The sequence below is a fragment of the Streptococcus sp. SP8 genome (assembly GCF_030440045.1).
Lineage (GTDB): Bacteria > Bacillota > Bacilli > Lactobacillales > Streptococcaceae > Streptococcus > Streptococcus parasanguinis_I.
This window is the reverse complement of the sequence record NZ_JAQFJL010000010.1, coordinates 1-57,671: the sequence shown is the minus strand read 5'-3', so window position 1 is coordinate 57,671 and position 57,671 is coordinate 1. Positions and strand designations below refer to the sequence as shown.

The 57,671-nt window shown below is 40.6% G+C and carries 57 protein-coding genes, 2 pseudogenes and 1 riboswitch (1 of these 60 running past the window's edge); of the genes and pseudogenes, 21 read left to right on the top strand and 38 right to left on the bottom strand.

The genetic code is table 11. The features are described from left to right. The 4 genes from spxB to PCY11_RS07630 form a co-directional block, all read right to left on the bottom strand. Window positions 1–1,220, bottom strand: partial view of a pyruvate oxidase gene (spxB, locus tag PCY11_RS07645; RefSeq protein ID WP_049471881.1) — the 5' portion only. Its footprint begins 556 nt before the window's first position; 1,220 of the gene's 1,776 nt are visible here — the first part of the coding sequence; it begins with the start codon at window positions 1,218–1,220; its stop codon lies beyond the left edge, outside the window. Window positions 1,221–1,570: 350 nt separating this feature from the next. After that, on the bottom strand, window positions 1,571–3,793 hold the full coding sequence (locus PCY11_RS07640; RefSeq protein WP_070846211.1) for a heavy metal translocating P-type ATPase: 2,223 nt from the start codon (window positions 3,791–3,793) through the stop codon (window positions 1,571–1,573). Between the two features lie 10 nt (window positions 3,794–3,803). Next, complete coding sequence (locus PCY11_RS07635; RefSeq protein WP_024056338.1) at window positions 3,804–4,175, bottom strand: cupredoxin domain-containing protein; 372 nt, start codon at window positions 4,173–4,175, stop codon at window positions 3,804–3,806. Window positions 4,176–4,193: 18 nt separating this feature from the next. Next, entirely contained in the window at window positions 4,194–4,589 is a 396-nt protein-coding gene (locus PCY11_RS07630) for a CopY/TcrY family copper transport repressor (protein ID WP_024056337.1), read from the bottom strand. A gap of 230 nt (window positions 4,590–4,819) precedes the next feature. On the opposite strand from PCY11_RS07630, the gene PCY11_RS07625 reads away from it, so the two are divergent. The 5 genes from PCY11_RS07625 to PCY11_RS07605 all read left to right on the top strand — a co-directional run bounded on the left by PCY11_RS07625 (window position 4,820) and on the right by PCY11_RS07605 (window position 8,248). Then, window positions 4,820–5,098 (top strand): hypothetical protein, encoded by a 279-nt coding sequence (locus tag PCY11_RS07625; protein WP_003008749.1) that lies wholly within the window; start codon window positions 4,820–4,822, stop codon window positions 5,096–5,098. Window positions 5,099–5,103: 5 nt separating this feature from the next. Next, window positions 5,104–5,451, top strand: coding sequence for a cingulin (locus PCY11_RS07620; protein ID WP_256318690.1), 348 nt, complete (start codon window positions 5,104–5,106; stop codon window positions 5,449–5,451). After that, a complete protein-coding gene (locus PCY11_RS07615) occupies window positions 5,442–7,097 on the top strand; it encodes a hypothetical protein (protein WP_070846214.1) in 1,656 nt (551 codons plus the stop codon). Before PCY11_RS07620 ends, PCY11_RS07615 begins: the two co-directional genes overlap by 10 nt. After that, complete coding sequence (locus tag PCY11_RS07610) at window positions 7,098–7,724, top strand: hypothetical protein (RefSeq protein WP_049474136.1); 627 nt, start codon at window positions 7,098–7,100, stop codon at window positions 7,722–7,724. Window positions 7,725–7,819: 95 nt separating this feature from the next. Continuing rightward, window positions 7,820–8,248 (top strand): TipC family immunity protein, encoded by a 429-nt coding sequence (locus tag PCY11_RS07605; protein WP_256318696.1) that lies wholly within the window; start codon window positions 7,820–7,822, stop codon window positions 8,246–8,248. Window positions 8,249–8,346: 98 nt separating this feature from the next. On the opposite strand, the gene tnpA is transcribed toward PCY11_RS07605, so the two are convergent. Further along, on the bottom strand, window positions 8,347–8,811 hold the full coding sequence (gene tnpA, locus PCY11_RS07600; protein WP_037616840.1) for an IS200/IS605 family transposase: 465 nt from the start codon (window positions 8,809–8,811) through the stop codon (window positions 8,347–8,349). A gap of 151 nt (window positions 8,812–8,962) precedes the next feature. On the opposite strand from tnpA, the pseudogene PCY11_RS07595 reads away from it, so the two are divergent. After that, window positions 8,963–9,211 (top strand): annotated as a pseudogene (locus tag PCY11_RS07595) (TipC family immunity protein); the annotation flags it as partial. Between the two features lie 163 nt (window positions 9,212–9,374). Here the strand turns inward: PCY11_RS07595 and PCY11_RS07590 are convergent. From PCY11_RS07590 to PCY11_RS07545, 10 genes are all read right to left on the bottom strand, one after another. Then, window positions 9,375–10,007 (bottom strand): SGNH/GDSL hydrolase family protein, encoded by a 633-nt coding sequence (locus PCY11_RS07590; protein WP_003008759.1) that lies wholly within the window; start codon window positions 10,005–10,007, stop codon window positions 9,375–9,377. Continuing rightward, window positions 10,008–10,856 (bottom strand): HAD family hydrolase, encoded by an 849-nt coding sequence (locus tag PCY11_RS07585; RefSeq protein ID WP_049523127.1) that lies wholly within the window; start codon window positions 10,854–10,856, stop codon window positions 10,008–10,010. A 136-nt stretch (window positions 10,857–10,992) separates the two neighbouring features. Continuing rightward, window positions 10,993–11,571, bottom strand: coding sequence for an HD family hydrolase (locus PCY11_RS07580; protein ID WP_301362657.1), 579 nt, complete (start codon window positions 11,569–11,571; stop codon window positions 10,993–10,995). A gap of 623 nt (window positions 11,572–12,194) precedes the next feature. Beyond that, window positions 12,195–12,911 carry a DUF554 domain-containing protein gene (locus PCY11_RS07575; protein ID WP_301362656.1) on the bottom strand — a complete coding sequence of 239 codons (717 nt, stop codon included), beginning with the start codon at window positions 12,909–12,911 and terminating at the stop codon, window positions 12,195–12,197. 22 nt (window positions 12,912–12,933) lie between these two features. Beyond that, window positions 12,934–14,598: a methionine ABC transporter substrate-binding protein gene (locus PCY11_RS07570; RefSeq protein WP_045759859.1), complete on the bottom strand. Its 1,665-nt coding sequence runs from the start codon at window positions 14,596–14,598 to the stop codon at window positions 12,934–12,936. A 3-nt stretch (window positions 14,599–14,601) separates the two neighbouring features. Continuing rightward, entirely contained in the window at window positions 14,602–15,903 is a 1,302-nt protein-coding gene (locus PCY11_RS07565; protein ID WP_301362663.1) for a CapA family protein, read from the bottom strand. A 235-nt stretch (window positions 15,904–16,138) separates the two neighbouring features. After that, a complete protein-coding gene (locus PCY11_RS07560) occupies window positions 16,139–16,342 on the bottom strand; it encodes a hypothetical protein (protein ID WP_301362655.1) in 204 nt (67 codons plus the stop codon). 34 nt (window positions 16,343–16,376) lie between these two features. Continuing rightward, complete coding sequence (gene msrB, locus PCY11_RS07555) at window positions 16,377–17,312, bottom strand: peptide-methionine (R)-S-oxide reductase MsrB (protein WP_070595507.1); 936 nt, start codon at window positions 17,310–17,312, stop codon at window positions 16,377–16,379. Window positions 17,313–17,586: 274 nt separating this feature from the next. Next, entirely contained in the window at window positions 17,587–17,943 is a 357-nt protein-coding gene (locus tag PCY11_RS07550) for a helicase BlpT (protein ID WP_367400486.1), read from the bottom strand. A gap of 275 nt (window positions 17,944–18,218) precedes the next feature. Then, a complete protein-coding gene (locus tag PCY11_RS07545; RefSeq protein WP_049474144.1) occupies window positions 18,219–19,154 on the bottom strand; it encodes a dihydroorotate oxidase in 936 nt (311 codons plus the stop codon). 299 nt (window positions 19,155–19,453) lie between these two features. Between PCY11_RS07545 and gdhA the strand changes: the two genes are divergently transcribed. Continuing rightward, window positions 19,454–20,800, top strand: coding sequence for an NADP-specific glutamate dehydrogenase (gdhA, locus tag PCY11_RS07540; protein ID WP_003004977.1), 1,347 nt, complete (start codon window positions 19,454–19,456; stop codon window positions 20,798–20,800). 279 nt (window positions 20,801–21,079) lie between these two features. After that, window positions 21,080–21,397, top strand: a complete 318-nt coding sequence (locus tag PCY11_RS07535) for a hypothetical protein (RefSeq protein ID WP_021153868.1) — start codon at window positions 21,080–21,082, stop codon at window positions 21,395–21,397. 140 nt (window positions 21,398–21,537) lie between these two features. Here PCY11_RS07535 and PCY11_RS07530 read toward each other — a convergent pair whose 3' ends face one another. Beyond that, window positions 21,538–22,386, bottom strand: coding sequence for a mechanosensitive ion channel family protein (locus PCY11_RS07530; protein WP_003008782.1), 849 nt, complete (start codon window positions 22,384–22,386; stop codon window positions 21,538–21,540). 137 nt (window positions 22,387–22,523) lie between these two features. Between PCY11_RS07530 and sstT the strand changes: the two genes are divergently transcribed. After that, complete coding sequence (gene sstT / locus PCY11_RS07525) at window positions 22,524–23,741, top strand: serine/threonine transporter SstT (protein WP_301362653.1); 1,218 nt, start codon at window positions 22,524–22,526, stop codon at window positions 23,739–23,741. Window positions 23,742–23,794: 53 nt separating this feature from the next. Here sstT and PCY11_RS07520 read toward each other — a convergent pair whose 3' ends face one another. The 5 genes from PCY11_RS07520 to PCY11_RS07500 all read right to left on the bottom strand — a co-directional run bounded on the left by PCY11_RS07520 (window position 23,795) and on the right by PCY11_RS07500 (window position 30,300). Beyond that, the gene (locus tag PCY11_RS07520; RefSeq protein ID WP_301362652.1) at window positions 23,795–25,126 is read right to left on the bottom strand and encodes a sodium:alanine symporter family protein; all 1,332 of its coding nucleotides are present in this window, start codon (window positions 25,124–25,126) and stop codon (window positions 23,795–23,797) included. 102 nt (window positions 25,127–25,228) lie between these two features. Further along, a riboswitch (glycine riboswitch) is annotated at window positions 25,229–25,323 on the bottom strand. Between the two features lie 129 nt (window positions 25,324–25,452). Beyond that, window positions 25,453–26,871 (bottom strand): C69 family dipeptidase, encoded by a 1,419-nt coding sequence (locus tag PCY11_RS07515; protein ID WP_301362651.1) that lies wholly within the window; start codon window positions 26,869–26,871, stop codon window positions 25,453–25,455. A 160-nt stretch (window positions 26,872–27,031) separates the two neighbouring features. Beyond that, entirely contained in the window at window positions 27,032–29,371 is a 2,340-nt protein-coding gene (locus PCY11_RS07510; RefSeq protein WP_049523315.1) for an endonuclease MutS2, read from the bottom strand. Between the two features lie 73 nt (window positions 29,372–29,444). Continuing rightward, a complete protein-coding gene (locus PCY11_RS07505; protein ID WP_049506576.1) occupies window positions 29,445–29,999 on the bottom strand; it encodes a CvpA family protein in 555 nt (184 codons plus the stop codon). Window positions 30,000–30,009: 10 nt separating this feature from the next. Beyond that, window positions 30,010–30,300: a hypothetical protein gene (locus PCY11_RS07500; RefSeq protein WP_049471900.1), complete on the bottom strand. Its 291-nt coding sequence runs from the start codon at window positions 30,298–30,300 to the stop codon at window positions 30,010–30,012. 136 nt (window positions 30,301–30,436) lie between these two features. Here PCY11_RS07500 and rnhC point away from each other — a divergent pair, with 136 nt between their 5' ends. From rnhC to PCY11_RS07485, 3 genes are all read left to right on the top strand, one after another. Beyond that, window positions 30,437–31,333 (top strand): ribonuclease HIII, encoded by an 897-nt coding sequence (gene rnhC, locus PCY11_RS07495; protein ID WP_049506577.1) that lies wholly within the window; start codon window positions 30,437–30,439, stop codon window positions 31,331–31,333. 3 nt (window positions 31,334–31,336) lie between these two features. After that, complete coding sequence (lepB, locus tag PCY11_RS07490) at window positions 31,337–31,987, top strand: signal peptidase I (protein ID WP_014713905.1); 651 nt, start codon at window positions 31,337–31,339, stop codon at window positions 31,985–31,987. 67 nt (window positions 31,988–32,054) lie between these two features. Beyond that, window positions 32,055–34,487, top strand: a complete 2,433-nt coding sequence (locus PCY11_RS07485) for an ATP-dependent RecD-like DNA helicase (RefSeq protein ID WP_049523317.1) — start codon at window positions 32,055–32,057, stop codon at window positions 34,485–34,487. Window positions 34,488–34,495: 8 nt separating this feature from the next. Here the strand turns inward: PCY11_RS07485 and dinB are convergent, their stop codons facing one another. Further along, window positions 34,496–35,602: a DNA polymerase IV gene (dinB, locus tag PCY11_RS07480; protein WP_049515794.1), complete on the bottom strand. Its 1,107-nt coding sequence runs from the start codon at window positions 35,600–35,602 to the stop codon at window positions 34,496–34,498. 260 nt (window positions 35,603–35,862) lie between these two features. Between dinB and pflB the strand changes: the two genes are divergently transcribed. Beyond that, window positions 35,863–38,178 carry a formate C-acetyltransferase gene (gene pflB, locus PCY11_RS07475; RefSeq protein ID WP_045759873.1) on the top strand — a complete coding sequence of 772 codons (2,316 nt, stop codon included), beginning with the start codon at window positions 35,863–35,865 and terminating at the stop codon, window positions 38,176–38,178. A gap of 559 nt (window positions 38,179–38,737) precedes the next feature. On the opposite strand, the gene PCY11_RS07470 is transcribed toward pflB, so the two are convergent. The 15 genes and pseudogenes from PCY11_RS07470 to PCY11_RS07400 form a co-directional block, all read right to left on the bottom strand. Continuing rightward, window positions 38,738–38,914 (bottom strand): hypothetical protein, encoded by a 177-nt coding sequence (locus PCY11_RS07470; RefSeq protein ID WP_301362650.1) that lies wholly within the window; start codon window positions 38,912–38,914, stop codon window positions 38,738–38,740. Next, the gene (locus PCY11_RS07465) at window positions 38,914–40,107 is read right to left on the bottom strand and encodes a hypothetical protein (RefSeq protein WP_301362649.1); all 1,194 of its coding nucleotides are present in this window, start codon (window positions 40,105–40,107) and stop codon (window positions 38,914–38,916) included. Before PCY11_RS07465 ends, PCY11_RS07470 begins: the two co-directional genes overlap by 1 nt. A 360-nt stretch (window positions 40,108–40,467) precedes the next feature. Next, on the bottom strand, window positions 40,468–40,779 hold the full coding sequence (locus PCY11_RS07460) for a hypothetical protein (RefSeq protein WP_070590055.1): 312 nt from the start codon (window positions 40,777–40,779) through the stop codon (window positions 40,468–40,470). Window positions 40,780–40,931: 152 nt separating this feature from the next. Further along, on the bottom strand, window positions 40,932–41,348 hold the full coding sequence (locus PCY11_RS07455) for a DUF1492 domain-containing protein (RefSeq protein ID WP_301362648.1): 417 nt from the start codon (window positions 41,346–41,348) through the stop codon (window positions 40,932–40,934). Window positions 41,349–41,418: 70 nt separating this feature from the next. After that, window positions 41,419–41,925 carry a hypothetical protein gene (locus PCY11_RS07450; RefSeq protein WP_301362662.1) on the bottom strand — a complete coding sequence of 169 codons (507 nt, stop codon included), beginning with the start codon at window positions 41,923–41,925 and terminating at the stop codon, window positions 41,419–41,421. Between the two features lie 90 nt (window positions 41,926–42,015). Continuing rightward, a pseudogene (locus PCY11_RS07445) lies at window positions 42,016–42,539 on the bottom strand (hypothetical protein). Between the two features lie 365 nt (window positions 42,540–42,904). Beyond that, complete coding sequence (locus PCY11_RS07440; protein WP_301362647.1) at window positions 42,905–44,344, bottom strand: phage/plasmid primase, P4 family; 1,440 nt, start codon at window positions 44,342–44,344, stop codon at window positions 42,905–42,907. 79 nt (window positions 44,345–44,423) lie between these two features. Next, a complete protein-coding gene (locus PCY11_RS07435) occupies window positions 44,424–45,290 on the bottom strand; it encodes a primase alpha helix C-terminal domain-containing protein (protein ID WP_301362646.1) in 867 nt (288 codons plus the stop codon). Further along, window positions 45,271–45,558, bottom strand: coding sequence for an XRE family transcriptional regulator (locus tag PCY11_RS07430; RefSeq protein ID WP_301362645.1), 288 nt, complete (start codon window positions 45,556–45,558; stop codon window positions 45,271–45,273). The genes PCY11_RS07435 and PCY11_RS07430 overlap by 20 nt, the downstream gene beginning before the upstream one ends. After that, complete coding sequence (locus PCY11_RS07425; protein WP_301362644.1) at window positions 45,551–45,892, bottom strand: DNA-binding protein; 342 nt, start codon at window positions 45,890–45,892, stop codon at window positions 45,551–45,553. Before PCY11_RS07425 ends, PCY11_RS07430 begins: the two co-directional genes overlap by 8 nt. Beyond that, complete coding sequence (locus tag PCY11_RS07420; RefSeq protein ID WP_301362643.1) at window positions 45,873–46,202, bottom strand: hypothetical protein; 330 nt, start codon at window positions 46,200–46,202, stop codon at window positions 45,873–45,875. The genes PCY11_RS07425 and PCY11_RS07420 overlap by 20 nt, the downstream gene beginning before the upstream one ends. Window positions 46,203–46,212: 10 nt before the next feature. Then, on the bottom strand, window positions 46,213–46,719 hold the full coding sequence (locus tag PCY11_RS07415; RefSeq protein ID WP_301362642.1) for a hypothetical protein: 507 nt from the start codon (window positions 46,717–46,719) through the stop codon (window positions 46,213–46,215). Window positions 46,720–46,736: 17 nt separating this feature from the next. Further along, window positions 46,737–47,222, bottom strand: a complete 486-nt coding sequence (locus tag PCY11_RS07410) for a hypothetical protein (RefSeq protein ID WP_301362641.1) — start codon at window positions 47,220–47,222, stop codon at window positions 46,737–46,739. A 190-nt stretch (window positions 47,223–47,412) separates the two neighbouring features. Then, window positions 47,413–48,039: a Rha family transcriptional regulator gene (locus PCY11_RS07405; RefSeq protein WP_301362640.1), complete on the bottom strand. Its 627-nt coding sequence runs from the start codon at window positions 48,037–48,039 to the stop codon at window positions 47,413–47,415. A gap of 14 nt (window positions 48,040–48,053) precedes the next feature. After that, the gene (locus tag PCY11_RS07400; RefSeq protein WP_301362639.1) at window positions 48,054–48,251 is read right to left on the bottom strand and encodes a helix-turn-helix transcriptional regulator; all 198 of its coding nucleotides are present in this window, start codon (window positions 48,249–48,251) and stop codon (window positions 48,054–48,056) included. Window positions 48,252–48,412: 161 nt separating this feature from the next. On the opposite strand from PCY11_RS07400, the gene PCY11_RS07395 reads away from it, so the two are divergent. From PCY11_RS07395 to PCY11_RS07370, 6 genes are all read left to right on the top strand, one after another. Next, a complete protein-coding gene (locus PCY11_RS07395) occupies window positions 48,413–49,078 on the top strand; it encodes a helix-turn-helix transcriptional regulator (protein ID WP_301362638.1) in 666 nt (221 codons plus the stop codon). 51 nt (window positions 49,079–49,129) lie between these two features. Beyond that, window positions 49,130–49,267, top strand: a complete 138-nt coding sequence (locus PCY11_RS07390) for a hypothetical protein (protein ID WP_301362637.1) — start codon at window positions 49,130–49,132, stop codon at window positions 49,265–49,267. A gap of 37 nt (window positions 49,268–49,304) precedes the next feature. Beyond that, window positions 49,305–50,120 carry an EbhA gene (locus PCY11_RS07385; RefSeq protein ID WP_301362636.1) on the top strand — a complete coding sequence of 272 codons (816 nt, stop codon included), beginning with the start codon at window positions 49,305–49,307 and terminating at the stop codon, window positions 50,118–50,120. 358 nt (window positions 50,121–50,478) lie between these two features. Continuing rightward, complete coding sequence (locus PCY11_RS07380; protein WP_301362634.1) at window positions 50,479–51,645, top strand: site-specific integrase; 1,167 nt, start codon at window positions 50,479–50,481, stop codon at window positions 51,643–51,645. 166 nt (window positions 51,646–51,811) lie between these two features. Then, window positions 51,812–52,570, top strand: a complete 759-nt coding sequence (locus PCY11_RS07375; RefSeq protein WP_045759874.1) for a threonine/serine exporter family protein — start codon at window positions 51,812–51,814, stop codon at window positions 52,568–52,570. A 4-nt stretch (window positions 52,571–52,574) separates the two neighbouring features. Continuing rightward, on the top strand, window positions 52,575–53,042 hold the full coding sequence (locus PCY11_RS07370; protein ID WP_031575574.1) for a threonine/serine exporter family protein: 468 nt from the start codon (window positions 52,575–52,577) through the stop codon (window positions 53,040–53,042). Window positions 53,043–54,471: 1,429 nt separating this feature from the next. Here PCY11_RS07370 and PCY11_RS07365 read toward each other — a convergent pair. Then, on the bottom strand, window positions 54,472–55,728 hold the full coding sequence (locus PCY11_RS07365) for an MFS transporter (protein WP_229100886.1): 1,257 nt from the start codon (window positions 55,726–55,728) through the stop codon (window positions 54,472–54,474). A 710-nt stretch (window positions 55,729–56,438) separates the two neighbouring features. Here PCY11_RS07365 and PCY11_RS07360 point away from each other — a divergent pair. Next, window positions 56,439–57,059: a tetratricopeptide repeat protein gene (locus tag PCY11_RS07360; RefSeq protein ID WP_049490614.1), complete on the top strand. Its 621-nt coding sequence runs from the start codon at window positions 56,439–56,441 to the stop codon at window positions 57,057–57,059. A gap of 281 nt (window positions 57,060–57,340) precedes the next feature. Continuing rightward, window positions 57,341–57,538, top strand: coding sequence for a hypothetical protein (locus PCY11_RS07355; RefSeq protein ID WP_254741386.1), 198 nt, complete (start codon window positions 57,341–57,343; stop codon window positions 57,536–57,538). Window positions 57,539–57,671 lie beyond the last annotated feature (133 nt).

Here is a 57,671-nt window from a genome sequence, read left to right as displayed (position 1 = left end):
CACATGTTCTTAGGTGTCATGTGAAGGTGACGAGTAGATGTTTGAGTAGTGTCACCTACGTCGATTGAATAGATAGCGTCTTGATCAGCATATTTGTTGATGGCATTGTAGACTTGGTACAATTGCAATTCACCCTCAGTTTTACCTTCGAGTTTGTTCATGTAATCACGCCAGTTTTGGTTGTTCTTAACGTTTGCACGCCACCATGGAGTAGACTCAACTGGGTTTACTTTATCAAGGATAGCTTTAGCTGCTTGACCTGCATCACCAAGGATAGAAGCGTCAAGGGCGTGACGTTTACCAAGCTTGTAAGGGTCGATATCCACTTGGATGAATTTTTCAGTGTTTTTGAATGCTTCGTATACTTCAGCAAATGGGAAGTTTGAACCAAGGAAAAGAACTGTGTCTGCTTCAAAGACCACTTCGTTAGCTGGCTTCCAACCAACACGGTAAGCAGAACCTGTCAAACCTTCATAGTTCCATTCAAAGGCTTCAAAGTTTTTACCAGTTGTGATGATTGGTGCTTTGATTTTACGTGACAATTCAGTAATCACTTCACCAGCTTTCACACCACCGTAACCAGCATAGATCACTGGGCGTTCAGCGTTGTTCAAAATTTCAACAGCTTTGTCGATTTCAACTTCGTTCAAAGCAGGAGCGATGAATGAACGCTCGTATGAACCTGATCCATAGTATGAGTTTTCGTCGATTTCTTGGAAACCGAAGTTTACTGGAATTTCAACGACAGCTGGACCCTTTTTAGAAACGGCAGCACGGCAAGCTTCGTCGATCACTTTTGGCAATTGTTCTGCATAAGCTACACGTTTGTTGTAAACAGCGATACCGTTGTACATTGGGTTTTGGTTCAATTCTTGGAAGGCATCCATGTTCAATTCGTTAACTGGACGTGATCCAAGGATAGCAAGGAATGGAGTGTTATCCATCGCTGCATCGTAAACACCGTTGATCAAGTGAGTTGCACCAGGTCCACCTGAACCAACTGCAACCCCGATAGAGCCACCAAATTTAGCTTGCATAACCGCTGCAAGAGCACCTGTTTCTTCGTGGCGAACTTGCAAGAAACGGATATCTTTGTCTTCAGCCAAAGCGTCCATGAGTGAGCTAAGTGTTCCTGATGGGATCCCGTAGATGGTATCTACGCCCCATGTTTTCAATACGTTAAGCATTGCTGCAGATGCAGTAATTTTCCCTTGAGTCATTCTAACTCTCCTTTAAATCTATTTTGATCCTTTAAAAATGTAGCATAGCGCTTCTACTTCATCTTTGCGATCAGGTTTCGTTTTGAAAATGAGTTTTTTCTGACATTTCTCATGAAAACGATTTACAAAACGATTACAGTATTAATTTATCACAAAGAGATGCACATGTATAAGAATCTGCTCAGAGATGCTCAATCCCTATTACATAACAGATGCTCTTTTTTGAGAAAATTTCACAAACTATAGTAGAATAGGATATTTTATTATAATTTACATGCACCTCTAAGACTTGTAGCTGTAGGAAATCGAACAAAAAGTGATACAAAATTCTGTATCACTTTTTGTTCCCATTAATCAATTTTCGCAACATTGAGAAGCAGCGAGCTAGTCAAAACAGACAAAGAACTAAGGGCCATAGCAAGACCTGCTAGTTCTGGATTGAGGGTCAATCCCAGTCCTACAAAGACTCCAGCAGCAATTGGAATCCCAAGGATATTGTAGATAGAGGCCCAGAAGAGATTGAGTAAGATCCTGCGGAAGGTCTTTTGACTCATGTCAAAGGCGCGCACAACGCCAAGCAAATCATTTTGCGTGAGCACGATGCCACCGGACTCGATCGCAATATCCGTTCCAGATCCCATAGCGATCCCCACATCCGCGATCGAGAGAGCTGGAGCATCATTGATCCCATCTCCAACAAAGGCGACCTTGCTAGTTTCTTGCAGTTTTTGGATGGCGCTAGCTTTTTCTTGAGGAAGGACATCAGCAATGACGGTGTCAATTCCCACTTGCTTAGCAATAGCTTGGGCCACCCGTTCATTATCCCCCGTTAACATGACCGTTTTCAAGCCCCGTTCTTTGAGCTTTTTGATCGCTTCTTTTGAGCTGGCCTTCGGAGCATCTTGAATGGCAATCAAGCCAATCACTTGCCCATCCACAGACAAACTGATCACTGTTTTGGCCTGCTCTTGCAACTCTACCATCCGTTTTTCAAGCTCCGGATCCATCGCTGTCCCGTCATGAAGTTTGCCATTTCCCAAGGTCACCAACTGCTGGTCGATCTGACCTTGGACCCCTTTTCCTTCAATCGCTTGGAAGTTTTCCACAGGGGATAACACCAAACCTTTTTCTTCTGCTTGGGATAACACCGCTTGGGCTAGTGGATGTTCTGAAAAAGTTTCAAGACTAGCAGCCAGTGTCAAGACACGCGCTTCATCTCCTACAACATCGGTTACAAGTGGTTGGCCAATGGTAATAGTCCCTGTCTTATCAAACACAACGGTTTGAATCTTTTGCACTTCTTGAAGAACTGTTCCATTTTTAATCAGAACCCCCATCTTGGCACTACGGCCGGTTCCGACCATGAGGGCTGTTGGGGTTGCTAAACCAAGGGCACAAGGACAGGCAATAATGAGGACAGAGACTGCATAGAGCATGGCCTCTTGAAGCGACGCGCCCAGAAGCACGGACCAAACCCAGAAAGTCGCAATGGCCAAAATCGTCACCACTGGAACAAAGATACCTGAAATCTTATCCGTCAAATCTTGAATGGGAGCACGACTGGATTGGGCCATTTTGACAAAGTCCACAATTTGAGATAAGAGGGTCTCACTACCGACTTTTTCAGCCTTAAAGAGAATGGTCCCATTGCTGTTGATAGTGGAGCCGATAACTGCATCACCAACTGATTTTTCCACAGGCAAGCTTTCACCTGTCACCATCGACTCATCAATGGTCGTACTTCCTTCTACAATCGTCCCATCAACCGCAATCTTTTCCCCAGGACGGACCCGAATCAAGTCATCAATTTGGATATCTTCTGCCGCCACCTCGACATAGTTCCCATCACGGAGAACTTGAGCCGTTTTTGCCTGCAAATCCAACAACTTTTCCACAGCCTCGGAGGCATTGTTACGCATCCGTTCCTCAAAGACTTGTCCTAAGAGGATAAAGAAGATGATAAAACCCGCAGCCTCAAAGTATACTGGCTGACCAGTAAAAAGGGCAAATACACTATAGACATAGGCTACCAGGGTTCCAAGAGCTACCAAGGTATCCATATTGGAATGGTGCTTCTTAAATGAGGCCCAGGCACTCTTGATAAAAGGAACTCCTGCTACCAACATGATCGGTGTTGTCGCTAGAAAAGTCCCCCAGTGACTGACTGAATGGGATACAAATCCTGCCATCATCCCGATCATCAAGATCAATAAAGGAAGAGTAAAGATACTAGTAATCCAAAAGCGACCCAGTAAACCTAAGACACGACGGCGTTTTTCCACAACCGTGTAGGAACCCTTTTGCATCTTCATTCCACATGAAAACTCGAAGTCCCCTGTTTCTGTCGGGGTAAAGGATATCACCTTATCCACACCGACTTCCAAAGGCTCTAAAATCCCCTGATCTTCAAACAAAATTTCCTTGTAACAGCCGGAAGGATTGACCCGATGGAAGGTGATTTCAGCAGGGATCCCTTTTTGAAGTTGAAATTCTTTGGGACTATAGCCCTTTTCTGCTGTAATACGGATCTTTTGCACTCCGTTTTCCACAACTGCTTTTTGTTTTTCTGCCATACCTACTCCTTTATTCCACAATCATTTGACCATGCATCATGTTCATTCCACATGAATACCCATATTCGCCCGCTTTTTCTGGCGTAATTTCAATGACATGTTTTTCACCTAAAGGCAAATCTTCATGAACGCCAAAATCTGGAAAGATCACTTGAGCCAGACATGAAGATGGATCCTTGCGATTAAAGATGATCCGGGCTGGAACATTTTTTTTCAGGACAATGGTTTCAGGCGAATAGCCCCCCATGACTTCGACTTCAATTTCTTGATAACCTGATTTCTGACGAGCGTGGCCGCTTACCTTTTCATGCTCTGCAAAGAACCACCAAGCAATAAAAGCAACCAAAAGTAAACAAACAATACTAATTAACAATCCAAACATGGAATTTCCTTCTTTCTATTACATACAATTGCAGCGGACTGTTGCGACAGCCTCTGCTTTCTTTTCTTCCAGGACCTGCTGCAGCTGATTAAGATCTGCAAGCGTAAAGTCACTCTCCTGAATCAAGTTTTCAAGCACCTGGACAATTCTTTTTGAGCAAACCTTGTCTTTCACCTCCTCAACCACCAAGTCTAAACTCTGGTCCTGCTTCAACAAAGCCGAGTAGACAAAGGCTTTGCCAGATTTTTCTCTGGTCAGACAGCCCTTTTCAACCAAGCGCGTCAAGAGGGTCTTGATGGTCGACTTGGACCAGTCAAAGCGCTCGGACAAGACGGCGATCAAATCCCTGCTGGTCTGCTTGCCTTCCATCCAGATAATTTTCATGATGCGCCATTCCGCATTGGAAATTTGCATGGCTTCTCCTTTCTAAATCTACATTTGTAAATCTTATGATGCTATTTTACTCCTAAGATTTACATTTGTCAACCAAAAGATTTTAAAAAAAACAAATCTTCCTTTGAAGATTTGTCTGATTGAGCTTTTTGATATATCATTCGTATCTCTTCTACATGGAATTTAAATGTCTTTTCCTAAAAAGTATGATAAGATAGAACCTAAAATGAATTGTAGAGGAGGAACGTATTATGGATAAAGTTCAAATTAAGTCCAGTCCAATAGAAGCTCAGGCTGCTATTGGTGAATTACTTGGTTTAGATGTATCTCAGAAAGACAACAAACAAGTAGAGTTTAGTTATTCTTCTGGTATTACAGGGATGGAAAATGGTAAGGAAGTGACCAATCAAATGCTTGAAGCAGTTGGAAAGTTTAGCGAAGCTGTTTTAATTCAGGCCAATAAATTTCCTCAAATTGCTGAAACAATGGAAAAAAGAGATATTGAGCAGGCTCAACGTTGGAGGAGTTAAGTCTAGTGAAACAAGACATTAATGAAAAAGAGAGAGATAGACTATTTCACCAAATAGTTCAACTCGAACATGAAGAAGATGAACTTCGTAATTTGAAAAAACGTCGTGAACAATCTTTGGAGAATTTTATAGAGCAATTTAGAAACATTTCTATTAATGCAGAACAAAGATTATCAGTAAATCTACAAAACCAAAGATTCATCCAAGAAACGAGAGAGCTAGAACTGAAAGTTGAACAATATGGGAATAATCAGCTTGACGGCTTTGATTATGAAGCAAAGAAATTATTAAAAGATATAGACATGAAAAAAGAAAAGTTAATACATGAAAGGAATAGTCTACCATGGGAATAAAGTATAGTTCTTCAGAGTCAAGTTCATTGATTGAGGCAATGAATAGTAATATTGAGATTGCAAATGAAATAACAGATAGACTCTCTAGTGGTAGTGATCATTTAATTTCTGTCCTTGAATCAGGTAAATTACAGGGTGCAGCATACACTGCAGGGAAAAATCTATTTTCAGAGATCATCATTCCATCAATAAAAAAACTTCAATCAGCTATAGATGACATTCAGACAGAGTTGTCCTCATATAAGAGTGCAGATGCCGTCATTTCAGGATTTGGCGAGTTAGATTTAGATGATTTGAAAACTCAGAAAGAAACAAGAGAAAAACAGTTAGCAGAAGTAAAGACACAGATAAGGGAAAACGAAAAACTTCGGAGTATAATAGGTGCTTTAGGAACTGGAAATTTGGGAAATCATATCTCAAAAAATAATGCCTTACATGAGTTGGAATACCAATTACAGATGGGGATTGACGAACTGAAAGACAAAATTGAGAAGTTAGAATGGTTTGTGTTGCAGGTTTCTCAATATTTCAGTGATAGCCTACAAGTTTTATCCTTAGCAATCCAGGGAGCCACACAGCTAAGTAAGATTATTGTCGATAATAATGGTAACTATTATGTAGACGGTGTAGACATGACTTGGTTTGATAAAATGAAGAATACTACACTTAAGAATCATGACTTAAATCCAATTGATAAGAGTTTATCTTTTTCAGAAGGACGATTTATAAATACTCTACAAGTTGCTTATGGTTTTAATGAGACTGAATCAAAAATAATATATGATTTGTATGAAAAATTAAGAAATAAATATGGAGCAAAAAAAGCCAACATAGAATTTATTCGGTTAATGGCTGAAATCTCCTATTCAGGAATTTCATGGTATTATACTGCAGGATTACCATCACAAAAAGCAGAAGAACACTTTGTAAAAGAGATGAATAACCTTGGTTTTAAAGATCCTAAAATTGATTTAATAAAAAAAGCGTTAGTGAATCAACATAAGTATTCGGGATTAGTTGCAATAAAGGAAAGTGATTCAAAAGAAATTGTTGAAGAAAAACTAAACATAGCAGCAGATGCAATATTTGGTATAAGTAGTTTTAACGAATTAGATACTCAACAAAAAGAACAACTGGAAGAAATGTTAGATAGATTTGGTGGTAAAGCCGATTATACTCATCAAAATGCGGTTATTTCCACTTATTTTAATGAATCTCCAATGGAAGAAGTAGCAGATACTATATTCGGAATATTAAATGAGAGAGCAGGTTATCTTGGTGATGTGGCAGGTGCTAACGGAGCTCCTCCAAGTATGGGAAATGACGATTATAAAGCTGATCTTGATGCAGTGAATATTTATTATAGAATAAAAAACAACAGAGATTACGTTGAAACTGTAAGTGAATATTATGATGAGGTAGAGTCGCAGACTAAATCAAGAGCACGCGAATTTGTTGTTAATTTAGGAAATGGGAATTATGATGAAGGAATTTTACATTTACAAGATAAATGGTTAACACTTGAGTCAAAAATTAAAGAAAATCCAGAAGTATATGAACATTGGGGAAGAGATCCAATGTATACTTTTAATCGTTTCTTATTAAGTATTATTCATGATAAAAATGATCTTATTGAGGAGAAGTAAATGAAAAATAAAAACAAATTTATCTTTTGTTCACTCGTTTTGCTTGTTTATTTTTTATTGTTCATTTTGAAGCCGATCTACCAATATATTTCATTTTCTAAGATGGATGTGAACAGCAGTATGGTTCAATGGATTCAAGATAAAAGTGATCAGGATTGGCATGCTCTTGATGAGCATATTCATTTAGTAACATCGAAAGAAAATGGACATAACATCGGCCTTATCTATGTGGTGGACGACTATAGTCAAATTGAAAGTAAGATTTCCCCTGAGAATAAGGCGGTATCCATCAGTTATAATAATCGATTACAAGGAGACAAGCGTGTTGAAATTAGTTGGTTGAATGGAGAGAAACGGCTTCGTCATGCTGGGAGATATTTGAAATTAGCAGCTGAGAATCAAGCTGTGATTGAAAGTAGCACAGGTTCTTCAGTGACCGTTTGGGAACAACGTTCGGAGAAAGCTAAAAAGCGATTATATGCAGTTGTAGAACAAATGAAAAAAACTGTTCTAGAACATTTGTTCCATCAAATAGTGTTCTGTTCGCTAGCTGTAATTCTCTTTCTTTTAGGTTGGAGAATTTATGGTGCTTTCGGAAAACGTGGAGATTCGCAATCACCAATGTAGAGGATAAGCCAGCCCACTTTAAAGCGCGAGTGGTGGATCGGTAAACTTGAAAAAACTGTAAATTGACAGAAGAATGGATGCGTGTGAGAAGAAGGATGAAAAAAAGACTACTACTTATTTCAATTTTTATAGCCTTGTGTTTATCTTTTGGTGGTTTTCAGTACTATAAGCATCAGCGAATACATAATATTTTTGATGAAATATATTATGAGAAGAGTGATTACCAGAATATTGAATTTTTATGGCGTAAAAGTGTGTTTAATAATTTAAATGATATCCATATTACGGATAATGATTCAAAAGATGTTTATAAACATAGTGTTGAATACACAGCATCATCCTTGCCTAGAAACATTGGGAAATTAGGTTATCAATTTTATTTTTCGAATTATAGAGCACCTGAAGTTTTTATTTTTATGAGAATAAAACTCCCTGAGACAAAAAATACAATAAATGTAAGTTATACATATAGTGTAACAAATCATGACCACCCGTCAAACGGGTGGTTTGTACCAGGGCTATAAGCCCAGATAACTAGCCAGCGCCTAAAGACGCTGGCTTTCACTTTGTTCAAGCCTTATTGCATTTGACTCGTCACAAGCCTCTCAAAGAGGCATATGTACTACTTGCCACTATCCCTAAAGGGATCTTCATATTCCTTAACACTCAACTTATCTAAAGCAATATCTTTTCGCTCTTGTTCCTGAATGTATTTCTTTATTGTGGCTTCATTGAGGCCAACTGTACTCACATAATATCCCTCTGCCCAAAAATGTCGATTCCCAAACTTATATTTCAGATTGGCGTGTTTATCGAACATCATTAGTGCACTTTTACCTTTTAAATATCCCATGAAACTTGCAACACTTATTCTAGGTGGAATGCTTACCAACATATGTACATGATCTGGCATTAAATGGCCTTCGATAATCTCAACACCTTTATAACTACATAATCTATGGAATATTTCTCCCAAACTACTTCGATATTGATTATAGATCACTTTTCGTCTATACTTAGGGGTGAACACAATGTGATATTTACACATCCATTTTGTGTGTGATAAACTATGTGCTTTTTGAGCCATATTTTTCTCCTTTCGCTTTACAATTGGCTTGAACACCTTAATTGTATCGCGTTTGGAGTTTTTTTGGTATAACCTTCGATGCGCACCCGCATAGCGGGTGGTTTTTTTGTCTCGCACCTAACGGAGCGAGACGGACTGAAAGTCACATAATAAAAAAATAGAACGCTATATGTGGTATCAGGATGAGAATAGCGTGAGATATTATCAACAGTCTCAAGTGGAAGCCTTTCTGGCAGAGCATGGAAAGACTATTGAAGGCATTCGCAAGGAAGAAGATGATGTCCTCCGCAATAAAGTCCTGAAAGATTGGACTTCCATCTACTCTAGTCGCTTCAGCCCAAAGAATTGGGGGGATGTGACCGTCAAGGATATTTGGAGAGATGATTTATCTAAAAACTAGAAAATAAGTTATTTCTTTCATAACAGAAAAAGCGAGCTTTGTCATGAAGCCCGCTTATTTGTATGTATAAAAAATTGGGTGAACTCTAATTATTTACAAGCCAAAAACCATGTAAATCATGGCTTTTACTGTTAACGCTAGTTGCCTGCTACAGACGTTTTCTCTATAACGTCTCCTGCAGAGCTTGGGCTAGAACTCGGTAACCAGCCACACTTAAATGGAGGCCATCCGTCGTATAGGCTTCTGCCAACTGCCCCTTTTCATCCAATAAAGACGAATACACATCAATATAGCTGACCTGGTGGTAGGCCTGGGCCAATTCGCGATAGGCCTGGTTGAGGGCCTGAATTTTTTCATTGGTCCGCACATAGACCTTTTGTTTGTAGCGCTCATCTCGACTCACCGGTAGAACCGAGATCAGGTTGATGTGGGTCAGCGGAAAGTCCCGCATAATTGCTTGTAAGACCGCTTCTACATTGTCTAAGGTTTCCTTTTGAGGAATTTCTTTTCCGATATCATTGGTCCCGATCAAGAGAAAGATCTGATCCACCGCCGTTCCAAAGACATGGGCGTCTAGATGCTCACGAAGGAGATCCGTCTTATAGCCTCGCACTCCTCGATTGACCATGTGTTTGGGACTTTGTAATAGTTCATGAATGGGAAAATACTCTACGATGGAGTCTCCGATAAAGATCAAACCAGGCTCCTTCAGAGGGGCTTGATTGAGTTCCCGATAGGTTGTTATGATTTTCTCCTGCTCCTTTAAGAGCCAGTCTTCTAACAGTTGTACCGCCATCTATTTCTCTCCCTTCACTTGTTCCCAGGGGGTCAATCCTAGATACTCTTCGATCACCTGGTAGACACCACCTTCTTGATGGCTCGGTGCTAGGTGTTTGGCAACAGCTTTGACAGCTTCTTCTGCATTGGCTACAGCATAGGAGTGACCTGCCATTTCAAGCATTTCGATGTCGTTTCCACTATCACCAAAGGCCATGACCTGGCTGGCGTTAAGCTGCCACATCTCCATTAATTGAGCCAGTCCCCAAGCCTTGTGAATGCCAGCTTGTAAGAGATCCATGCTGCCAAAACCGCTCGAAACCGCCATCAGCTGATCTCCAAAAGCTTGTTGGACTTCCTGGCTCACTTGATCAAGACGATCCAAGCCTACCACCAAGCTCATTTTAAGCACCTGATCAAATAGATCTGCTGTCAATTCCGGAACAAACTTCATCCGCTTGTACAAGGCTTCAATCACTTCTGGCTGCATGAATTTCTCAACTTCTGTAAAGACCGTTCCTTCCTTGACAAAGCCACCATTGACAGCTGACACAACCAGCTGGTCTGAAATTTCCCGCCCCTTAAAATAAGCAAGAACCGCCTCTACTAGTTCTCGATCCCAGAATTTTCCTAGAATCATCTGGTCATCCTCAAAAATCCGAGCTCCGTTGGCGACGACTAGAGTCACCCGTTTGACCAAAGGACCCAAGAGCTGGCGCATGCGATGGATTTCATTTCCCGTCGCAATGACAAAGCGAATCCCTTTTTGATCCAAGTGGTCCAACAGCCTTTCCAGACGCGGAAGATCCACCTCTCCTCGTTCATCTAATAAGGTTCCATCCATATCTGTTGCAATCAACTTAATCATACAATCTAACCTTTTCCCTTTCATAGGGTGCAAACTATCTGTTCCCATTATACCACAGATCAAGCAAGTCAAAACCACCCGTGAAAACAGGTGGTTTACTTTTAGTCTGAAAGTTGCTACTAAAGACCAAGTGATATCATAAATATAATCCCTTTTCTACACTTTCCTGAACCAACTCTTCCGTCAGTTTCCATAACGCTTTGGACTCACTTTTTATAAATTTTTTCTTTTCTAATACCATCTCTGAACGGATATGATCGGGATTATAATTTACTTCTGACACTTCCAAATGATTGATCAGTGGTACCAATGCATCAATCACTCTTGCATATCTTGCCTCAGGACTCTGCCCTTTTTCAAACTCCAACCACGAATTTTTCATATTCAAATAGGTTGCTTCTGGAAGGAGGCTCATTGTTTTTTCTATAGATGCTAGCTCTCTATCATGAGCATGAAGCTTTTTTTCATCATCAAACACCCAAGTTTCTCCGGCATAAATCTCACCTAAATCATGAATCAATAACAGAAACATGACCTTTTCCATATTCAATTTTTCAGGATAATAATCTTGAAGAACCATCGCAGCTATCGCACCCTGCCAAGAATGCTCGCCACTATTTTCAAACCGTCCATCAAGGGTTCTATTAAACCTTGTTACCGACTTTAATTTCTCGATTTCTTTAATAAATTCAACTGTCTGATTCAAATCACTCATGGCAACTCCAACCTTCCTATTCGAAATTACGACTATCATACCAGAAATCCTGTTTTCCATAAATGAATTCCCGTATTTGCAAAAAAGATAATGTCCCTCCTTTTTGGAGCACCGCCATTTTTCTAACAAGAGCACAAGGACAAGCAAAAAAACTAACCAGTCTTTACCGGTTAACTTTAGAATGAGACAAACCATTTTAAAGTAAAATAAGTTAATCGATTCTAAAAGTAAGTAAAAATGAGCTTCTATTTTTAGAATGAATCAAGAAAATACAAAAACTTTCCGCTGTGAGAAAAGTGCCTGAAACAATACGTTTCAGGCACTCGGAATTATTGAGAGTAAAACAGTTTGGGAAACTGTTTTAGCCTGAGCCCAGAAATTAAAGAGCGAAGGGGCTCAATACAAATTGAACAAGGGCTGCGGATTGTGTCAAAAAGATAAGTTCTCCTAGAATCGAAAGATTCTGCGTCAAACTTCCTATTTTGACTTTATCCGCAGACGCCCTCTGTATCTTAATTTAGTCATGGAACTTCGTAGAAGTTCGCTGACGTCCGTACTCACCTAAGGAAAGTTTTTAAGTTGACTTTGTCTTAAATCTGAAGCTACTGCTTAGCTTCTATTTTTCACCCGACAAAAGCCCAAATAATGGCAATTAGCACTGCTGGAAGGAGATTGGCGACCTTGATTCGTTTGCCCCAGATGAGATTGATCCCTACACAGAGAATGAGGCTGGAGCCAACTAGGGACAGATTCGAAAGGGCTTGCGGAGTCATGATCGGTGCGATCAAATGGGCCAACAGCGTGATCAATCCCTGAAGGATCACGAGTGGAACCACCGCAAAGATCGCGCCCTTTCCTTTTGAAACGGTCAAGACCAGAACGATAACCATATCGAGAATAGCTTTGGCCAACAAGGTCGAGGTGTCGCCTGTCAGGCCATCCTGGACAGCTCCAACCACCGCCATAGCCCCGATACAAATGGTCAAGGCCGTGGTTATAAAGGCATCAACAAAACCGGTATCGCCTTGGTTGCCCGTCTTTTCCTTCAGCCAGGTTCCCAGTCGCTCAAAGCCCTCCTCAATCTTCAAGAGTTCCCCAATAATGGTCCCGATCACTAGACTCAGAATCAACATCATACTGCCGTGACTTTCCACATGACTTCCATGCACCACCAGCATCTTTTCCAAGGTCCCCGCGATGCCCAAGACAAAGACAGCAACTCCTGTCACTTTCAGAAGAGTCTCATGAAAATCTTCTGACAAACGTTGGCCGATGAGCAGTCCTAAAAGCCCACCAAATACAACTCCTAAGGCATTATAGAAGGTCCCTAAACCGATCATTTACAAACTCCTTCGTTCATTTTCATTCTTTTTCAATCTCTTTCAAAGACCAGTGCCCCGTCTCTTCATACTGGTCAATCAAGTCCTTGGCTGTTTGCGTAATCTCCTCTGGATAATGAAGGCTTTCTAGGGTATTGACCGCATTCTTAGTCACAGCTGATCCTGGCTTAATCTGGTAGTCAAAGACGATCTTGCCATCCACATAGCGACTGTCAAAATGGTAATTATCATTGACTTCACCGGAGGCTGCGACCAGCTCAATATCATGACTGGAAATCATGTAGAGACAGTTTTGAGCAGCCAACCAGCGGACAATCCCAAGGCCTGATCCGATCCGCTCGATGGTATTGGTCCCCTTAAAGAGCTCGTCAATAAAGAAATAGTGAAAACCAGGCTTTTTCAGATGCTGAATCATCCGCAAAATAGCTTTACTTTCGGTGATGAAGTAGCTATCTCCAACTTCAATGTCATCGCTCACATCCATAGCTGTTAGGACATGACCGTAAGGAAGGGCTAATCTTTCTCCGTAGGCAAAGCCTAATCCTTGAGCCAGAATGGCATTGATAGCAACAGTTTTCAAATAGGTCGATTTCCCGGACGCATTGTCCCCACTGATGACCATGTTTTTTTGAAAATGCACATCATTCGCAATCGGATTAGACAGCAAAGGATGATAGAGCGTCTCACCCTCAATGCCACCCGTTTCCGTAAAGACTGGCTGGCAGACCACTTCTAGATCCCGCTTGTGGCGCAAGAGGCTAATAGCAACTTCCATCTCCCCAAGGAGATCCAGAAGCTTCTGGGCCTCTTTTTGATGAGCCTTCACCTGATTGTAAATATAAACCTGAGCGATCTGCGGGAGTAAAAAGAGGACATTGAGGTAGAGGAGAATAATTTCCATTTCCGAAGTCCCCGTTGGACTCTGCAAGACACTGGCAAGGATCCGCGTTTTCTTAAAGGGTTTGACTGCCTGCTTGAGTTCTTCTTGTTGTGGCAAGGCTAGATGGCTCAAGCGTTCTGCCGAAGCAAAGATACGGACCAAATAGCTAACATTGTCCAGACGGATTTTATTGGACCAATTGCGCAAACTCGAAAAGACGATATTAAAGACCACACTGATCACCAAGAGGGTAATGGCCCCGACTGGCTCAAAGGGGATTGCAAAGAGACAGAGGATTGGAAGACAGGCCAAGGCTAGATAGAGGGGCAAACCTGCATAATGCTTGCCAGGATTTGCGACAATGCTCCTCGCCATGTTGTGGTTCTTCTTGCCCAGTTGGTTGAAAATGACCTGGACCTGTAGCCGCAAATCAGGATACTCTTCAAAGAAGGCTTCTAAGTCATGAAGTTGGTCCTGAGGCTGGAATTCCAGCAGGCGCATTTTTTGATAGAGAGCTTCTGCCCCAAGGCTCGATTGGGTGTAGTTGAGCTGATCAAAGACCGCATCCAAAGCCAAATCATGCCAGGTCTGATCATCCACTTGGCTATCGATCGTCTTTCCCTTAGCCGGATAAGCCAGACTGTCTATCAAACTTTCTTCTGTATCTTTCTTGCGAAAGAAAGGCGCTCCATCCCAAGCCTTCTTCAGCTTTTGATTGAGGTGGATGACCGTAAGAAATTTGGTTGCCCAAATCACCACTATCAATCCTAGGATCCCAAGCGGGATCCAGTTCACATTTCCTTCCATGCTCTATTCCTTTCCACTCTGAGGCCAGTCCAAGTGAACATGTTCCTTCATTTCTCGGTAAGCCGTGTCCACTCTCTCCTTGGTCTCCTCATCCAGCTTGTCGCGGTATTTGCCACCTTGGATAAAATCTTCCAAGATATAGGTCTGGTACTTGTACAAGTCATAGCCTTCAGGAGAATAGGTTCTCTTCGGAGTCCGACTGACCCAGGTTGGATGAGCAGTAGCTGTCTTGATCTTTGTCTTGCGGCCAACCTTTTCAATGGTCACATCCATCAAGACCCCTCGCTCTGTCCATTGAGCAGTCTCCACATCTCCCATGGTTTCCAGACGCTGATTGGACAGGAAATTCCCCATTGAGTAGATGATAAGCTTGTTTTGACCATCTTTATTGACCACTTCAGCAGGCTCTACAACATGGGGATGCCCGCCAAAGACAATATCAGCCCCCCAAGAAACCATCTTGTGGTAGAGCTCTTTTTGCTCTTCTGTCGGCTCCAACTGGTACTCGATTCCCATCTGGGGCATGACAATGGTGATATCGGCCTCTTGCTCTGCCTTTTGGATCTCCGCCTTCATCCGCTCTTCATCCAGATCAGACAAGACATCTGCTTGCTCTTCTGGAGTAAGGGTCGTTTCCATTCCATTAAACCCATAAGCGTAGGCTAGAATAGCAATCTTGATGCCATTCACTTCCTTGATCACCAAGGGGGCCTGCCCTCTCTTTTCATGCGTGTAGACACCGACAGGTGTGATGCCTGCATCTTCAAAGGCCTTAGCTGTCGAATAGACTCCTTCTAGACCTGAATCCAAGATATGGTTGTGTCCCAAATCCATGACATCATAACCAGCATCCTTGATGGCTGGTACGACTTCGCTCGGCGCATTAAAAAGAGGATATCCTGACAAATAATAATTGGGGTTAATGGTTCCCTCAAAATCACCCAAGGCTAGATCCGCCTTTTGTAGCCAGGGTTTGACATACTCATAATTTTCATGAAAATCATAAGTCCCATCTTCTTTTTGCGCGCTCATATAGACCAGATCATGATAGAGCTGATCTCCATTAGCCATGATCCGAGCTGTATGAGGAATCTGATCAGCCGGTGTCTTGGCCTTGTACACAACCTCTGGCCGTTCGGTTGCGGTGATCGGAAAGCCTTGGAACTTTTGCACCCACAAGATAGCATTGGCCACGATAAAAACGACTGACAAGAGCACATAGACAAACTGTTCATTGGTCAGCTGAATCCTTGAAAAAAGACGATCAAAAGCCCAGTCAAAGGCCGCCGATAGTTCTTTTCCCATCGTTTTGATGGTTCCTTTCACACTCTCCCACTTCTCTAACATTCCTACCTCTTCTTCGTACCTAGTTTCTCCAATGATCCGCCAACAGATTGAGCTGTCATTGAAATACTTTCTCTTCATTGTATCACAATTTTTAAGAAGAGAAAAAAGAGAGCAGGACAGAAGTGCTATTGTTTAGAACCGCTTCATCGTCCTGCTCCTGCACAGTTGATTAATTCATATAAATGATCGATCATCACTTTTTATCGTTTGATTTGGACAAGCTAATTGCAACCATAACAAGACTTAGGAAAAAGGTCGAAAGCAACCCTTTTGTCGTCCGATTCATAAAAGGTTGATGGAATACAAAATGATTATAGGCAGTAAATCCTAATCCAATCAGAGTCACCATAGCCGAAAGCGCAAGAATCGTTAACCACAAATTTCTTTTTTTCATCATAAACTCCGTTTTTCGATCTACTAGAAAGGCCCTCTTATCTCAAAGCCTTTAACAAATAACCATAGCCTTCTTGCTCCATCTCTTCTTTTGGAATAAAGCGCAGAGAGGCCGAATTGATGCAATAGCGAAGACCTCCTTGGTCTTTTGGTCCATCGGTGAAGACATGGCCGAGATGGGCATTGCCTGAGCGGGAACGAACTTCGATCCGTTCCATCCCGTGGCTATGATCCTGGTAATAGTGGACAACATCTTTGGCAATGGGACGGGAGAAACTTGGCCATCCACAGCCAGACGCAAACTTATCCTTGGCAAAAAAGAGAGGTTCCCCCGTCGTAATATCCACATAGATGCCCTCTTCAAAGGTCTGATCATAGGCATTGTGGAACGGACGTTCCGTCGCGCTTTCTTGGGTGACTTGGTACTGCTCTGCTGTCAGTTTCGCTTTTAGGGTTTCTTGATCTGGCTTCTGATAGGCTGACGGATCAATCAAGGGTTGGGCTGCATCTGTCACATCGATATGGCAATAGCCTCCAGGATTCTTCTTGAGGTAGTCTTGGTGGTAGTCCTCAGCCAAGATATAGTGGCGCAAGGGTTCCAACTCAACCGCGATTTTGTGGCCCAGTTGCTTCTCTTCTTCCGAAAACACTTGGGCAATCACTTCACGGTCTGCTTCGTCTGTATAATAGACACCGGTCCGATATTGGCGGCCTCGATCATTTCCCTGCTTGTTAACGGACAAGGGATCGATCACCCGGAAATAGTAGAGCAGAATCGCCCGTAGGGTGATTTTATCTGGATCGTAGATGACTTGTACAGTCTCTGCGTGATCCGTTTCCTTGATCAGTTGGTAGTTGGTCGTTTCTACCTGGCCATTGGCATAGCCCACCGTCGTCTGTTCTACACCAGGGATCCGTGAAAAATATTCCTCTAAGCCCCAAAAACAGCCACCTGCTAAATAAATCTCTGCCATCTTTTTTCCTCGCTTCCTGCATTCCCTACAAGGAACGCTTCTTACTATTAGCTCCATCATAATCCAAGAGCCTCAGATTTTCAAGGATTCTGCATCAAAAATCCCTTCTACTATATGTAAAAGGGATTCAATCCTTCTTATTTTTCAAATAAGAAAAAGAGCGAGTAATAAAAATTCCAAAACGATAGGGTTAACTGATGTAGAAAATCATGAAGGACTACCATGACCAACACCTCCTCTGAATATCTGTGGACAAGCACCAGGCTAGTATCAACTACAACACCACCGTCGGTCCGTAGACCTGTAACTGAGGTTTCACAACCTCGTAATGCCAGTGATCATAAGCTCGCCAAGCTTGAAAGGCCTCTTCGTTCAAAGCTAGCCCACCCAGACCAATCAATAAACTGGCGGTCTGATAAAACTTTTCTAACTCAATCAACAGACGATTGTCTACCCGCCTAGCCTTTCGTAAACCTTTCAACATCTGATCTAGATTTTCTCGAAATCGAAGGGTATCTGGACTAGGGGTGAATCCCTTAGAAAAGGCTGTTTGAAGAAGGGTGATCGTCGTTCTTGCCTCTTGAATCACATCCCTTTCTTCCATATAAATCACCTTCCTTTTCACCTCCATTGTACACCTTTTTCTCTCTATAAAAATGGAAAATTCCTAAAACTAGGAACAGAATGAGGTTGGGTCAAAAGTCCTAGCCTCTCAATTATTTTTGGATTGTCGAGCAAGACGCAGTGGTTGAGTGGGCTCTACTACGCTGATTTCATCAGCTTTTACAGACCTACTCAACTGTGCGGAGGTGGCGACGAAATTGAATTCTAACGAATTACCGATTTCTGTCCCACTCTCATAAAAAACTTCCCCAAGTTTCCACTTGAGGAAGTTTTTTCGAAAGATTAGTCAATGTAGTGCAATTTCCCACGGAAGTCTTCCAGGCTTTGGTAGCCTTTTTCTTCCATGATAGCTTTGAGCTCCGCAGTGATGCGTTCAAAAGCTCCAACTCCTTCTTTATGGAGGGTCGTTCCGATTTGCACCATACTAGCCCCACAGAGGATATGTTCAAAGGCATCGCGACCAGTCAAGACGCCCCCAGTCCCCACAATCTGAATTTCTGGATTCAGACGTTGGTAAAAGGCATGGACATTGGCGAGAGCCGTTGGCTTGATGTATTCTCCACCAATCCCACCAAATCCGTTTTTAGGACGGATCACCACGGATTCATCCTCAATGTAGAGGCCATTTCCGATCGAATTGACACAATTGACAAACTTAAGCGGGTATTTGTTAAAGATCGCTGCTGCTTGATCAAAATGAACGATATCAAAATAAGGTGGCAACTTGATCCCTAGAGGTTTGGTGAAATAGGCAAAGACCTCAGACAAGATCCGATCTGTCGTATCAAAATCATAGGCGATCTGAGGTTTCCCAGGGACATTGGGACAAGATAGGTTCAACTCTGTCAAGCCTTTAAAGTCACTGTCTTGCACCTTTTTCAAGATGGTATGAGTTTCTTCAGGAGACATGCCGACGAGAGATAAGAAGAAGGTCCGGTCAGGATCCGTTTCTTGCAACTCCAATAAGTAATTCAAATAATAGTCCAACCCTTGGTTAGGTAGCCCCATCGAATTGATCGAACCAAGCGGCACATCTTGGTAGCGTGGCTCTGGATTTCCAGCACGGAACTCCAAGGTCGCGGTCTTGGTCACAAAGGTCCCAGCAGCTGAGTTCTTCACTTCTTCTAATTCCTCAGTGGTCATACAGGCTACACCTGCCGCATTCATCAAGCAGTTGTCAAATTCAAAACCAGCAATTTGCGTTTTTGTCGATACCATCTTGTACTCCTTTTTTGAAACACCACCAACAGAATCGTTCGGGATGCTCTCTATTTTCTTCTTTCATTATACCATCACTTGGAAGCTTCCGGACAATCAAAGCTAAAAATTCTTCCAAATATTCGGACTTTCCTAGTCACGATAAAATTTTCAGAAAATTCAACTTTTTTCTTTACAAGCCAAAAAAAGTCTGCTATAATGATCCATGTAATAAAACATGACATTGTTTGTCAACTGTCTCAAAACCAATCCCCTAGCGGGTTTGCTGGTTTTCGTTTCATTCAAAAAGGAGAATTAACATGACAACTGCTAAAGAATATATCCAAAGCACTTTCGAAACTGTAAAAGCTCGTAACGGCCACGAAGCTGAATTCCTTCAAGCTGTTGAAGAGTTCCTCAGCACTTTGGAACCTGTTTTTGAAAAACATCCTGAATACATCGAAGAAAACATTTTGGCTCGTATTACAGAACCTGAACGCGTAATTTCTTTCCGTGTTCCTTGGGTTGACCGTGAAGGAAACATCCAAGTAAACCGTGGTTACCGTGTTCAATTCAACTCTGCTGTAGGTCCTTACAAAGGTGGTCTTCGTTTCCACCCAACTGTTAACCAAGGGATCTTGAAATTCCTCGGTTTCGAACAAATCTTCAAAAACGTCTTGACTGGTCTTCCTATCGGTGGTGGTAAAGGTGGATCTGACTTCGATCCTAAAGGAAAAACAGACGCTGAAGTAATGCGTTTCTGCCAAAGCTTCATGACTGAATTGCAAAAACACATCGGTCCTTCTCTTGATGTTCCAGCTGGTGATATCGGGGTTGGTGGACGTGAAATCGGATACCTTTATGGTCAATACAAACGCCTTCGCCAATTTGATGCTGGTGTCTTGACTGGTAAACCTCTTGGTTTCGGTGGTAGCTTGATCCGTCCAGAAGCAACTGGTTATGGTTTGGTTTACTATACGGAAGAAATGCTCAAAGCCAACGGCGACAGCTTTGCTGGTAAGAAAGTCGTGATCTCAGGTTCTGGTAACGTTGCTCAATACGCTCTTCAAAAAGCAACTGAACTTGGTGCAACTGTTATCTCTGTATCTGACTCAAACGGTTACGTGATCGACGAAAACGGTATTGACTTCGACCTTCTTACAGACGTCAAAGAAAAACGTCGTGCACGTTTGACTGAATACGCTGCTGAAAAACCAACTGCTACTTACTACGAAGGTTCTGTATGGACTTATGCTGGTAACTATGACATCGCTCTTCCATGTGCAACTCAAAACGAAATTGATGGCGATGCTGCAAAACGTTTGGTCGCTCAAGGTGTGAAAGTTGTCTCTGAAGGAGCAAACATGCCAAGTAACATCGATGCCATCAACGTATACAAAGAAAATGGTATCCTTTACGGACCTGCTAAAGCAGCCAATGCTGGTGGAGTTGCTGTATCTGCTCTTGAAATGAGCCAAAACAGCCAACGTCTTTCATGGACACGCGAAGAAGTGGACGGACGTTTGAAAGACATCATGACCAACATCTTCAATACTGCTAAAACAACTGCAGAAACTTACGGACTTGGTAAAGATTACCTTGCAGGTGCCAACATCGCTGCCTTTGAAAATGTTGCAAATGCGATGATTGCACAAGGTCTTGTATAATCAATCGATATTTTTCTTTAAGGCCTTCGGGTCAAAGCCTCTCAACTCCTGAATCCAGTGTGTTTCGGGAGTTTTTTTATATCTAAAAGCCTCTGTCAAGACACCCCGTCCCAAGTGAGGAAAGCCATTTTTTAGATAAGGAACTCGACCGTCTCTAATGGGGAGATTTGAGCCTTCTATTTTTCTGTATCTTTTTCTAAAAAAATTTTATTTTTTTTACTTTACCCCCTTGCATTTTTAATAAATTAGTATTAAACTATAGCAAAAGGAGGTGTGCTTATGTTTCTTTTAGCTCAAGAAAAATCAGATACGATCGAATTCATTAAGTCTGAATTGGTCCAATTACTCTCCAATATGCGACAAGAAATCGCAGCTAGCCGTCAATCACAGACCGGCGCAGCTTGCCATCATATTGAATATTGCATGGACAAGATCCAAAGGGCAAAAAGTTCCGTAGCCATTGCCCTCCCGATCGAATCCTTAAATCTTGAAATCACGACGATGCTACGCCAGCAACTCATCGTCTTGCCACCAGAGGCTCGAAAAAATTGGGACCAGATTAAAAAGCTGGATTTCAAATACTGCCACTTAAAATAGACCAAAAAAGAGAGTGGGACAGAAATCGATAATTCGTTAGAATTCGATTTCGTCGTCCCACCTACTCAACCACTGCGTCTTGCTCGACAATCTAAAAATAATTGAGAAGCTAGGACTTTTGTCCCAGCCTCTTTTTTGTATTACATGATCCCGTTCTTTCCTGTCGGTAGGCTAATCCCTGCTTCCATCAAGGCATCATGGTAGAGTTTATAGTAGGTATGATAGACAGTCGTCTGGGTTCCATTTTGCGCAGTCATCGCAATTCGGAAGGAATAACGACCATTTTTTTCGATCTGTGGGCCTAAAATCGTAGGACCTGTCAACACCTCTGGGTGTTTATCTTGTTCAGACTGATTAACCTGAGCAATCACCTGATAGATCTTGTCGAGATCGGTATTTGCATCTAGCGGAATATCGATCAGCACGCGCATATCACCACGTGAGAGATTGCTGACGACGGTGATGTTGCGATTCGGGACAAAATGGAGAGTTCCATCAAAGTCCCGCACCTGGGTCGTGCGAATCCCGACACTGCTGACGATGCCGGCAATATTAATAGACCCATTCGTGAGACGAACATTGTCTCCCACGTCCAACTGGCGTTCTAAAAGGATGAAGAAACCATTGACCAAATCGGAAAGAAAACCCTGGGCTCCCATCCCAATCGCCACCCCAGCAATCCCAGCACCAGCCAAGAGACTAGAGACCGGAAGACCTAGAATCGACAAAATCCAGTAGATCAATATGAAATACAAACAATAGTTTAAAAGGCTCTCAACCAAACGGAGAATCGTATTTTTACGGGCTTCATCCTGCACCGTATACTTAAAGGATGGGGTTAATATCCGCTTAACCAGGCTATGGATGACCTTTTTAGCAATAAAAAATAAAAGAAAGACAAAAATCAGAGAGATACATTTTGATATCAGATCATCAAAAATCTTCGTCCAGTCTATTTTACTGAAATAACGTTGGAAAGCTTGACTCATTTATTCGGGCCTTTCTATCAAAGAATAGTATGATTATATCAAATATTCGGAAATAAGGCTATTTTTTGAAAATTTCATTGCTTTTCCCCCCTAACTATCGTATAATATTCCTTAATTATTTTTTAAGGAGGTCCTACATGATTCATCGATTGATTACCACTTGGAATAAAACCAACCTTATGAAAAGGATCGCAATCGGGATTGTACTTGGTGTTATCCTAGCCCTTATCTTCCCGAAAGCATCTGGCATTGGACTCTTAGGTCAGTTCTTTGTTGGAGGGCTCCGTGCGATCGCACCCCTTCTGGTCTTTGCGCTTGTCGCAAACGCTCTCTCCCAACACCAAAAAGGGACAGAGACCAATATGAAAAAGGTCATCGTCCTCTATCTCCTAGGAACCTTTGCAGCTGCCTTCGTCGCTGTTTTGGTCAATTACATCTTCCCAATCACCATTACCCTGACTGGAAAGGCCGCTGAAGGATCCTCTCCAAACGGGATTGGCGAAGTGATTAGTAACCTCTTGCTCAAGATCGTCGACAACCCGGTCAACGCCTTGCAGCAAGCTAACTACATTGGAATCCTTTCTTGGGCAACTGTCTTTGGGATCGCCATGAGAGAAGCGAGCGAACATAGTAAAGACCTCCTACAAACCCTAGCAGACATCACTTCAAAAATTGTTGAGTGGATTGTCAACCTAGCTCCATTTGGGATCTTAGGCTTGGTCTTCACGACCATCGCTGGCCAAGGACTCAGTGCCCTTAGCAACTACGGGATTCTCTTACTTGTTTTGGTTGGTACCATGGCTTTTGTAGCCCTGGTCATCAATCCATTGATCGTCTTTTTCATGATTCGCAAGAACCCTTATCCCCTTGTTTTTAAATGCCTCCGTGTCAGTGGGGTAACAGCCTTCTTCACCAGAAGTTCTGCAGCCAACATCCCTGTCAACATGCGTCTCTGTGAAGAATTGGGGCTGAATCCAGATACCTACTCTGTTTCTATCCCTCTTGGATCTACCATTAACATGGCAGGTGCAGCGGTAACTATCAATACCTTAACCCTTGCAGCAGCCAATACTTTAGGGATTCAGGTTGACTTTGGAACAGCGCTTATCCTCAGTGTTGTGGCAGCCATCTCAGCCTGCGGGGCATCCGGAGTTGCGGGAGGATCTCTCCTTCTCATCCCTGTTGCTTGTAGCCTCTTTGGCATCACCAATGATTTGGCCATGCAAGTCGTCAGTGTCGGCTTTATCATCGGGGTCATTCAAGACTCTTGCGAAACAGCTCTCAACTCTTCGACAGATGTGCTCTTCACTGCTATCGCAGAAATGAGCAGCTGGCCAAAAGAAAAACGCTATTAAAAGATCCTATCTCAAATAGACTAGAAAACCCAGACCTCGCGATCTGGGTTTTCTTATTTCTTAAAGTAGCGTTTGCTTTCTTTGATAATGACAGGTGACAGAGCTAGTAGGGCAATCAAGTTGGGCAGAGCCATAAGCCCATTAACGATATCCGCAATGACCCAGACCAGATCTAATTTTAGGAAACCACCTAGTCCAACCATTAAGACAAAGAAGATCCGGTAAAGATTGATATGTTTGACACCAAATAGGAATTCTAAACACCGTTCCCCGTAGTAAGACCATCCAAGAATGGTCGTTGTCGCAAAAAGCACCAAGCACAGCGTTAAGATAATGCCTCCAACCGGGCCAAAGACACCTGTAAACGTATCCTGAGTCAAGGTACTCGTGCTGCCCTTTGCCATCCACTCACCTGAAACCAAGAGCGAAAGTCCTGTCAAACTACAGATGATAATAGTATCAATAAAGGTCCCTGTCATCGAGATCAAGCCCTGCTCGACAGGTTCATTGGTCTTCGCTGCGGCTGCTGCAATGGGTGCTGATCCAAGCCCCGATTCATTGGAGAAAACTCCACGCGCCACCCCTTTTTGGATAGCCATTTTGACCGTTGCTCCTGCGAAACCTCCCATGGCTGCAGTCCCTGTAAAAGCACCCGAAAAGACCGATTTCAAGGCTGGAAGCAATTGGTCCAGATGCAAGGCAATGATCGTGACAGTCGCAAAGATATAGGCAGCAGCCATAAAAGGAACTACTTTTTCAGAGACTTTGGAAATCCAGTGAATCCCACCAAAAATGATGGTCGAAACCACTAGCGCAATCACTACACTAGCCACTTCTGGAGCCGTTCCAAAACTCGCTTGGAGAGATCCCGTGATGGAATTGACCTGGGTCATGGTTCCGATCCCAAAGAGGGCTACCAACACTCCTGCAACCGCAAAGAAAATAGCCAGTGGTCGCCACTTCTCTCCCATCCCGTGAAGAATGTAGTACATCGGACCACCTGAGATATGACCGTTGTCATCCTTGGTCCGATAACGAATGGCTAAGAGTCCTTCTGCATACTTGGTCGCCATTCCAAAGAAGGCTGCCATCCACATCCAAAAGAGGGCACCTGGGCCACCTGTCTGAATCGCTGTAGCCACCCCTACAATATTCCCCGTCCCTACAGTAGCCGCTAGAGCTGTCGCAAGGGCTCCGAAACTCGAGATATCCCCGTGTCCCTCATCTTCTGTAAAGATCAAGCGAAAAGCTTTTGGAAGGTAGCGTATCTGAAGCAAACCCAAACGAAGGGTCAGGTAGATCCCTGTTCCTACCAAGAGCACCAACAGCGGGGCGCCCCACACTAGATTATCGAGCTGCTGAAAAAACTGCAATACATGATCCATTTTCTGTCTCCTTTTTCATCGACCGCTCGACAGAAAAGAGAAAAAGAAAGAGCACATGTTAAACATGTACTCTGGTCCTGCTTAAAATAGGGGACTTCCCCTATCTTTCGCTCTGTCCTTTTACCTGAGAGTTTGAGTAGATACATCTTCTACCTTGCCCCTTCGGTGCCATTTCTGGTCTCTCCAGAGTTCCGTCCATTCACAGTCACTCACGCTCCTGCAAACTTCATTCGGTCGTATGTAATTTTCTCTATTTTAATCGATTTTCAAAAGCTTGTCAATCATTTCTGAAAATATCTTGTAAACTACCTGAAAATACACGGTTTTTAATCACTCAAGGAGAAGTGATTGGTCATGAGGTTGCTAGCATCGAGCAAAATCTTGTCCAAGAGTTGATCTGTCGCTTCCTGGATTTGATCACTCATGGCTTGGTTTTCCGCCTCAAAATCAACAGTTTCACCTGTGGCAAGTGCACGATCGACTTTATTGATGCGCGCATGTCCCCAGGCCATTGTCGTTTCTTGGTAATCGTCCAAATCACCAACATGGTGAGCATAGTGAGGGTCAGCTAGTCCCGCAATAATCCGGTTGGCCCAGTAGAAGGAATCCGTAGTTACCTTAGCCGTCGTATTGGCAAAGTAGCCTGGCGTTGTATCCACTTGGGTAAAGAAAGGAACAGCTGTATTGTATGGCATGGAGCCATAAGAAATCCATTGGATGCCTGTCGTTTCTTGTGGTTTATTGGGACGCAATTGTAAAATCGCTGTCTGGCTGGTCCGGTTGATCCCGATCGTCCGGAAGGTCCGCTGACTCACGTGATCTCCTTCAGGACCATAAGGATCGTAGATAGTGTCTTGGTAGTGGTTGCTCAAGACATATTTGACATCTTCAATCGTTACCTTACGATAAGGTTTTTGACACCAAGGAATCTCAAAACTCCGTGGATCCTGCTCGATTTCAGGATTGAGGAAACGCTGGATGGCCCAAGCCCGCGGTGTATTGTAGTGACGATCCTTGTCTTTTTGGCTACCAAAGGCATAGCGTGGATTAAAGCCTTTCCCTTCTTGATCCAGAATCAAATGGTGCTCTGTGACAAAACGTTCAAGATCCGAGTCACAAAGAAACTCATCTGGATTGCCAAATTCAAAATAATCACTTCCCAGCTGGTTCGGGTTGGTCACATAGGCATCATCAGGGACACGACGCGCCATCCAATGGTGACCTCCGATGGTTTCCAACCACCAGATTTCATTCACATCTGAAATCGCGATCCCGTTAGACTCATAGGTTCCGTACTCTTCCAAGATCTTTCCGAGACGCAAGACCCCTTCGCGGGCTGTCTTGACATAGGGCAAGACCAAGGTCAGCATGTCTTCCTCACCAATGCCACTCTCTACAAGAGGATCTGCCCCTAGCACACGGCTATTGGTCGTAATGGTCTCTGTCTCACTCATGGCTACATTATAGACATTGATCCCAGCTTCTCCCCAGATCCCGTCTTTAGGAATGGCATCTGGAACCGCTGTATAGCGAACTGGATTATCTGGTAAGTCGATTTCAAAAGTTGATAATACCGACTTGTAATGACGCGGTTGATCTTCTGGTTTGACCACGATCAACTTCTTGGGCGTAAAAACGCCATTTTGAGAATCCTCTGTTCGTGCTACAATGGTCGAACCATCATAGCTAGCATTTTTTCCGACTAGAATCGTTGTACACGAATCTGCACTTTCACGTTTACGCATGCGTATCCTCCCAAATCATTCATTGCCTCTATTATAGCACTTTTAAAAAGGAGGACCTACTGAAAATCAGATTTAAAAGCGAATCCTTTTCAACAACTTTCAAATATTTTCATTTTATAAAAATTTAAAAAACCTAGCTGATAAACAGCCAGGGTTTAACTTATCCTTTAAACGTAACAATGGTTGCGCCACTTCCACCTGCATTTTGGGGGGCATATTCAAAACTTTTGACGTGTTTGTTGCGGCGGAGATACTTGGTCACCCCTTCACGGATGACACCCGTCCCGATCCCGTGGATGATATCGACTTGGGCCATGTTGTTGAGCAGGGCCTGATCGATAAAGCCATCTAGCTCTTGCATGGCCTCTTCATAGCGTTTCCCACGGAGGTCTAGACGCGCTCTCGGCCCACTCGTGTTCGAGCGTTTGACGACATTCACTTGGCGTTTCTTAGGTTGAGTCGCTTCTTTTTCAGCCTTGATGAGGTTGAATTCTTTTTCTTTCAAGGTCATCTTGATCAAGCCGACTTGCGCCTCCCAGCGACCATCTTTGAGTTGCTTGACCAGGGTTCCGCGTTGGCCATAGCTGATAACCAAGATTTCATCTCCCACCTTAGGAGCACGCGCCTTTTTGGCTTTTTTCAAGACCTTGTTTTTAGAAAGGTCGACGGTTTCAGGCGCTAGTTTTTTCAACTGAGCCTTGGCTTCAATGATCTCATGTGGTTTTAACTGGGATTTAGCATGAAGCCCTTGAAGGATACGGTCACTCTCTGAGAGGGCCATGTCCACAATTTCCTTGGCTTCTTCTCTCGCCTTATTGAGCTCTGTTTCTCTCTCTCTGGTCAGTTCGTTATAGAGTTTTCGAAGAGCACGATTGAATTTGAGATTTTCTTGTTCGACCTCTTGAATGATATCCAAGCGCTTGCGACTTTCTAAGGTCTGCGCCTCCAATTTTTCAATAATCTGATTGACATCATTATCCGTATTGGTCATCTTCATGGCATCCTGGATAATGGTCTCAGACAAGCCCAAACGGCGGGCAATTTCAAAGGCATTGGAGCGACCAGGAACTCCTTGCATGAAGCGATAGGTTGGACGCAGACTCGCTGTGTCAAACTCCATGCTGGCATTTTGCACTCCTGCAGTCTCAATCCCGTAGGCCTTGAGCTCTGGATAGTGGGTTGTTGCCATGGTCTTAATTCCACGTAAGCGCAAGTCTTCTAGGATGGCAATAGCAAGGCCAGCCCCCTCTTGAGGATCGGTTCCAGCCCCCAACTCATCCAGAAGGATCAAGGAGGCGGTATCCACTTGATTCAAGATAGATACGATATTGGTCATATGACTGGAGAAGGTCGACAAGCTCTGCTCGATCGATTGTTCATCTCCAATATCTGCAAAGACCTGTGAGAAGATTCCCACACGACTACCTGGATCCGCTAGGATGGGAAGACCAGACTGGGCCATAATTTGCGCTAGTCCCAGCGTTTTTAGCATGATGGTTTTCCCCCCTGTATTGGGACCGGTAATCACGATTTCTGTCAAGTCCTCGGTAAAATGCAGGTCATTCGCGACGGCATTTTCAATCAAGGGATGACGTAGTTGCAAGAGCTGAATGGAACGATTGTTACTAACCTCTGGTACCACTGCCTTATAATCGCGCATAAACCGATACTTGGCCTTGATCAAGTCTAAGTGACCGATAATCCAAGCGTTATTTGCAATCTCTGCTGCATGAGGGCGCAGGGTGTCAGACAATTCCTCCAGAATCTGAATGATTTCATACCGTTCATCGGCCCGATGGTTGGCAATTTCTTCATTAAGATTGACGACTGCCCGAGGCTCGATATAAACGGTATTCCCGCTTGCTGAGATATCGTGGACCACCCCTGCAATTCGGTTACGATAGGTGTTTTTTACGGGTAGAACATTGCGGCCATTCCGACTAGCAATCACAGCATCCGCCAGCATATCGGCCTTGCTTTTCAGCAGGTCTTGTAGAATCTCTCTGACCTGGTGTTCATTTTCCTGGATTCGGCGACGAATTTTGGCCAATTTTTCACTGGCAAAAGACTCGACAAAGCCTCCTTCGTTGATAGCTTGAAGCCCACCTTGTAGGCGTGGTAAATCCACCAAGTTGTCAAAGAGGCGATTGAGCCTTTCCAGACGGACATTTTCCAAGTTGTCGTAGAAATCCTTGAGCTCATGTGTCACCCGAAGGACAGCTTTTAGCGCTAGTAATTCATCGATATTGAGGGCTGCCTCCATCTCCAAACGCTTGGCCACTGAACGGACATCTTGAATGGTCGATACTGCAAAGCGAGGCTCTTCCAAGAGGATCTGCTCCATATCTTCTAGCTCCATAAAGGCCGTTTCGATGCTTTCTTTTTTATCAGTTGGAGTAAGGGCTGCTAGCTCCATCTCCCCTTGTTCTGTCTGTAGATAAGGTTCAAAGAGTTGCTTGACCTTGTCAAACTCCAGAATATCTAAGATTTTTTTATTCATGTTTCTCCTACAAAAAAAGTGAGCGTCCTTCCTTGAATCGGACTTGTCTCACTCCTTTCTTCATTTTTGCTCCTTAAGCTCCGATAATCGCAGTCACCCACAAGTTGTGGAACAGGCTGGAACTGATCGGGGTATGAAGGATGATAAAGCGGATCAATCCACTTGCATTTAGTCTATTTTGGATGGAAGCCATGGGAACTGTTGAGAGAATAGTCAAGCCCATCTGGATCACCAAGAGGGTTATCACGACGGCGATCACACCCGCTCCAATTTGATACTTGCGATCCTCCAATTTTTCTGGCTGGGGAACCAAGTGCATAAAGATTCCAATCACGCGGCCGATCAAATAAACCAGCACAAAAATCAACACATAAGCTAACCCTGCATAAAAGATGTCATCTAATTGAAACAGGTAGCGGTTGGCATAAAAATAATTCACCGATTGCTGAGTGGGACTCGAAAAAGGAACCCATAGAGACAAAACCTTAGCCAGTCCCTTGTAGCTACCACCTGCAATCAAGAGGGCCACCAAGGTCACTAGAAAGTAATAGGACTGGAGGATGATGCCTCTTGCATAGCCAATATAAAAGCTCCATGCCAAAATCAATAAGATTAAGAAAGTTAACATGTATCTCCTCTTATTTAGATGATTTATCCTTTAAGTCGTCTAAAGCTTTGCGACGAAAATCATCTAGTTCTGTTTCCTTGTCGTCAAACTCAATCTCTCGATTCAGTTGCATGGACAAACTATTTACTGCCAATAAGATCGCGATGGTTTCATCGTCAGCCTCTGGCATTTGTTCCTTAATTGCTTGGTATTTTTCTTTCGCAACACGTTCGACTTCTTCCATAAACAAATTATCATGGTTGGTTGTTAAAGTGAGCGCTTTGTTTCCAAATGTAAATTTATATCTATTTAAGCTCGCCATAAAAATCACCTCACGGTATTATACCAAAAAAGGCTAGCTTTGTCAGTAGCAAAGCCCCTCTTCACAGGGATTTTCCAGTGGATTCTTTCTTTCTTTTTGCTCCCTCTCTCCCTGAATTTGTGGTACAATAGTGGTTATGGAAAGTATGACACTCACTCCAACACAGGAGCAAATCCTTGATTTTGTCCATACCTATCGCAGTTCTCTCACTCAAAGCAAGAACCCTCATATGGATTATTTCTTTCGACTAGAGGGAGCGACCGTTTCGATCTACAAGTCTGGAAAGGTCCTGCTCCAGGGCAATGACCTCACTCCTTACCTGAACTTTTTCGGGCAAGATGCTGGGAACCTTAAGCGTTCTACTTCATCTGCACGACAAGATCTAGCCATGATCGGAACCGATGAGGTCGGAAACGGCTCTTATTTTGGTGGACTCACCGTTGTCGCATCCTTTGTCACACCTGACCAGCACGACTGGCTCAAAAAGCTTGGTGTTGGTGATTCGAAGACCTTGGATGATCGAAAAATTCAACAATTGGCTCCTCTCCTTGAGGAAAATATCCAGCACCAAGCACTCTTATTGTCTCCAAAGAAGTACAATGAAGTCATCGCTTCTGGTTACAATGCTGTTTCGGTCAAAGTAGCCCTGCACAATCAGGCCATCTACCTTCTGTTAAATAAGGGAGTCCAAGCAGAGCGAATTGTGATCGATGCCTTTACAACTGCTAAAAACTACCAAAAATACGTAAAAGCTGAGAAAAATCAGGTCACGCAAGCCATTGAGTTGGAAGAAAAAGCCGAAAGCAAGTATCTAGCTGTGGCAGTTAGCTCCATCATCGCCCGCAATCTCTTCCTTCAAAATCTGGAAGATCTGGGCAAGGAACTGGGTTTTAATCTTCCTAGTGGAGCAGGAGCTAAATCAGACCAAGTGGCCGCTAAATTGCTTCAGACCTACGGGATGAAAGCTCTGGATTATTGTGCCAAACTCCATTTTAAAAACACAGAAAAAGCAAAGAAATTACTAGAAAGATAAGTCATGTCAAAAAGAAGTTCAAAACATACATCGAGCTCACCTGTGGTGAGATTCCTTAAAGAATGGGGCCTCTTCAGTATCATTGTTGGTCTCATCATCGCCTCTCGCATTTACCTCTGGGCTCCGGTCAAGGTAGATGGCCATTCGATGGATCCGACTCTGGCCGATAGCGAGTACCTCCTTGTGGTCAACCACCTCTCAATCGATCGTTTCGACATTGTTGTTGCCAGTGAAAAAGATGACGACGGCAAAACCAAGGACATCGTCAAGCGGGTCATCGGTCTTCCTGGAGATACCATCCAATATGATAACGATACCCTCTACATCAATGGGAAAAAGACCAATGAGCCTTATTTGAAAAACTATATCGCTCGTTTCAAAAAAGATAAATTGCAATCGACCTACACTGGAAAAGGCTTTGAAGAAAACGGAGAACTCTTCCGCCAATTGGCCAATACAGCTCAAGCCTTTACAGTGGACAAAGATGGCAATCCTAAATTTACTTTGAAGTTGCTTGACGATGAATATCTCTTACTTGGAGATGACCGGATCGTTTCAAAAGATAGCCGTCAGGTCGGAGCTTTCAAGAAAGAACAAATCAAGGGGCAAGCCGTCTTTAGACTATGGCCTATCTACCCTTTCAAAACTTATTAGTATAGATCAACAGACTGAGGCTGAGACAAGTATGTCCCAGCCTTGCTTTATAAAAAGGAAAGAAATGATGGAATATTATTTTTCTGGTACTATTGAGCGCATTATTTTTGAAAATCCCAGTAGTTTTTTTCGAATCCTCCTGCTCGACATTAGCGATACCGATGCCGAAGACTTTGATGATTTTGAGATTATTGTGACGGGCACCATGGCAGATATCATGGAAGGCGAAGACTACACCTTCTGGGGGGAGCTGGTCCATCATCCTAAATACGGAGAACAGCTCAAAATCAGTCGCTATGAACGGGCTAAACCCTCTAGCAAGGGCTTAGTGAAGTATTTTTCCAGCGATCACTTCAAGGGAATTGGTCTCAAAACAGCCCAAAAAATCGTGGATCTCTATGGAGAAGACACCATTGATAAAATCTTAGAAGCCCCTGAAAAATTAGAAGACATCACAGGCCTCTCCAAGAAAAACCGCCTAGCTTTTGTGGATAAACTCCGTCAGAATTACGGAACGGAGCGCATTCTCGCCCAACTAGCCAATTATGGCATTCCCAATAAACTAGCCTTTCAAATCCAGGATTTCTACAAGGAAGAAACGCTCCAGATCGTGGAGCAACAGCCCTACCAATTGGTGGAAGACATCCAAGGAATGGGCTTTAAAATTGCGGACCAACTGGCAGAAGAATTGGGCATCGCAAGTGACGCCCCCGAGCGTTTCCGCGCGGGTCTGATTCACAGTCTCTTCAGCTACTCTATCGAGACTGGAAATACCTATATTGAAGCCAAGGATCTCCTGCGCTATAGCATTGACCTTTTGGAATCAGCGCGTCCAGTAGAATTGGATCCCTCCACTGTCGCCCAAGAATTAGGCCACCTTATCGAGGAAGACAAGGTCCAAAACGTGGATACAAAGATCTTTGACAATAGCCTTTTCTTTGCGGAAGAAGGAATTCGTAGTCACATTGGTCGATTGCTGGAGAAAGGAAAGCAGACTTCATTTAACCCTGAAAAGATCAACCAGGCAATTAAAGAGGTTGAAAAAGATCTGGGGATTCACTACGATGCTATTCAAAAAGAGGCGATTCACCAGGCGATTCAAAACAAGGCCTTTATCCTCACTGGGGGACCGGGAACAGGAAAAACCACCGTTATCAATGGGATGATCAGTGTCTATGCCCAACTCCACCAGCTGGATCTGCGTAAGAAAAAAGACCTTCCGATCCTGCTGGCTGCCCCAACGGGACGGGCAGCTCGGCGCATGAATGAGCTGACAGGACTTCCGAGTGCCACCATCCACCGCCATTTGGGAATGACAGGAGATGATGATACCAGCCACTTAGAGGACTATCTAGATGCAGATTTTATCATTGTGGACGAGTTTTCCATGGTCGATACCTGGCTCGCTAATCAATTAGTCAGCAACATCGCAACCGATACCAAACTCTTGATTGTGGGAGATGCTGACCAATTACCATCCGTCAGTCCTGGACAAGTCCTAGCGGATCTCTTGCAGATCCCAAGCATCCCTCAGACCAAACTCGAACATATTTTCCGTCAGAGTGAAGATTCGACCATTGTCTCACTTGCAGGAGACATTCGCCAGGGTAAGCTTCCTCAAGATTTCACAGAACGAAAAGCCGATCGCTCATACTTCGAAGCTGGAAGCGAACACATCCCTAAGATGATCGAACAGATCACCTCTGCTGCCCTTCGCAGTCAGATCCCGGCTCGAGATATCCAAGTCTTGGCACCGATGTACAAGGGCCAGGCCGGCATTGACAACATCAATACACTCATGCAAGACCTTCTCAATCCAGCTGTCAAAGATCAGGTCGTCTTTGACACGCCAGACTGCCAATACCGCGATGGAGACAAGGTTATCCATCTGGTCAATGATGCAGAAAGCAATGTCTTTAATGGAGATATTGGCTACATTACCGATCTTCTCCCCGGAAAATATACAGAATCGAAGCAAGATGAATTGACTATCCAATTTGATGGCAATGAAATCGTCTACCCGCGCAATGAATGGTACAAGATTCGCTTAGCCTATGCGATGAGTATTCACAAATCGCAAGGAAGCGAATTTCCTGTGGTGATTTTACCCATTACGAATCAAAGCCACCGGATGTTGCAGCGTAATTTGATCTATACCGCCATCACGCGCTCTAAGAGCAAACTCATCCTCTTAGGAGAATACAGCGCCTTTGATTTCGCTACTAAAAATACAGGTACAGCGCGCAAGACCTATTTGGTTGAACGTTTCAAGGACCTGGACGGAGGCGAAGCAACCACAGACTATTCTTCATCCCTTGCAATGGCTTCTGCTACAGTCGAATCTGCACGAAGCAAGGAAGAAACTGTTGAAACGAAAGCAGAGACGTCTAAGCCTACTATCTATCGACTAACAGAAGACAATCTCCACACCATCTCGCCTATGATTGGACTAACAGAAGAAGAGATTGCAGCCTTTTTTGACATCAAAAAAGACGACTAGTGAATAGACTAGTTGTCTTTTTCTTCTTCTACCAGAGGCAGTTCAGTATGATCAACAAAGTTGGTCATGGTGACACCCAAGAGGCGGATTCCTGTATTTATCGATTCGATTTCTTGAAAAATGTGACGTGCTGAACGATTGATGCGCTCAGCATCTCGCGTTGGCTCCGTCAAGGTGATGCGCTTAGTCAAGGTGGTAAAGTCTCCATAGCGCACTTTTAAGACCAAGGTCTTTCCTTGCTTACCATGTTTTTCCAGCGATTGGGCCACCTTACTGGACAGATTGGCAATTTCTTCTAAAATATCATCTTCTGCATAAAGGAGCTTGCGGTAGGTCCGCTCTTTTCCGATCGACTTGCGGATGCGATGACTTTTGACAGGGCTATTATGAATCCCTCGCGCCTTGCGGAAGAGATCATAGCCAAATCGCCCAAACCGATCAATCAAAGTCATCTCCGGGATGGCTAAAAGATCCGCGCCAGTATAGACACCCATCTCATGTAGTCTCTCTACTGTCTTCTTTCCTACTCCATGAAATTTGGCAATGTCCATTTGGCTCAGGAAATCCTCAGCGTCCTCCGGTAAGACCACCGTTAGGCCACGGGGTTTTTGGTAGTCACTTGCCATCTTGGCCAAAAACTTATTATAAGAAACACCCGCTGAAGCTGTGAGATGCAGCTCTTCCCAGATAGCATGCTGAATCAAGCGGGCGATTTTGACAGCTGATTTGCTCTGGATTTTATTTTCCGTCACATCTAGATAGGCTTCATCAATACTCATGGGCTCGATGAGATCTGTATAACGCTTGAAAATCTCACGGACCTGCTCACCTACTTCTCGGTATTTCTCATAATTTCCAGAGATAAAAATCGCTTGAGGACAAAGGTCCAACGCTTCTTTAGAGCTCATAGCTGAATGAATGCCATATTTCCTTGCTTCATAGTTACAAGTCGAGACAACACCTCTCCCTCCTGACTGACGAGGGTCCTGGCCAATCACGACAGGCTTGCCCTTCAAACTAGGGTTGTCTCTTTCTTCGACGGCAGCAAAAAATGCATCCATATCAATATGAATAATCTTGCGACTGGTATCATTCACTAATGGAAATATCAGCATTTTTCGCCCTCCTTTATTTCTATTATAGGAAGAAAATTTCAGAATTGCAAAAATCGACTCTCCAGAAAACATGAAAATTGATGAAAAACTGTGCTTGTTTTCAAAAATATAGTACAGTATCGCAGAGGATTTGAAACTGTATTACAAAAGAATCTGTTGTTTTTCGCAATTCGCCTTTGTGTAACCGATTTCTGTATGGTATACTACTATTGTAAGTGCAACAGATATAGTTGCTAGAAAGACAATAGAGGAAAATAAAAATGGTTGTTAAAACAGTCGTTGAAGCACAAGATATTTTTGACAAAGCCTGGGAAGGCTTCAAAGGTGAAGATTGGAAAGAAAAAGCAAGCGTTTCTCGCTTCGTTCAAGCTAACTACACACCATATGATGGTGATGAAAGCTTCCTAGCTGGTCCAACTGAACGTTCTCTTCACATCAAAAAAATTGTTGAAGAAACGAAAGCTCATTATGAAGAAACTCGTTTCCCATACGATAACCGTCCAACATCTATCGCTGATATCGCAGCTGGATATATCGATAAAGAAAACGAAGTGATCTTCGGTATCCAAAATGATGAATTATTCAAATTGAACTTTATGCCTCGTGGTGGTATCCGTATGGCGGAAACTACTTTGAAAGAAAATGGATACGAACCAGATCCTGCAGTTCATGAAATCTTCACAAAATACGTTACAACTGTAAACGACGGTATCTTCCGCGCTTACACTTCTAACATCCGTCGTGCTCGTCACGCTCACACTGTAACTGGTCTTCCAGATGCTTACTCTCGTGGACGTATCATCGGGGTTTATGCTCGTTTGGCTCTTTACGGTGCTGACTACTTGATGGCTGAAAAAGCAAACGACTGGAACTCTATTACTGAAATCGATGAAGAATCAATCCGTCTTCGTGAAGAAGTAAACCTTCAATACCAAGCACTTCAAGAAGTTGTTAAATTGGGTGACCTTTATGGTGTAGACGTACGTCGTCCTGCCTTCGATACAAAAGAAGCGATCCAATGGACAAATATCGCCTTCATGGCTGTCTGCCGTGTGATCAACGGTGCTGCTACTTCTCTTGGACGTGTGCCAATCGTTTTGGATATCTACGCTGAACGTGACTTGGCTCGTGGTACTTACACTGAATCAGAAATCCAAGAATTCGTTGACGATTTCGTTATGAAATTGCGTACTGTTAAATTTGCTCGTACAAAAGCTTACGACCAATTGTACTCAGGTGACCCAACCTTCATCACAACTTCTATGGCTGGTATGGGTAACGACGGACGTCACCGTGTTACTAAGATGGACTACCGTTTCTTGAACACTTTGGACAACATCGGTAACTCTCCAGAACCAAACTTGACAGTCCTTTGGACTGATAAATTGCCATATAGCTTCCGTCGCTACTGTATGCACATGAGCCACAAACACTCTTCTATCCAATACGAAGGTGTGACAACAATGGCTAAAGACGGATACGGTGAAATGAGCTGTATCTCATGTTGTGTATCTCCACTTGACCCAGAAAACGAAGAACAACGCCACAACATCCAATACTTCGGTGCTCGTGTTAACGTGCTTAAAGCTCTTCTTACTGGTTTGAACGGTGGTTACGACGATGTTCATAAAGACTACAAAGTATTTGATATCGATCCTATCCGTGACGAAGTTCTTGAATTCGAATCTGTTAAAGCAAACTTCGAAAAATCTCTTGACTGGTTGACTGACACTTATGTAGATGCTTTGAACATCATCCACTACATGACTGATAAGTACAACTACGAAGCAGTTCAAATGGCCTTCTTGCCAACTCACCAACGCGCTAACATGGGATTCGGTATCTGTGGATTCGCTAACACTGTTGATACATTGTCAGCTATCAAGTACGCTACTGTTAAACCAATCCGTGATGAAAATGGCTACATCTACGATTACGAAACAATCGGTGAATACCCACGTTGGGGTGAAGATGACCCACGTTCAAACGAATTGGCAGAATGGTTGATCGAAGCTTACACTACTCGTCTTCGCAGCCACAAACTTTACAAGAACGCTGAAGCAACTGTTTCACTTCTTACCATCACTTCTAACGTTGCATACTCTAAACAAACTGGTAACTCTCCAGTCCACAAAGGGGTATACCTCAACGAAGATGGTTCTGTAAACTTGTCTAAATTGGAATTCTTCTCACCAGGTGCTAACCCATCTAACAAAGCGAAAGGTGGATGGTTGCAAAACTTGAACTCACTTGCTAGCCTTGACTTTGGTTATGCAGCTGATGGTATCTCACTCACTACTCAAGTTTCACCACGTGCTCTTGGTAAGACTCGTGACGAACAAGTTGATAACTTGGTAACGATCCTTGATGGTTACTTCGAAAACGGTGGACAACACGTTAACTTGAACGTTATGGACTTGAACGATGTTTACGAAAAGATCATGTCAGGTGAAGACGTTATCGTTCGTATCTCTGGATACTGTGTAAACACGAAATACCTCACTCCAGAACAAAAAACTGAATTGACACAACGTGTCTTCCACGAAGTTCTTTCAATGGATGATGCATTGAGCTAAGATTCAAATAGATGAAAAAACCAGCCGTTTCCGACTGGTTTTTTCATCCTCATCGCAAGATTATTCTGAATTTTGAAAGAGTTTAAGAGCCCGCTATATAGAGTTTGACAGCGCTTCCTCCGAGTGTTATAGTAGAGCTGTAAATAAGATAGAAGGGGTGACCCTATGTTTTTAACATTTATTTTCGCTATTATTTGGCTCTTTATTCTGATTGCACTGATCTTTTTAGCAACCCTTCTCGTCCAGGATACGACCGTGCAGCACCACCACCCGAGTTAACGAATCTTAGGGCTAGACAATAGCTATTCTAAATGAATTCATAAGGACAAGAAACAAACTAGAATTGTTAGATTTTAGTTCTTTATTTCTTAAAACATTTATTAGAGTACATTAAGAGTCTGTAACCCTTGATTTAATAACGTTTTTTCGGTTTTTAAAGGCTCATTTAATATCCTTAGACTTCCATTCAAACTCCACAAATTACTGAACAAAAAAATACCCCGTAGGGTATCTATTATTTACGAGTTCAGCAGGCAAGAAACTAGCACCTAAATGGGTGCTAGTTGTTTTTTATAGATTTATTAATAATGGATTTTTCTATCTTATTTTTTGGTGCATTGCCTATCTCTTTATATACTTCTAAAAAGTTTTTACCAACATTGTTTCGAGAAAGATTCTGATATATTTTTTTATCTAAAAACTTGTCTTTTTCTTTTGAAAAATTTAATGAATACATTATATACCACCCTTTCTAATTCTATAATTAATATTGTTATCAATATTAAAATAGTGTTTTCTTTCGATCCAGATGGGACCATCCCCTTTTGAAATAGCTAGTACGTCCACAGGACCTCCAACTGTCTCAAGTGTATTTACAATCCTTCTTTTAAATGAGGTTAATTCAATAAATGTTTTTGCTGTAGAAGCCATTTCATCAATAGGTTGCATTGCTATCAACTCAAAGATAGGATTTATATAGTGTAATTCTTGAACTTTGGCAATAGTATCAAACATTTTATCTTTTTCTTCAGATATATTATGTTTTTCAAGAATTGTCTCGAGTTCTTGAGCGATAAACGCATTTAAAACAGGGTCAATCCCATTCATGATAGTATTTACCATTTCAGATTGAGCAAATGGTATAATATCACAGCGTTCATTTTGAGTAATTTCACTCTGTTTAACAACTTCCCAAACAAGACGATTAGCAAAGACTCCGCTTAATTCTATTTGACGAAGTGATGGAAAAATTTCTTTATCACCAAATCCAGCAATTACCAGCCCTGTTACGGAATTTCTATCAAAACCGATTCGCATCGCTTGGTATAATGTTTTGGATAGAAAGGTTAGTTGTTCTTCAGTGTACTCCGCATCTTTAAAGTAATTATTTACTACTTCCCTTATAGCATCTAGTTCACCTTCTAAATATTCAAAATCATTTTCAGGTACTAATTGAGCAATTTCTTTAGAGTACTCATCTATAAATTCCCACAAAATCCTCATAAAATTTTCTAGAGATATTGTTTCACCATTAGATGATCTAGTATCAGCTATTTCTTGGGCATTCTGATGTATTATTTCTAAATATTTTTGAGTCTGTCTGATTATATAATTAACTAAGGCGTCACTACTTTGTATAGGCTCAAACCCTAATAAAAAATCAATGAGACTATTAATATACTCTGCTGTATTACTTAAAACTTGATTGCCAATCGACCTTTTATACTCACTTATGATTACATCCCAGGGAACTCCCATAAAAGAAGCATCGCCATAAATCATAATTCCAACTGAATGTACGCTAGATAAAGTAAATAATTTCCGAGCACTATTAAACACTTTGGAATTAATTCCATTAGATAATGTTACCGCACTATCTGCAGCTAAAACAACCCCATTTTTATTTAAAATTCCAATTTCAGCTGTCATTTTTCTACTCCTGACAAACAATACTTTCCATATCTATGCTCCAATTATACACCAACTTTTCGGAAATTACTACCTATATTGATCCAGTTCTAACGCTTTAATACGTATTTTATTTTGTAAATTTTCCGTTAATGTCATCTACAGGATTATTTTTTTAAAAAAACTACAAGACCTTCTATAATATATTTTTAGTCAAAAGTGGTAGGCTACCGCGCACCTATGGGTGCTCGATGTCCTACCACCTAGTTAAATTATAGCATATCTTGACCGTTTTTTCATGTCTATATAAATTAGACCATATCACCCCCTACTTTATTATTCGTAAAAGAAAAGAAAAAGCACTCAGATTTCTCTAGGTGCTTAGTATTCATAGCCGATTTCTTTTTTTATTTTGTCAAATTCTTGCTTCACTTTCGTGTCGGATATATAGCTTTCAGCAAGTGGACCATAACCAACTCCTTGAGGGTTAGCTAAAATACTTTTTACATTATCAACATCTTCCTCAATGTAGTTATCCGAAAAGCTCAACCACTTATAAAAAGAATCTAAAAGGATTTCAACAACAAAACATTTTCTCTCTTTATCAACTAGAGCGCAACGGCCGTCTGTTAGTGTAACTAGAATGTTGTTACGACTGTCGTCTATACCTATGATTTTATTTAACTCGAACAATTTGTAACCTTCTTTCACAACAAGATAAATAGAAGAGGTAATGGTGTTTCACAGTGTAATTATATCATTTTTGATAGATTTTTGTTTCTCCAAAAAGGGAATTTTTCGTACAAAATAGGGCGCGTCCTCTTTCTGAATGAAGTATAGCCCCGTTATTTAACAACAGGGGCTAAAATAGCCTCTAAATTACGAATTGCGCTACTTTTAACACGGCTGATAGTGCTCGCTGAACGGTCTAGCGTTCGTGCTGTTCTTTCCCTTGAATAACCATGAATATAGAAATACCTTAATACAAGTTTCTCTAGTGGATCTCCCAGCCTCTCAATCGCTTCTACTGTTTCTGTTCGCTCATCTAGTAACTGCTCAAGTTTTTGATAGATCTGATCCGATTTATCGATTATACTGACATTTAATTCTTCCGTTTTATTCCCTCTCTTTGTCCTTATTGGATCATGGGAAAGAACTTGTCCTTTTAGAACTGATGACTTTAACGCTATCAATTCATTATTTAACGTTTCTACGTCTGTCTCATAGTTTTTCAAGCGATTTAATCGCTGTTTTGCGTTCATATTCATCTCCTATCCTAACCATTTCTCTTGGTTCGCTCGTGGTTCAAACCTAGACTACTAAAACAAACTATTAAATTTTAGCTATCCCAGATAACCAGAAACTATCACCTTTTCTAGCGTAGTTTATAAACTTTCGATAGTGTCTATAATACTTGCTTTGCCTCATATACTTTGGCCTTTCAGGGAAACTATCAAACATATATCCACCGCGTTTTGGGCTCCAGCCTGGTTCTACTTTTCTGGCTTCTCTTAAGGCCCTCTCCCAATAGTATTGGCAATCTGTCTTGCTACGGTTTAGAGTATCTTTATATACCTGTTGACATAAACCACAACTATAAAGTAAAGACCTCTTATATAGTTTTCTGCATTGCCTATCACAAATAGGACAAATGAAGAAATAGCGATAACCGCCCATATTTCCAGACAAGCGTGCTAAATCAAAATGATTATTACCAAAAGTGATAAATAAATTATCTAGGTTTATCTCTAACCTTTCCCCGTCTAACTCACCAATACCATGAGTTAGTTTTTTATTTTTCATTGGCTTTATAAACGTTTCTATGGTTATTGATTTTATAACTTCCATTCTCTCAAAATACCCCTATATATAGAAAAACCCAAATCTATTGCCTAAATGTCAAAAGGGGATTGCTCCCCTTCCTGTGTTTTATTGACCAGAATAATCAGCAAGGCCTTTATATTCGCCCTCTACGTCCAATTTTTGGAGTAGGCTAATACTTTCATCGTCCAGCATTTCCAACGTACCAAAAGCGGTCATAGAGTCCATAGGGATAGGTTTATCAGAAAGCAAGCGATCAGCATAGTCTAATAGTTCCAGCTCGTAATCTGTGACCATAGTCAGCAAACCCTCAAAATCCTCTGACTCTTTGAGTTGAGCCACGCGCTCTCGTTTGTAACGTTCTTCAAATGCTTCAGCCTCTACTGGTTGTTTGTGGTAGTCCTTAAAGCTGTCACAAATACGCTTGAAAGTCTTGTCTAGCTTGTGATCTTCCACGTACTCACTACTAGCGTGCCTTTATCCTTGTAGGTTATTGAGATTACAGGCTGGTAATATGTCCCAGTCATGTATCCCAGTAGCGCGTGACCTGCTACTTTAGCGGTCGTCTGGTCACAAAAATAGTAAGTAAAAGTAAATGTTTTTGCTTTGTCTGAAACTGTTTTTAATGTCATGTTGTTTTTCTCCTATTCTTATTTTAAGGTAAATTATGTAATTTTTTTAGATTTGTTACCTTCTTTGGTGATTTTGTTACCTTCTAGGTAACATAGTCCAACCTTACTATCACAAGGATTTAGACCACTTTGTTACCATGTTACCTTCTTTTGAAGTCCTTACCCTTATATATAAAATATATCTTTTTTTCCTATATAGAGAGTTAAAAAGAAGGTAACAAGGTAACATTTTTCTAAAAAAGTCAGTCACATCAAGGGCTCAACTACGTTACCTTCTTTGTAAACAAGGTAACAAGAAGGTAACATTTCACGTTAAAAACCTAGATATATCAAGGGTTTATGTCTATTCAAAGAAGGTAACATTTTTAATTTTTAACTATCGCATGATTGGTTTTAGATAGTTTTGTTTTTTCAAACTCTAATGGATCCAATTTATCATAATCTTCAATCTTAACACGCGCCCTTTTAAGTTTGTATCGATAAGGTGTTAGCTGTTGTAAATGTCTGATAGTGTCTTTTCCAGCCCCGTAAACATTAGGTTTAGGTATTCCCATATCTTCAGCATAATGTTTTAGTGATCTTGTCAGGATAAAAACAGGTACTACGTCCAATTCATGCCAACCTTTTTCCATGTATTCATGCTTAACCCATGAAAGCAAGTAGTCGTTATCCTCTTGGTATTCTTCTAACAAGCCTTTGACTGCTTGGGGTTCGATAAAGTGAGTAAATGGCTCTTGATTGATAGCTTTGTATAGAGCATATTCTAGGACTTCCTTGTTTGCTAAAAACTCGTTTTTTATCCAAGGTTTTTCCTGTTCCCCGTTAAAGTCAGCGTTAAAAGGTACGATCATAATTCTACGATACCAGCCTTTTGTTTTATTACCACCATTGGGGATATAGTTGCCTGAAAAGATATTGAATAGCTTAAAAGTAGCTTCAAAAGCTGGGCGACCTTTAGGATTTACTAGAACGGCATCACCGCTGGTAATACTCATAAGATCAGACGGATTTTTCAAGTATTCGTTAGGCGCTTCATCTCCAATATTGCAAACTTTACCTACCAAAGTTTCAAGGTTGTGCTTTTCAGCAAACTGAGCAGGCTTTAGGGCTGAAATATTGCTTTCTCCTATCAGATTGATAAGGAAGCGCTGAAATGTCCCTTTACCATTGTTACCGTCCCCGTAGAAGATAGCAAACTTATTCCGTGTATGATTGGGATTAATGGCCTCTAGAATAATCTGCCAAAATAACGTTACTAACTCCCTATCATTACACGCGATTGAGTTCAGCCAATCATCAAACGTTTTTCCTTCCCTATCTGTTGGGACTCGTTTAGGCGCGTGGTAAGCTGTGCTGATCTTACTTGTAATGACATAATCAGGGCTAAAAGGGAGTAGTTCCTTTGTTTTTAAGTTAATAATCCCGTTATTCACGGGTATAAGATCAGCACTTTCTAAGGGCTTTTGTATCTTTGTCAGTGTTCTGACCATTAGCTTAATCTGAGGCCACTCTCTGGGTTTAATTCTCACATCAAAAGTTTTGCATAAGAAGTTGAATAGATCATTACTAGAGGTATATATGCCCTCGTCTAAATCATAGATATAGAGTAAGCTATAATCAGGTACATTGTTCTTGCTGATAAAAGTAAACGTGACAATATCACTTAGTATTTTAGCGACTGTGAAGGTTTGGGGCATGGCGACTTTCTCGCTAACGTCCCCAGTAGACTCGTTTACCTTAGTTTCAGTATGTTCTGCCCGCCATTTTTCACCAGCCTTAAAAATAAGGTTTTCTAATTCCTTCATTGTTTCCGGTGGTCGCTCTTGGGCACGCGCTTCATTGATCTCACTTTCAAGGCTTTTTAGTTCTTCTTTTTCTATGGCTCTATCCTCGCTTTCTATATTCTGCCCGTGCTATGCTGGTAAAAGTACGGTCTATTTCTTCAATCGGTAATGGTTCAGCCGTAACACTATTAGCTATCTTAGTCAGCTCATAAGCCGTTTCAAGGTCGCAATCAACCCACTTATTAAAGAGTAAGCCCACAAAGCGCGTGAGAGCCATATTGCGCCCTCCCTCGTCTCCAAAGCCATTAAAAAGCGTATCTATCACCCTCATAGTGATAGACCGCTTGCAACTGGAGCGCTGGGGTGTTTGAGATCCCACACCTTGGCTAATTCTTTGGTTCTGGTTTGATTTTGGTACTGGATAATCTAGCCCATGAACTACAATTTTTTGATAGTCTGCTGGGTTTCCTGTTGTAATTGGTAACCCCTGAAGTTGTGACCATGTTAGACTGGCCATATCAAAAGGTAGTCCTATCTTGTCAGCTATCTCTTGCACTACCTGCTTGTATGTCACTTCATTCATAACGTTCTCAGGCTTCACTACGAGGCGATAACGAGGCTTTTGAGCAGTGTGCTTGATAGTCGGGTATAAGATATAGGAGTAGCCAAATAAAGCTCTAGAAACGGCTTTTATGAAGCTCTCAGACGTGCTTTGAATATCGTCATAGTCAAGGAATATCAGATCCCGATATAACAAGCTAGTATTATTACGCTTATAGCTCCCATTGCTCTCAGGGGTTACTTTCCCACTGATACAATAGGGAGCTTGTGTACGTTTATATTCCTCTATATTTACACCTTTAGGAACTACTAAAGGCTTAAAGTGTTCAATATACTGAAATGGCTCAATCTTATCAAATGGATAAACTAGATTATTTTGAAAACCTCTAGCCTCGTAAATTACCATTTTCAACCCCCAAAAAGTTCAAGATATCACTCACTTTATAATAGACTTTCCGTGTATCTTCTAGTGGGGGCTGGTAGCGTCTTAGCCCTGCATTTTCCCACTTTTGCAACGTCTTATATTTTATGTCTAATTCTTCCATAGCTACCTGAGCTGAAATCAAACCCGTTAAACGTGGTTTGATTGTATCACGCGCCCCTAAGTAATTCTCCACAAGGCCTAAAACGCCATGAGCTAGCTCCTGCTCACTCTCTTTACTGAGACTAAACATATTCATTATCTCCTTTCAGTAATGGCTTATAACTCTCTAAATCAGCGTTTAAAAGGACGTTTAGACGTTTCTGCTCCTCTTGTACTTGGTTATAGAATGCCTTTGCACCGTCCAATAGCTCTTCCTGATTGGCTGGGATAAAATACCCTCTAAAAGCTCCATTACGTACACCGACGATAGGAATGCTATAGCGCGTGATCAGACGGCTGATGATATCCTGTACGGTTCTTTCTGATAACTTGGTAATTAGGCTGATTTCTGCCCCTGTAATTGAGTTCTCAGCCCCTACTTTTATTAATTTTAATACTCGCTTATCATTTACGGTTAGACTCATTCATTTCCCCCTTACCAGCTTTATTTACAAAGGTTATTTGCCCACTCATTACGCCATAAAGTATGGTTTCTTGATTTTCCATGATTGTATCTATAGTACTTTGGATAATACTCATTGTCTGTCGATCTATCTGTTTAAAAGATAATAAGCCTCTGGTTACTGCTAATTTTTTTACATCACTTAAACATATATTTAGAAAAATCTCTTTAGTAAAATATGGCTTATCTGGCATTTTTTCAGGGTTGGGATATAATTTCAGGACGCTGTTTAAATCTCGTTCATTCATGTTATTTAAGTCTGTTACTGTCATAGCCTTAACCTCATTTCTTATCTTTAGCCATTTTATAAAGTACGCTATCTTCTTCGGTTTCCAACTTAGCAAAGTCTTGCTTTATCAATTCTAAAACATAATCACTTATCATCTTGTAGGTCGCTTTTGGATTTATACTTTTCATTGTCTTACAAACAACTTGTTCTAATATCGTATAACGGGTATTTGAAAAAGGGCCTAATTTTTGAAATTGCTTCTTGATAGATACTCTATAATCAAAGAAATTTAACAGTCCCATTAAAGCCTTTACGTTGCCTGTTATAAAATTAATATGACTTTCCGTTTCTTTTTCCCAAAGTCTTGCATTAGCGCCTGTTGAAATTACCAAAAGTTCTATTTCCTCAAGAATACTTTTGTATTTTTGTTCTAATTCAGAATAGCTTTCATCACCGTCAAGAGTGTAGTCTTGGCGAAGTTGCTCCAATCGCTCAGCGTGTTGATATAAAGCAGTTCCAGATAGTTCTTCAACTTCTAGTGTTACATTTGGTACTACCATAGCCTTAGCCTCGTTTCTTATCTCTTTTGTGTTGCATTGCTACTGATAACTGCTACAAATTGCCCTATATTTCGTTCACGTTTTTCTTGACGGTTTGAATTAGGCAAATTTTGATTAGTATCTTTCATGATTTCTTTGAACGTTTTTGTTGATTCTAAATATAGATTTTCTGTATAAGCTACATATTCCTGTTGCTCTTCTTCGGTCTTAAAGAATGTTTTAGCTTGCCTTTTGAAAAACGCTTGTCGCATTGCGTCCATTTCAAAAATACCTGCGTGGAAAAACATTCCTGTAGTGCTTTTAGAAATGTTCTCAATTTTTTTGCTATCGTTTAGTTCTGGTAATTCTAACCAAAGTAACCTTGCTAGATCTTCCTTTAGGTCTCCTAATTGGCCCGATAAAAGTGATAATCTATGTAAATTATTCTCTTTCCCAATTTTGCATAGTTCTTTACCAATATTATTTATTTTATCGTTTAAAATTTCGTAAGTTGTTTTTGTCATAATAGTTTTCTCCTCTTTTGTACCCTCTGTACAACTCTTTACGTCTTATACCCTGATATGCTATAATCTAGGTATAAATCTTTACTAAAACCTCTTTAATAATAGCTTGCCTGCTTTTTGTTAATTTTGTTTTAGTGATAGTGTGAAAGGCTCTGCGGTGTGGTTATTGCTAAGCCTTTTTTTGTTGCGATCACGCGCCTGTTTGGCGTGTTTTTTTATTTCTGAATGCCATAGCCTTGATTTCCTGATAGCTCATATTCAAGCTAATCATAGCTATCGCCATATCCTCAAATGCTTGGTACTGTTCCAACTCCTCGCTGGTCAAGCTATCAATGCCATTGTAGCCCCCACGTTCTTCTACTAACTGCTTAGCGTTCCTGTCGGTCACTGCCTTTAGTAGTAAGTTATTCATGGTGCTGTGCGCGTGCTTGGGTGCTTGTTCCCAGTTCTCAATACTGTCATGCAGTGTTTTTCTTTTTGGCTTTTCTAGCGCCCTCTGCATACGAAACTTAGAAAGTTCCTCACGCATTTCAAAGAATGCTTTGACTAGGTTCTTTTTAAACTCTTTGACGGGTTCGGTGTTTCGTAAATAAGTGATAAGCAATGTTGCTTGTTGCTCATTCAAAATATAGTCCCGTACATTTTGCCCGCTCTCTGAAGGTGAAATTTTAAATTGCACCTTTCCAAAGCTCTCAAAGTCCTCTCGGTGTTTATTCAGCAAAACTTTCAAATGTCTATGCTTAATTTCTGCGTATTCTGCCACGATACTACTCAGTGTATACGGCTCTTTCTTGCCGTCCATATAGACCAGTTCCATTGGTTCCTCCTTTCTCACTCCTCAGGCGTCAACAATTCATCAATAGTTACACCTAGATAATCAGCAATCTTTAGCAAAGTTTCTGCTTCAGGATTTTTTGTACGTTCATAATACAAACTAGTAAGTGTAGTCTTTGAAATTCCTGTTGCTTTATATACATCTATAACTTTTTTACGTTTTTTTGCTAAAAGAACTCTTAAGTTATTTTTCATACTATCACCTTCTTTTCTAGACTTTTGTTATATATGAGTGCTTCCACTTATATTTTGTATATTACACTATTATGGTTTATTTGTCAATAGTTTGGTATATTTTAGTGTTGTTTGTATTTTTGTACAACGTTTGTTATAATACCTAATATGGAGGAGTTAAAATGATTAAAACTAATTTTGCTGTGTTAATTGCCGAAAGAGGCTTAAAAATAGCAGATGTTTATGAAAGCACAGGGATCTCTAAAACTACTTTAATGGCTCTCGCTGAGAATACTGGTAAAGGGGTACAATTCGATACCGTTGATAAGCTATGTAATTTTCTAGATATAGAATTAAAAGATTTCTTTGTTTACGTTCCATACATTTGGGATATGAAATTCAAACAAAATACTGAGAGTGAGGACTCAGACTATATAATTATTAAATTAAAGACTAATCAAAGTGAGAAAGATTATTTTTTAAGCACTTGTTTTCTATATCCACAGAATTATAATTTCCCATTAGATGATGATAGTTTTGCCTTATGGATCACAATTGACCTTGAGGGAAGTGAAGCATATTCAACAGAAGATTTTTTCCAATTCTTAGATGATTTACCAGTTTCAATGAAAACAACTTTTTTTAACCAGATACTGGATACATTAAAATCGAATATTTTAATTAAAAATAAAAGCATAACAACTTATAAAGAGACTTTCGATAATACAAAAGTAGGATTGGAAAAAATTACTTTAAATGAGAAAAGCAAAGTTTATATAAGCTTTTTCAATGATCCATCGATAAACAAAGACAAAAAATTTGAAAGTTCGAAAATTATTACTGTTTAATTTGTCAACAACGAAAAAAACTCTCATTTGAATTAGAAAAGAGATAAGGCATTGAAAAATAATGAACTGTTTGAATGGTTCTTGTTTGCTGGTGCGATCTTTACCTTTGGCGCTATGCTGTTTGCATTTCATACGCTAGACAAAGAGGGGAAAAAGGCTCTTGAAAAGAAAAAATCATCTAATAGATAACTAATTCAGATAAATGAAGATATTTAGGAGAAACATTATGAAAAAGAGAATTATCACTACTGCTGTTGTTTTAGCTCTTGCTACTGGTGGAGCGGGTTACTATTTCTTATCTTATGCCCCTCACCAAACTGCAATAAGTCACTTTGAAAAGTCTGTTGATACACTTAATGAGAATAATAAAGCAATTGAAAAACAAATTTCTGATACTGAAAAAATCATTAAAGAAAAAGCTGAACCATTAGAAGCTAAGACTCTGGAAGATTTAAAAACTGCTCTCAAAGAAGCAAAAAACTCGGTTCGTAAAGCTCCAAAAATGGAAAGCGACACACAAAAGATAGAAGATCAAGCGAAAGAAATTGCAAAACCTGTCGATTATTCTAGCACTCAAAGAAACATCACTGAGAAACTAACAGCTTACCAAAACAGCGTTAAGCAACTAGCACAGATTACAAACCCCAAAGATTCTTTTATTGAGGAACGATTGAAAGAAGTCGATACAATCCAAGAAGTACAACATGCTACAGAAGAAAATGACCCTAATGGCTTATTAAATAAACAAGGTGGCTATACTGCTTCTATCTATTTTGCAGATAACCAAGTAACAGAACCTATTGAGGGTGCTAATCTAGTAGATAAGGGAACTGAAGCAGGCGGTGCTATTGAAGTATACAAGAGCAAAGAAGAAGCTGAAAAGAGAAACACATACCTATCAGCATTTGACGGTGGAGTATTGGACCCTGGATCTCATTACGTGTATGGTACTATCGTAATTCGTACCTCTCACCACCTTACTGCTAGCCAACAAAAAGTTTTAACCGAAAAAATTTACAATAAACTAATTGAACTGAAGTAATTCTTACAAAACAGATATTTTCGCCTATTCTAAGTTCAAAGATTATATATACCAAACCATAGCAAAACTTAGCACTAATATTTTTCTTTAGGGCGTCCGAAAAGTACGATTATGCGACCTATAGCATATCACGCGCCACAATATTTAAAACATAAAATCGGCGCTTTCGGCTCCCCTAAAAGAGCAATTTAGATTGAAGCGCGTGCTTCTCAGTGTTCACTCTTTGTTCAACACCGTAATTCTAGAAGAGATAAAACGAAAATAAAGAGCTTCTTGTAAGTTAAAGCATGATATAAACCACACACTAAAACCTTTTTAATAATAGCTTGCCTGCTGATTGATTAGAAAGGTTTAGATCATGAAAATTACAGAATACAAAAAGAAAGACGGTACAACCGTGTACCGTGCTAACATTTACTTAGGGATTGACCAAGTAACGGGAAAAGATGTAAAAACTAGTATCACGGCTAGAACTAGAAAAGAGGTCAAGCAGAAAGCCAAAGAAGCAGAAATAGACTTCATTCAAAATGGTTCTACTAGATTCAAAGGAGCGACACTTAAAACTTATGAAGAACTCGCTGAATTGTGGTGGGAAAGCTACAAACACACAGTAAAGCCAAATACTCAATATAGTGTTAGAAAATTATTAAATAAGCATATTTTACCTCTATTTGGTTCTTATAAACTCGACAAGCTAACTACCCCACTTATTCAAAATATAGTCAATAAACTTGCTGAAAAGACCAATAAAGGGGAATCAGAGGCTTACTTATACTATGATAGGATTCACGCGCTTAATAAACGTATCTTACAGTATGGTGTTACTATGCAGGCGATACCGTCCAATCCTGCGCGTGATGTTGTTTTACCTCGTAACACTCAGAAAGCAAAGCGTCAAAAGATCAAACACTTTGAAAAAATTGAGTTAAAAACGTTTTTAGATTATCTAGACAACTTGGATAGCAGCAGATACCGCTATTTTTACGAGGTCACTCTTTACAAGTTCCTACTTGCTACTGGTTGCCGTATCAATGAAGCGTTGGCGCTAGAATGGTCTGATATTGACTTTGATAATGCTGTTGTCCACGTTACAAAGACACTAAACCGCACACAAGAAGTAAATAGTCCTAAATCAAAATCTAGTTACCGTGATATCGATATTGACCCCAAAACGGTCACAATGCTAAAGCAGTACAAACGTAGACAAACCCAAGAGGCTTGGAAGATAGGACAAACTGAAAGAATAGTCTTTTCAGATTTTATTAATGGTTACGCTAAAAACGGTAGCCTTTTTACAAGATTAAAAACACATTTTAAACGTGCCAAAGTGCCTAATATTGGTTTCCATGGTTTTCGCCACACTCACGCTAGTTTGTTATTAAATGCTGGAATACCATATAAAGAACTCCAACATAGACTAGGACACGCTAAGTTATCCATGACAATGGATACATACAGTCACCTCTCAAAAGAGAGTGCAAAAAAAGCCACTTCATTCTATGAAACAGCTCTAGGGAGTTTGTAACTGAACAAATAACTGAACAAAATCAGAATACAACGTATTACGACAAGAAAGAGAGCCTATAGCAATAGGCTTTCTGATAGCTCAATCTTCGACTTAAAGGATTTTAGTTCTGTCTCTCGTCCTTTTTTGCTATAATAGAAACAGATTATTTAGTAAGAAGGAAATTATGGAAGAGTCAAAACAGATCAACCAAGTGATCGACGTCCTGATGTTAGCTGGAACCCTCCTTATAGAGAGCGGTTCTGAGATTCACCGGGTCGAAGATACCATGATCCGGATCGCCCATTCACAGGGAATCGTCGATTGCAATGTTTTAGCGATGCCAGTCGCTATTTTCTTTTCAATTGAGAACGCCAATGTCACGCGCATGAAACGGATCTTGCGGACCAATTACAATATCGAAAAGGTCTGTGATGTCAACCAGATCTCTCGTCAACTCGTCTCTGGAGAGATGGATCTCGAGCACGCTTACCAGGCCCTGAGCGAGTTGAAAAAAAAGCGTGTTCCTTATACCAATCTCCAGTTGACCATTGCGGCAACCCTCAGTGCGCCTTTCTTCTCCATCATGTTTGGAGGAAATTTCTACGATGCCATTGGAGCGGGCATTGCAACTGTCTTTGCCTTTGCTTTTTCACTTGTCGTTGATAAATACGTGCGCATTCCTTTTGCCACTGCTTTTGCGGCCGCCTTTGTCTTTGGTTTTTTAGCCCATATCTGGACGCGCTATAGTGGTTTTCCATCCAATACCGATCTCATTATCGCAGGCTGTGTCATGCCCTTCGTTCCTGGGATCGCTATGACCAATGCTGTCCGCGATCTCATGAATTACCACCTCAACTCTGGGATGAGCAAACTCTTTGAGACTCTCCTCATTACTCTTGCCCTTGGTGCCGGTACAACCGTTGCCCTCGTCCTTATGAAATAAAATCATGAACTTAACTGAATTTTTAATCCAAGCGGTGGCCAGTTTGATTGCCATCATCACCTTTTTAATCGTCCTAAATGTGCAGCGCTCCATGCTGATTCCTGGAGGAATCTTAGGGATGGGCATCTGGCTACTATACTATATTCTAAAAGGCCCTACCAATGTTATCGTAGCAACCTTTATCGCCGCTATCGTGGGATCCTGCATTAGTCAGATTTTAAGTATCATTCTCAAGACGCCTGTCGTGGTCTTTATGTTGTCCATTCTCGCGCCCTTGGTTCCTGGATATATTTCCTATCGAACTACTTCCTTTTTTGTCAGTGGCCAATATCGTCAGGCAGTGACCAGCGTGACCCTGGTGGTTATTCTGGCCTTGGTGATCTCCATCGGGATGGCTAGTGGATCTGTCGTTTTGAAACTCTACCATTCTTATCAACGCTATCAAAAAAGAAAAATGACCAATGCTAACTAGCATTTGTCATGTTGGTAACAAAGTCTTCTTAAAACTTTCCTTAGGTGAGCACGGACGTCAGCGAACTTCGTAGAAGTTCCATGACTTAGTTTTGGACCTAAGGTTCCAAAACTCCCGAGTGCTAGAAACAATAGTGTTTCTAGCACTTTTCTCACGGCGGAAAGTTTTTGTATTTTCTTGATTCATTTTAACAATTGGAACTCATTTTTATTTTTTGAAGAAAACTAAAAGTTTATGTACAATTGACTAAACTAAAGCTAAACCATTGATACAACTGAATTAGAAGCATAAAGTACATTCTTTAAAAAGTGTACTTTATTTTTGTTTTGTAAATTATTCTGAAACTACTTTCACATATTAAAAATTGAATCTAAATTGCTGTAGGCCTATAATAAAGATAGGAATAATAAGAATTCTTCCTAGAAAGGAGTATACTGTATCATATGTGACAGTATTATAAATGAATCATGAAAAAAATAATTACTATAGTACAGTGCATTTTGTTCCTCGTGTCTCCTTACATAGCTAGAGAACTATGCTTGATGAGTAAAAATCTGGTGGATAATATGTTCCTCACATTCTTTATCATGCTAACAATTTCTTTTTGGCTTGGTATTTGGAAGTTGGGAGATCTTGTGGGAAATCCAAAATAGAAAGTAAAAAGTTGTGCTAGAGATGAGATTTTTATTTATTTTAATTATTAATACACCTTATTTCTTTTATTTAAAATGGAAGGATAAGCCTAAACAAAAAAATAAGTCCTTTTGTTATCTTTATAAGTTTTACATGATTTACTTGTGGTTTATCTTCATAATTTCCATAATGGCTATCGGTATTTTATCCCTTGGAATAGTAGCTGGTATGGGAAGAAAACTTCCGTTTGGTTTCTTTGTTTTATCTTTTTTATTTGTAGTTCTATTTAGTTTCTATATTTTTAGTATTCTAAAAGAGATAAAGGAATTAAAGCAAATAAAAGGTAAGTAAATAGATAGACGTAATCTAATTTGAATTGTCTTTATCTGGACTATACATCAAAATAAACAAGAATAGGGAAAAGTCTTTAGGATCAAAAAACGCATAATATTAGGTTTTGAAGAACCTTGATACTATGCGTTTTATTGTGGGGAGATTTACTTTATTTTCTCCTGAAATTGAGTTTTTACCTAGTATCGTTTTACTTCCGATTAGAGATAACAAATTTATCAATGAATAGTAAGTGATATAATGCAAGTACAAATCCCCAGAAACTACCACGAAGAGAAAATTCTTGATGATTAAGAGGAAGCAAATCACGGTTTCCTATATAGATGCATGTCAAAATCACAAATAGAATCCAAAATAAATCAGTCCATTTATATTTTGAAAAAAGACAAGGTGTTTTATCCTTGTCTTTTTCGTTTTACGTTTTAGTACTGCTTTTGTTTCAATGTCAATAAATGTGTTCTTTTTGGAGTATTCTATAGATTCGAGGTAACATTATCACGGTATAGATCAGGAGAGAAACACCTCCAAATATGAATATAAGACCTCCGTTTATGTCCTTTTGAAATAGATAAGTAAATACAATGGTACCTATCGGCATGATAGACGTATTTAGTGTGAACAAAGTACTCATTACTCTTCCTAAATAATTTGTTTCAATGCTACTTTGAAGATAGGTCATGACGACAATATTTAGAATAACAAGAGTGAATGCGATAATTCCCATAAATAAACCGCCAACGGAAGAAATAATCACTTGGGTGTTAGTAGTTGCAAATGTAATACCCAAACCAACGATTGCGATGGTTAGAAGAAAAAGTGGAATGCGAATTCTATTAGAGAGAAGTGTATTATTTTCTTTTTTGTCTGGCAATAGTGACATAGACACACTGGCTAATAACATTCCAACTGCAGACATTGTTTCTAGGATACCTACTGTTGCATTATCTAATAAGAGTTGCTCTTTGACTACAAATGGCACTCCAATGCTAATGGAAGTATAGAAAAAATTCAGTACAACACTAACAAGAATAATATATTTGACAATCTGATTTTCTTTTAAGAATTGGATAATTTCTTTGACCCCGTGTTGATGCTTTTCATTCTGTTTAATCTTAGCTTCTTGCTCTTCGTGTTCATAGAAGAATTTCATGGTAAGTAAGACACCTAAAGAAAGGATATTTGCAATGATTTCTATAAGAATAAAGCCTGAGAAGCCTAACCAATTATAAAGAATGACTCCAATAGCTGGGGAAAGCATGGTTGCGATAGCAATGGCGGTTTGTGTAACAGAGCTTAATCGTTGAATTTTTGTATCATTTACTAACTCGTGGATAGAGGCTGAATAACAAGTATCATTGATGTTAACTGTGACAGAGTGAAGTATGACAAACGGAATTACTAAATATAAGATAGTAGATGAATTCGTTAAAAAATAAAATGCATAAAACAGAAGAAAGATAATAAGTCTAAAAATAAAATTATAAATTAAGATCTTTTTATGACGGTATCGGTCTACTAAATTACCGATTGGAACCAAGAAAATCAAACTAACTAAAGGATAGATGATCATATTGATTCCAAAACTCATTGCCGATTTTGTTTGGTCCAGTAACATTAATCCTAAAGCAAAATTAAAAGCTTTTCCACTTAAAGAACTAATAAAACTACTAATAAAGTCTTTGATGATTTGTCTATTAGACATTTGATCACTTATTAAATTCTTAATATTAGCCCCCTCCATTCGTTTCAACATTACTTCGGTTATCTAATCCTATTCAATCAACCTGTGTTGTAAGGTAATTGGGATAGTAGATAGACCATAATTTTTATTAATTAAGATTTTACCAATTATACTAATAAAAGTATAATAAAAAATGTAAAAAATATTGTCTTTATGTTTACTAATTATATTTCTCTCTTGCTTTGACATTATCTAAATTGATAACTTCTTACGTACCTCTTCTAAAATAGGATATATTTTACAATCGTTAAAGGATTTCAAAATGAAACAGATTGTTTTATTTTGCTTTTTGTAGGTTTTAACTTCATTCTAGATGTTGATACTATTTATCATAACGCTTGACGTCGCTTTCAAACGGGAGTACAATAATATTGAGGACAAGATGGTTAATCTCTTTTATTTAGGAGGTGTCAGATATGCAAATCTATTTTGTTTATTCTATTTTCTATCTATTATCACGCGTAGTAGCACTTGTAGTTCTAGCTTATCTTATTAAGTTACTCATTGCTCGTTTAAAAAGAAACTAAGTAACATTTTGCCCAAATAGTAGTTATTTGGGCTTTTTGCTATACTTTAGCCTAGTGGATTAAATTTATAAAGATAGGATTTAGCATATTCTTATTGAGTGATTTTATTTTATGAAGGTTGTTTATAGGTAAAGGGGAAAATAGATGGTTTCTAAAATTGATGTGGCTTGGGACTTGTTTCTGGAGGGAAAAACATCAGAAGCTAAAAAGTTGGTTGAACAAGATTTTTCCATTGATACCTGTACAGATTTTAGCCTTTTAAATCTGATGGGGTATTTATTATTGGCAGAAAAAGACTATGCCTCGTGTACCCGTATCTTTGAGAAATACATTTTATTAGCTCAACAAAATGAAGACAAAGAACATGAACACATTGGATTACATCAATTAGCTATGATCTACAGAGATCAGGGTGATTTTCATAAGGCTTTAAAGCTCATTGAAGATGAAGAGAAGATAATTGAAGAGCATTTTCCCAATGATAATCTAAAGAAAGCTGTGAATAACTACGAACAAGGCTATTTGAGATTGAAATTAAACAATCTTGATGAAGCTCTTACATTCATGAATCTGTCACTGGAACAATCTTTAGAGACTGATGATGTGATTTCTCAGGCTTGTAGCTATAGAGGGTTAGGGGAAATTTATTTAGCCTTGGAAGATAAAGGATTAGCCAACACACATTTCAAACGAGCTATAGAACTTTTCGAAAGTGTTGGAGAGTTTGAAGGGATAAAGGAAATTGAGGAATTGATTAATCGATGATTTTGCATTTAGATTTTGTCATTAGTTTGCTTAAATAAAGTACATAATTGACATGATTAGCTCAAAAAATTTTTTTGTTACTAAAGTAATCGCTTCACTTATCTTAAAATAGTTTTTCTCCATTCAAACTAATGCAAAATAATATTCGTTTATAAATTTCTCTAAGTGTTATCGCTTGCATTTTTACTTAAAAGGGATACAATGATAGTGAAAAAACAAATCCTTTAAAGTATGCGAGGTGCTGTATGATGATAAGCAAGTATATCAAGTATCTTCCTTAGATGATCCTAGGAGCCCTCCCCTCCTATCAATCAGCAACTATCTATGCCCGTAATTCATTTGACTTGTTCTATCTGACCTTGAACTTTCTGATTGTGTACATCGCTTTAATCGTCTTCTACGAAAATGTTCTAAGAGACAAATGCAAAGAACTCTTCATACGAATCATGAGCAATCCTAAAAAAGATAAGCAAGGATAAGAGTTGAAGAGGCTGGGACAAAAGTCCTAGCCTCTCAATTGTTTTTGGATTGTCGAGCAAGACGCAGTGGTTGAGTGGGCTCTACTACGCTGATTTCATCAGCTTTTACAGCCCTACTCAACTGTGCGGAGGT

Bases quoted from the DNA above. Each gene is read 5' to 3' on its own strand.
- PCY11_RS07640 (WP_070846211.1), bottom strand. From the start codon at position 3,793: ATGGCAGAAAAACAAAAAGCAGTTGTGGAAAACGGAGTGCAAAAGATC.
- PCY11_RS07635 (WP_024056338.1), bottom strand. From the start codon at position 4,175: ATGTTTGGATTGTTAATTAGTATTGTTTGTTTACTTTTGGTTGCTTTT.
- PCY11_RS07630 (WP_024056337.1), bottom strand. From the start codon at position 4,589: ATGCAAATTTCCAATGCGGAATGGCGCATCATGAAAATTATCTGGATG.
- PCY11_RS07625 (WP_003008749.1), top strand. From the start codon at position 4,820: ATGGATAAAGTTCAAATTAAGTCCAGTCCAATAGAAGCTCAGGCTGCT.
- PCY11_RS07615 (WP_070846214.1), top strand. From the start codon at position 5,442: ATGGGAATAAAGTATAGTTCTTCAGAGTCAAGTTCATTGATTGAGGCA.
- PCY11_RS07610 (WP_049474136.1), top strand. From the start codon at position 7,098: ATGAAAAATAAAAACAAATTTATCTTTTGTTCACTCGTTTTGCTTGTT.
- PCY11_RS07605 (WP_256318696.1), top strand. From the start codon at position 7,820: ATGAAAAAAAGACTACTACTTATTTCAATTTTTATAGCCTTGTGTTTA.
- tnpA (WP_037616840.1), bottom strand. From the start codon at position 8,811: ATGGCTCAAAAAGCACATAGTTTATCACACACAAAATGGATGTGTAAA.
- PCY11_RS07590 (WP_003008759.1), bottom strand. From the start codon at position 10,007: ATGGCGGTACAACTGTTAGAAGACTGGCTCTTAAAGGAGCAGGAGAAA.
- PCY11_RS07585 (WP_049523127.1), bottom strand. From the start codon at position 10,856: ATGATTAAGTTGATTGCAACAGATATGGATGGAACCTTATTAGATGAA.
- PCY11_RS07580 (WP_301362657.1), bottom strand. From the start codon at position 11,571: ATGAGTGATTTGAATCAGACAGTTGAATTTATTAAAGAAATCGAGAAA.
- PCY11_RS07575 (WP_301362656.1), bottom strand. From the start codon at position 12,911: ATGATCGGTTTAGGGACCTTCTATAATGCCTTAGGAGTTGTATTTGGT.
- PCY11_RS07570 (WP_045759859.1), bottom strand. From the start codon at position 14,598: ATGGAAGGAAATGTGAACTGGATCCCGCTTGGGATCCTAGGATTGATA.
- PCY11_RS07565 (WP_301362663.1), bottom strand. From the start codon at position 15,903: ATGGGAAAAGAACTATCGGCGGCCTTTGACTGGGCTTTTGATCGTCTT.
- PCY11_RS07560 (WP_301362655.1), bottom strand. From the start codon at position 16,342: ATGATGAAAAAAAGAAATTTGTGGTTAACGATTCTTGCGCTTTCGGCT.
- msrB (WP_070595507.1), bottom strand. From the start codon at position 17,312: ATGGCAGAGATTTATTTAGCAGGTGGCTGTTTTTGGGGCTTAGAGGAA.
- PCY11_RS07550 (WP_367400486.1), bottom strand. From the start codon at position 17,943: ATGGAGGTGAAAAGGAAGGTGATTTATATGGAAGAAAGGGATGTGATT.
- PCY11_RS07545 (WP_049474144.1), bottom strand. From the start codon at position 19,154: ATGGTATCGACAAAAACGCAAATTGCTGGTTTTGAATTTGACAACTGC.
- gdhA (WP_003004977.1), top strand. From the start codon at position 19,454: ATGACAACTGCTAAAGAATATATCCAAAGCACTTTCGAAACTGTAAAA.
- PCY11_RS07535 (WP_021153868.1), top strand. From the start codon at position 21,080: ATGTTTCTTTTAGCTCAAGAAAAATCAGATACGATCGAATTCATTAAG.
- PCY11_RS07530 (WP_003008782.1), bottom strand. From the start codon at position 22,386: ATGAGTCAAGCTTTCCAACGTTATTTCAGTAAAATAGACTGGACGAAG.
- sstT (WP_301362653.1), top strand. From the start codon at position 22,524: ATGATTCATCGATTGATTACCACTTGGAATAAAACCAACCTTATGAAA.
- PCY11_RS07520 (WP_301362652.1), bottom strand. From the start codon at position 25,126: ATGGATCATGTATTGCAGTTTTTTCAGCAGCTCGATAATCTAGTGTGG.
- PCY11_RS07515 (WP_301362651.1), bottom strand. From the start codon at position 26,871: ATGCGTAAACGTGAAAGTGCAGATTCGTGTACAACGATTCTAGTCGGA.
- PCY11_RS07510 (WP_049523315.1), bottom strand. From the start codon at position 29,371: ATGAATAAAAAAATCTTAGATATTCTGGAGTTTGACAAGGTCAAGCAA.
- PCY11_RS07505 (WP_049506576.1), bottom strand. From the start codon at position 29,999: ATGTTAACTTTCTTAATCTTATTGATTTTGGCATGGAGCTTTTATATT.
- PCY11_RS07500 (WP_049471900.1), bottom strand. From the start codon at position 30,300: ATGGCGAGCTTAAATAGATATAAATTTACATTTGGAAACAAAGCGCTC.
- rnhC (WP_049506577.1), top strand. From the start codon at position 30,437: ATGGAAAGTATGACACTCACTCCAACACAGGAGCAAATCCTTGATTTT.
- lepB (WP_014713905.1), top strand. From the start codon at position 31,337: ATGTCAAAAAGAAGTTCAAAACATACATCGAGCTCACCTGTGGTGAGA.
- PCY11_RS07485 (WP_049523317.1), top strand. From the start codon at position 32,055: ATGGAATATTATTTTTCTGGTACTATTGAGCGCATTATTTTTGAAAAT.
- dinB (WP_049515794.1), bottom strand. From the start codon at position 35,602: ATGCTGATATTTCCATTAGTGAATGATACCAGTCGCAAGATTATTCAT.
- pflB (WP_045759873.1), top strand. From the start codon at position 35,863: ATGGTTGTTAAAACAGTCGTTGAAGCACAAGATATTTTTGACAAAGCC.
- PCY11_RS07470 (WP_301362650.1), bottom strand. From the start codon at position 38,914: ATGTATTCATTAAATTTTTCAAAAGAAAAAGACAAGTTTTTAGATAAA.
- PCY11_RS07465 (WP_301362649.1), bottom strand. From the start codon at position 40,107: ATGACAGCTGAAATTGGAATTTTAAATAAAAATGGGGTTGTTTTAGCT.
- PCY11_RS07455 (WP_301362648.1), bottom strand. From the start codon at position 41,348: ATGAACGCAAAACAGCGATTAAATCGCTTGAAAAACTATGAGACAGAC.
- PCY11_RS07440 (WP_301362647.1), bottom strand. From the start codon at position 44,344: ATGAAGGAATTAGAAAACCTTATTTTTAAGGCTGGTGAAAAATGGCGG.
- PCY11_RS07435 (WP_301362646.1), bottom strand. From the start codon at position 45,290: ATGGTAATTTACGAGGCTAGAGGTTTTCAAAATAATCTAGTTTATCCA.
- PCY11_RS07430 (WP_301362645.1), bottom strand. From the start codon at position 45,558: ATGTTTAGTCTCAGTAAAGAGAGTGAGCAGGAGCTAGCTCATGGCGTT.
- PCY11_RS07425 (WP_301362644.1), bottom strand. From the start codon at position 45,892: ATGAGTCTAACCGTAAATGATAAGCGAGTATTAAAATTAATAAAAGTA.
- PCY11_RS07420 (WP_301362643.1), bottom strand. From the start codon at position 46,202: ATGACAGTAACAGACTTAAATAACATGAATGAACGAGATTTAAACAGC.
- PCY11_RS07415 (WP_301362642.1), bottom strand. From the start codon at position 46,719: ATGGTAGTACCAAATGTAACACTAGAAGTTGAAGAACTATCTGGAACT.
- PCY11_RS07410 (WP_301362641.1), bottom strand. From the start codon at position 47,222: ATGACAAAAACAACTTACGAAATTTTAAACGATAAAATAAATAATATT.
- PCY11_RS07405 (WP_301362640.1), bottom strand. From the start codon at position 48,039: ATGGAACTGGTCTATATGGACGGCAAGAAAGAGCCGTATACACTGAGT.
- PCY11_RS07400 (WP_301362639.1), bottom strand. From the start codon at position 48,251: ATGAAAAATAACTTAAGAGTTCTTTTAGCAAAAAAACGTAAAAAAGTT.
- PCY11_RS07395 (WP_301362638.1), top strand. From the start codon at position 48,413: ATGATTAAAACTAATTTTGCTGTGTTAATTGCCGAAAGAGGCTTAAAA.
- PCY11_RS07385 (WP_301362636.1), top strand. From the start codon at position 49,305: ATGAAAAAGAGAATTATCACTACTGCTGTTGTTTTAGCTCTTGCTACT.
- PCY11_RS07380 (WP_301362634.1), top strand. From the start codon at position 50,479: ATGAAAATTACAGAATACAAAAAGAAAGACGGTACAACCGTGTACCGT.
- PCY11_RS07375 (WP_045759874.1), top strand. From the start codon at position 51,812: ATGGAAGAGTCAAAACAGATCAACCAAGTGATCGACGTCCTGATGTTA.
- PCY11_RS07370 (WP_031575574.1), top strand. From the start codon at position 52,575: ATGAACTTAACTGAATTTTTAATCCAAGCGGTGGCCAGTTTGATTGCC.
- PCY11_RS07365 (WP_229100886.1), bottom strand. From the start codon at position 55,728: ATGTCTAATAGACAAATCATCAAAGACTTTATTAGTAGTTTTATTAGT.
- PCY11_RS07360 (WP_049490614.1), top strand. From the start codon at position 56,439: ATGGTTTCTAAAATTGATGTGGCTTGGGACTTGTTTCTGGAGGGAAAA.
- PCY11_RS07355 (WP_254741386.1), top strand. From the start codon at position 57,341: ATGATCCTAGGAGCCCTCCCCTCCTATCAATCAGCAACTATCTATGCC.